Origin of the sequence: Corynebacterium sp. HMSC036E10 (genome assembly GCF_001836265.1) — a bacterium.
GTDB lineage: Bacteria > Actinomycetota > Actinomycetes > Mycobacteriales > Mycobacteriaceae > Corynebacterium > Corynebacterium coyleae.
On the sequence record NZ_KV827938.1, the window covers coordinates 138,415 to 181,017 of the forward strand.

Here is a 42,603-nt window from a genome sequence, read left to right on the forward strand (position 1 = left end):
TTGGCCTTGTTGGCGCCCTCTGCCGGGCGCAGATCATGGAGCTTGATGATGTCAGCCATGTTTTATCTACTCCCCTGCAACTTCTTCGACGGTGACGAGGTGACGCACCTTGAGGATCTGGCCGCGGGTAGCAGCGTTGTCCTTCTTCACCACGGACTGACCGATCTTGCGCAGACCGAGAGCCTCGAGGTTCTTGCGGGTCACCGGCTTCTCACCGATCTTGCCGTGGTGCAACGTAATCTTCAGTGCCATTGTTCTTAGGCCTCCTGTCCTGCGCGAGCGCGCAGCATACGTGCCGGGGCAACGTCCTCGACAGCCTTACCGCGCTTCGCTGCGACCTCTTCCGGACGCACGAGCTGCTTCAGGCCGGCAACGGTGGCCTGAACCACGTTGAGGGCGTTGTCGGAACCGAGGGACTTAGCCAGGATGTCCTGGACACCAGCGGCCTCGAGCACCGGACGGACTGCGCCACCGGCGATCACACCGGTACCCGGAGCAGCCGGGCGGAGCATGACGATACCGGCGGCTTCTTCAGCCTGAACCGGGTGAGGAATGGTGCCACCGATCATCGGGACGCGGAAGAAGTTCTTGCGAGCCTCTTCTGCACCCTTCTGAATTGCGGCGGGAACTTCCTTCGCCTTGCCGTAGCCAACGCCGACCATGCCTTCACCGTCGCCGACGACGACGAGAGCGGTGAAGGACATGTTGCGGCCACCCTTAACGGTCTTGGCAACACGGTTGATGGTGATGACGCGCTCGATGTACTTATCGCGCTCGTCGTTCTGGTTGCGACGGTCGTCGCGACGGCCACGGCCGCCGCGGTTACCGCGGTCGTTGTTGTTCTGGTTGTCGGCGGAGCGCCCGCCGTCACGCCGTTCACGTTCGGCCATTACGCGATCCTTCCGTTGATGGTGATGTTTGCCGTGATCATTAGAACTTCAGACCACCTTCACGAGCAGCTTCAGCCAGGGCCGCAACGCGGCCGTGGTACTTGTAGCCACCACGGTCGAAGACGATCTGCTCGATGCCTGCTGCCTTGGCACGCTCAGCGACGAGCTGGCCAACCTTTGCGGCCTTCTCCTTCTTGTCGCCCTCCAGGTTGCGCACGTCTGCCTCGATGGACGACGCAGAAACCAGGGTGTGGCCTGCGAGGTCGTCGATGACCTGGACGTGGATGTGGCGAGACGAGCGGTGCACAACGAGACGCGGGGTCTCCGGGGTGCCACGCAGGGTCTTGCGGATGCGGTAGTGGCGACGTGCGCGGGCCTCGCGGCGGCGGGACGAGATGTCCTTGCCCACCGGGGTGCGCTTGGTGTTCTCTGCAGTATTGCTCATGATTACTTACCCGTCTTTCCGACCTTGCGGCGGACCTGCTCGCCGGCGTAGCGGATGCCCTTACCCTTGTACGGGTCATCCTTACGCAGACGGCGGATGTTTGCCGCAATCTGGCCAACCTGCTGCTTGTCAGTGCCTTCGATGGCGAACTTGGTGTTGCCATCGACGGAGAACGTGACGCCTTCCGGCGCCTCAATCAGGATCGGGTGCGAGTAGCCGAGGGAGAACTCAAGGTCCTTGCCCTTCTGCTGCACGCGGTAACCGACGCCGAAGATCTCCATGTTGATCTTGTAGCCCTCAGTCACGCCGATGATCAGGTTGTTGATCAGCGAGCGGGTCAGGCCGTGCAGCGAACGGCTGTCACGGTGATCGTCCGGACGGGACACCACGACTTCGTTGTCTTCGACGGAAGCGGTGATCGGCTCCGGCATCTCGAGGTCCATGGTGGCCTTCGGGCCCTTGACCTCAACACGCTGGCCGTCGATCTTCACCTCGACGTTGTTCGGGATTGCGATGGGTGCATTACCTACACGCGACATAGTCTTTTCAACCTCCCCTTACCAGACGTAAGCGAGGACTTCCCCGCCTACACCCTTCTCTTGAGCCTGGCGGTCGGTCAGCAGGCCGTGGGACGTGGAGATGATTGCCACGCCCAGGCCACCGAGCACCTGAGGCAGGTCGTTGGACTTGGCGTACACGCGCAGGCCCGGCTTGGACACGCGGCGCAGACCAGCGATGGAAGCCTCGCGGGTCGGGCCGTACTTGAGGTTGAGCGTCAGCGATTTGCCAACCTTCTCGTCCTCAACTTTGTAATCTTCGATGTAGCCTTCCTGCTTCAAGATCTCAGCAATAGCTGCCTTGAGCTTGGAGGACGGCATAGACACGGTGTCGTGCTGCGCAGTTGTTGCGTTGCGCACGCGCGACAGCATGTCCGCAATCGGATCTGTCATGGTCATTGTGGTGACCGTTTCCTTTCTCGTTGCGGTTCCCTAAACCCACCTGACCCTTTTCAAGGTCGCGTTTTCCGCATGGTCTATCGGGGGCTACTCAACGCTGCCCACACTCAGTAGCGTGGGCCGCTCGCCGCCTCCCTTGCACGCGGTCCGCATCTTGGCGAGGGGCCTGCAACAAAGTTGGATGTTCAAATGTTTCTCTCGGCTTGGCACGCCGAAATCTCGGCGCACAAGTCCGATCGACCAAGTTACCTGCTTGTTCGCTCAGAACCAAATTGCTTAACGACGACACCTAGCCCCCGTCAGCATCTCCCGACACCGAATGCATCAGAACGGCAGCGCCGCCCTGGACTTCACCCGTGTTTGGCCGAGGTCTGAATTCTCTCCCGCGGCGTGTCCGCTGAGGTACGCACCTGGGTCGAACGAGCGGTTGGTTTGGTGCGCGGAGAGCACAAAGCCCTGCTCTTCGGCAAATTTGGAGCGGGCTTGCTCGGCCTTTGCGGCGTCGTCGACAAGCACAAGCGCATATTCGCTATCCACACGTGCTGCGCCCTCTTCTGCTTTCATCAGACGTTTGCCGATGCTTGTCGCGAACCCCTGCATAAACGACCGGCGCATCACGACCACCGATTCACCGAAGTTTGTGGCGCGGATCTTTTGTGATTCTGCAAGCATCACCGGCAACAGCAGCGCGTAGAGCATGTCCACCCGGTCGAGGTGTCGCTGTAGGCCAAAAAGGTCTGCGTCCTTGACGCGCGTGGAGTTATACACCCGCTGCGTAAACCCCGTACAGTGCAACGACCTCGCGATGGAGTGCAGCAGCGTTGCCTGCATATCGGTGTAGGCGCCGCGGAACGTGTAGGCGCGGTGGCCTACGTTGTCGCCAGCATCGGGACTTGCAAGATCGCGCTCGTCGTAGCCGTACTGTGCCATCAGCTCGAATGCTCGGGCATAGAACGCGTCACCCTCCGGTGTCCCTTCCCTGTCGTTGGCTTGATTGAGTAGTTTTTGTACTCGTTGTTTGATCTTTTCCTCGGTACGCATCTGACGCACCCACCCCTTCCCCATTGCTGTTTGGATGTGTGCCTGTAGTTATAACGAACTCGCACGACATGTCCGTTTCAGCTTGTGGAATTTGCAATTTCCGCCCTGTGGATAACTTCTCTTTGCGCAGGTTGTAGCGCTGCGACGACACCCCTCCGTCCCGCTTGCACCCTAAGCGCTAGCATCGTTGCAATGAGCAGGACCAAGCGCAGTTTCGCCGTCACAAAGATTTCCGCTAGCGGCACCCGCGACACGCGCGCGGGCCAAGTGGAAGTGGAAGAACCACTCGAGGTGCGCGCCGGTGGCCGAGAGGTCGCTCAGTTGTTTCGCACCCCGGGCCACGACATCGAACTCGCCCACGGTGTGCTCCTGACGCAGGGCCTCATTACCACCCCTAAAGACGTCATTACCGCCCGCTATTGCGAAGGTGCCATCGGCGGCGAAAACACCTACAACCTGCTCGATATCGAGCTTTCCTACCCTGCTGCACCGCAGTTCATCGACCCAATCCCATCACAGTCCTGTGGTATTTCCGCCGAGCAGCGCGTACGGGAGTTGGCGGTCCGCCTGAACGTGCGCAGCGAGTTCGCCCCTATTGATCAGGATGCGATCTTCGCCTTGCCAGAACGTCTCAACCAGGCGCGTCGTCGCGACCTGCCCACCGCGCTCGCTGGCGAGACCGCGCGTCAAGATATCGACGCCGTCAACGCGGTACAGAAGATCGCTGGGCGTTTGCTTCTCGACGACACCCTGCCCGCCCACAACCTCACCCTCGCAGTGGATACGCGCGTGACGTTTGAAATGATGCGTGCTGCAGCAGCGGCCGGCTTCAGCATTGTCGCCACCACACGCGACGTCACGTCGATGGCGGTGGAATTGGCCCGCGAAACAAATACAGCGCTCGTCGGCGCAATTACCGACGAGCGCTTCAGCGTGTACTCGGGCGCTTAGCCAATGAACATGCCAGCAGCCTTCGCGGCAGTGGCCCACAGACCGTAGATAAGCAGTCCAGCGATGATTGCCGCCAGAATGATCGCGACAATCTTGTGGGCCTGGCCCGCGGAAGCCCCACGCGCCTGACCGGCACCAGCACCTTCAAGCGCGGAGGCGCGATCTGCCTCGATCTTCGCCTGAACGGTGTCTTGGTCTTCGAACCACTTCGACGCCACCGGGCGTACAAGGATGTTGGCGATCAGGCCAACAGCAAGCAGGCAGCACATGACGTACAGCGACAGGCGGTAAAGGTCCGGGCCTTCGCCGCCGTTGGCTGCCTGGCGCTCCACGACCATGTTGATGATCAGCGGGCCAGCTACACCTGCAGCCGACCATGCGGTAAGCAGGCGGCCGTGGATAGCGCCGACCTGGTAGACACCGAATAGGTCGCGCAGGTAGGCCGGGATACTGGCAAAGCCACCCCCGTAGAAGGACAGCAACACCAGCGCGCAGATCACAAACAGCGCGATGTTGGCGTGGCCGAACCTGGCGAAGATGAAGTAGAAAGCCAACCCGATACCCAGGTACACCATGTAGATGTTCTTGCGGCCAATGACGTCAGAAACCGACGACCAGACGAAACGGCCAGCCATGTTCGCCAGCGACAGCAAGCCAACAAAGCCTGCGGCGGCCGCCGCGGTCAGTGCCGGGAAGTAGTCCTGAATCATCGGTGCCGCATTCTCCAGCACGCCGATACCTGCGGTGATGTTGCAGAACAGGATCACCCACAGGCACCAGAACTGCGGGGTTCGAATCGCGTTGTTGGCGCTAACATTTGCACCGACGATGGCAACCTTGGAAGGTTTGCGCCCCTGCTTCGCTTCGCCCGACGGGGTCCAATCCGGGTGCGGCATGCGGATGCAGTACGCGCCCATAGCGATGACGACGAGGTACACGACGCCAAGGGTGACAAAGGTGGGTTGGATGCCCGCGGCGCGGTTGGCGATGTCCGCACCGCCGCCGTAGAACTCCATGAGGCGGTTCGACGCCGGCGAGGCAATCAGTGCGCCGCCGCCGAAGCCCATGATCGCAAGGCCCGTAGCCAGACCGGGGCGATCCGGGAACCACTTCATCAGCGTGGACACCGGCGAGATGTATCCGATGCCCAAACCGATGCCGCCGATAAAGCCGTAGCCGAAGTACACCAGCCACAAGTTTCCGGTGGTGACACCCAGAGTGGCAACGAGGAAGCCTGTCACCCACAGCACGCCGGAAACTGCCATGGACGCGCGTGGGCCGACTCGCTCGACCCAGGAACCGAACAGCGCGGACGAGATGCCGAGCATGCCGATTGCCAACGAGAAGATCCAGCCCACAGCAACTTCGCCGACACCGAAGTGCTCCATCATTGGCTTCTTGAACACGGAGAACCCGTAGACCTGGCCGATAGAGAGGTGGATGGCGAGTGCCGCAGGGACAATTAGCCAGCGATTGAATTCCTTAGGCGCGATAATTGCGCTTCGGGAGAAGTAACTCATGGGGGTTCCCCTATTATGGATGCCAAACAATGTATTTAATACAGCGGACATCATAACCACCCATAGCCAGCTTCACACAAGCTTTCTTTCATGCTTTTCCAATACGACAAAACCCCTGCGACCGCGGTATAAAAACCGGGTGCAGGGGTGTCGTCGTCAAGTGAACGCTTATGCGCGCTTCATCTTGCCGTCCTTGTCAGCGAACGGGAAGCCGAGGTGCGTCAGCAGTGCGCGACCCTCGTCGTCGCTACCAGCGGTGGTCACGAGCGTGATGTCCATGCCGCGAACGCGATCGATCTTGTCGATGTCGATTTCGTAGAACATGGTCTGCTCGGACAGGCCGAAGGTGTAGTTACCGTTGCCGTCGAACTGCTTGTCGTTCAGGCCACGGAAGTCGCGAATACGCGGGAGAGCAACCGTCAGCATACGGTCGAGGAACTCCCACATACGGTCGCCGCGCAGGGTGACCTTTGCGCCGATCGGCATGCCCTCACGGAGCTTGAAGTTAGCGATGGACTTCTTCGCGCGACGCAGCTGCGGCTTCTGGCCGGTGATCGCGGTGAGGTCCTCGAGTGCGCCGTTGATCACCTTGGAGTCGCGGGCAGCGTCGCCCACACCCATGTTCACAACAATCTTGGTCAGGCCCGGGATCTGCATGACGTTGTCGTAGTTGAACTGCTCGTTCAGCTTGGTGCGGATCTCGTCCTGGTAGCGGGACTTCAGGCGCGGGGTGTAGTTCTGAATGTTCTCAGCCATTAGATGTCCTTCCCGTTCGACTTAGCCACGCGGACCTTCTTGCCGTTCTCGTCGAAGCGGTAGCCCACGCGGGTCGGCTTGCCGTCGGAGTCCAGGATCATCACGTTGGACACGTGGATCGGAGCTTCCTGGCTGACGATGCCGCCGGACTCGGCGCCGCGCTCGTTGTAGGAGTTTGCGACGTGCTTCTTGATGCGGTTAACACCCTCGACGAGGACCTTGTCGCGCTGCGGGTACGCCTCAATGACGCGCCCCTGAGCACCCTTGTCCTTGCCGGCGATAACCTGCACCATATCGCCCTTCTTGATCTTCATACTTAGATCACCTCCGGTGCGAGAGACACAATCTTCATGAAGCGCTTGTCGCGGAGCTCACGAGCAACCGGGCCGAAGATGCGGGTACCGCGCGGCTCGGTGTCGTTCTTGATGACGACAGCAGCGTTCTCGTCGAACGAGATGTAGGAGCCGTCCGGACGACGGGTCTCCTTCTTCGCACGGACGATGACAGCCTTAACGACCTCGCCTTCCTTGACGTTGCCGCCCGGGGCAGCTTCCTTCACGGTGGCGACGATCGTGTCGCCGATGCCGGCGAAGCGTCGAACGGAACCGCCGAGAACGCGGATGCACAGCAGTTCGCGTGCACCCGTGTTGTCGGCGACCTTCAGACGCGATTCCTTCTGAATCACAGTTGGTCTCCTGACCTGGGTCAATGTGCGCCAGATTTCCGTCCTGAACGCACGTGGTCAATGTTCTTGCGGCCTATTGCTTATCGACGAACCTCGTGCGCTCGTCCCTCGCACACGAGGAGAGCGCAGTCTGGTCGAAGGGTCTCGGACGCTCCACTCGGAAACGCGTGTCACGCCCGACCAGCAGTAGACAACTGGAGTATTTAACCATGAGCAGCGCCGATCCCCCAAATTGCCGCTAAATCGTGTCGCCTGAAGAAACAAAAATCGCCCCACCCCGAAACTTAGGGGTGAGACGATGAGTGTGCCGCAGCGTTAGCGCAATGTTAAGCGACGCTGGCAGCAACAGCGCCGAGGCCGAGCACACCAGTGAGCGACAGGATGGTGATGATCCAGCCCACGGAGGACAGGGCAGCTGGAACCAGCAGCAGGTTCGGGGCCAGCGGGCCACCGAGAGCGCGCATCTCATTGATGACCTGGTTGAGCGGCTCCGGGTAGGTAGCAGCCTCAGCGACAGGAGCACCAGCACCGATTGCAACAGATGCCGCAAGAGCAACAGCGGCGAGACGACGGAACTTCATGTTCGTTTCCTTTCAGGAGAGGTGTGTACGTGTCGCGGCTTACTTAGCAGCAGTGACGATGGACTGAATGATCGAGATGACAACGTTCAGCGAAGAAAGCGCTGCCGGCAGCAGAATGATGTTCTGGGCTTCCCAGCCACCGACCTTGTAAATCTCGTACAGAACACGGTTCAGCGGTTCCGGAGCAGGCTGAGCGGTAGCAGCCGGAGCAGCAACAGCAACGGTGGTTGCGACGGCCGCCGCAGCAACAAGACGACGAAGCTTCATGTGAGTCTCCAATTTTCTTAATGAACGGTAGGCATCGGCCGCAGCTTGAACGACCTTGCTCACCGAACACTACCGTGACGTTTCACGGTTTTTGGCAGAATTCTCATTTTCTTTCACGATTTTCCAAAGCTTTCCAATCGCCGAATAGATATTACCACATTTCCTTTTAAGGTAGTACCTCTTGTACATTGGAGGGCGTGAGTTTCTACGAAGCTGCCCCCGAGGCAATCAAGAATAAGGTCGATCTGTTCTCGACAGAACCTGCCCGATTTGCCACGCGCTCCGTGCTCGCGGGCGTGTACCTGGGCATCATGACGGCATTCGCCGCATCCACGGCACAACTACTCGACGGCTACGCCCCCGGCTGGGGCAAATACGCCTTCGGCGCCATCTTCGCGTCAACGCTGTACATCATCATCGTCTTGCAAGGCGAACTCGCCACAGGTGACATGATGTTCATGACCTATGGCGCCATCCATAGGCTCAACACCATCACCCGCGGGTTCCTCCTCGTCTTCTTTGTCACCGTGTTCAACCTCATTGGTGCAGTGGCGATCTCATGGCTGATTTCCCGGACCACCATGGGCCAGATGGTCGAGGTGGACGGATTCCTCCACGATTTGCTCGTCGCCAAGCTGCAAAAATCCAGTTCCACCCTGTTCGTTGAAGCGATCCTGGCAAACGTCGTGGTCAACATCGCCTTCATGCTGGCCACCCAGGCCGGCAAGGACTTCAGCGCGAAGCTGTGGGGTGTCATCCTGATCATCCCGTCGTTTGCCACCATGAGCTACGAGCACTCCATCGCGAACTTCATCCTCACCAGCCTGGGCGGGTTTACGCTCGGCCCTGAAACCATCGAAGGCTTCACCAACTGGAACGTCATCCGCAACTGGGTGGTCGTCTGGCTGGGCAACTTCGTCGGCGGCGGGTTCATCATGGGCGGCCTCTACGGATGGCTGAACCTGACCAAGACCGGTTACAAGGACTAACCAACAAGGACTAACTCCCCTCACCTTGGGTGTCTCTGCCAAAATGAGACGGGTGAGTACCCAGACACCTGACGTCCTCGAAGCTGTTCGCAGTGTTCGCGAAGCCCTCGCGGACACTGCCCTACCTATTGATGCAGCCCCAGAGGCCCGCGCAATTGTCAACCAGCTCGACGACTATGTCCTGCCCCGCCTCGCCAACCTGGACGCGCCGCTGCTCGCCGTGATCGGCGGCTCCACCGGCTCTGGTAAGTCCACGCTTGTCAATGCATTGCTGCGCGAGCGGGTCTCCAACCCAGGCGTCATCCGCCCCACCACCCGGCAGCCAGTGCTAGTGGCAAACCCAGCAGATGCTGATTGGTTTAACTCCCCACAGGTACTGCCAGGCCTGACGCGCTCGCACGGCGCGGGCAACGAGCAATCGACGACACTTCGAGTCGTGGATACGCAAAGCGTGCCCGAGGGCCTTGCGCTTCTCGACGCCCCCGATTTCGACTCCATCGACGACAAAAACCGCGCCCTGGCAAGTCAGCTCCTTGCGGCTGCGGATCTGTGGGTGTTCGTCACCACCCCGGCGCGCTACGCCGATCAACTTGTGTGGAACTTCCTCCACGACGCCGCTGGCCGCGGCATCGAAGTTGTGGTGGTACTCAACCGCCTGGACGAGAAGGCAGCCGAAACCGTGCCGGACGATCTGCGCCGCATGATGAATGAGGCTGGCTTGCACGACGCAACAGTCTTTACTGTGCCGTTCGTCGCGGACCTTGGCGCGGAGAAGTCTGGAGAGTCCGGGGAGTTTCTCGCCGAAGACCTTGTCGCTTCACTGCGCGATTACCTGACCACACTCGCCGAGGACACCGTCGCCCGGCGCGACGTGGCTGGCAAGACTGTGGCCGGCGCGGTTCAGACTGCGCTTGATCGAGTGGATACCTTGGTCGGCCGCCGTGAGCGTCAGGAGGCGTTTGCCAACCAGCTCGACGCATCGATCCACGAGTTTTACACCACCGCCAACCGTCAGGTCATCGACGCGACTTCCGACGGACAGTTGCTGCGCTCCGAGGTCATGGACCGCTGGCAGGACGTCATCGGTACCTCTGACGTGTTCCGTGGCTTCGAGCGCTGGTTCAGCAGCGCAATAGATAAGGTGGGCAGTTTCTTCACCGGTCAGCCCGCTCCCCTGCGTGAGGTGGAGACCGAGATCGAGTCCGGTCTGCACGCAGTCATCGTCGATGCTGCCGAATCCGCAGCATCGCGCGCCTGGGCGCATACCGGCGCGGTCGCTCCTGAGCTGCGCACCGACGCCGATCCAGCTCTCGCACGCGCCAGCGCCGACATTTCCGATCAGGCGGCGAAACTGGTGCGAGACTGGCAGCAAGAACTCGTCGGACACATCCAGGACACTGCTGGCGATAAGCGTCAGCGCGCCCGTCTCATGTCCTTTGGGCTCAACGTGGTCACCGTGGCACTCATGCTTACAGTGTTCGCCTCCACCGCAGGTTTGACTGGCGGCGAGGTGGCCATCGCGGGCGGTTCTGCGGTACTTGGCCAGAAACTTTTGGAGACCATCTTCGGCGAAGACACGGTGCGCCGCATGGTCACTCAGGCCCGCAACGACCTCAACGAGCGCCTTGGCGAACTCTTTGCTGCCGAGCGCGACCGCTACCACGTGTTCACCGACCCGTTGCTCGAAGGCGCAACGGCCGAGCAGATCCGCGATGCCTCCCAGCAGGCTCGCCGGGCGGTGGATGCGAAGCTGCTGGGGGTCGTCGACAAGCAAATGCCCGCGCGTATCGACGACACCCCCAACGACGACCTGAACAACAGCGCCCTGCGTGGCCTGTTTGACCAGCTTCGCGGCAACTTCCGAAAGGGGCCCGACAATGGCGCTGTTTAGCAAAAAGATTGGGCTGAGCAAACGGCTGAGCGCGCTCGAGGACGCTGCCGAAATTGGTGCACCGTACCTGTCCGGCGAGCAACGCGAACGCCTAGAACGCGTGGCCAAGGCTGGCGCCGAGCGTCGCGCCCTGTCCGCTGAGCACACCGTCGTGGGCTTTTTCGGCGCGACCGGCTCCGGCAAGACGTCGCTGTTCAACGCCGTTGTCGGCGAGGACCTGGGCAAGGCAGCGGCGCGCCGCCCAACCACGTCCTCTCCCCTGGCCGCGATCTGGCAGCCGGAAGGCTCTGAGGAACTCCTGGACTGGCTCGGCGTGGAAGACCGCCGCGAGCGCCAAGGCGAGTTTGCCAAAAATGCTGGCCCGCTGATCCTGCTGGATCTTCCCGACTTCGACTCGGTAGAGGCCTCCAACCGCGTCATCGCCGAACGCCTCGCCGGCCAGGTCGACGTGCTCGTGTGGGTGTCCGACCCCGAGAAGTACGCCGACAGTGTCATCCATGACCAGTTCATCCGCCCGCACGCGAACCACTCCGCGGTCACACTGGCAGTGCTGAACAAAGCCGACCTTTTGGCGGAGCGCGACGTGGACACCGTAGCTGGCTCCTACGCGGGCCTGCTTCTCGACGACGGCCTGACCAACGTCCATGTCATCCCCACCTCCACCCTGACCGGCGCTGGTATCGAAGACCTGCGCGGCGCGATCGCGCGCGTGGCAAAGGCCCACAATGCGCAGACTGCCCGCATCGAGGCCGACATCGCCTCCGTTGCCGCCCCATACGCTGGAACGAAGGGTGCCGGTGGTGTGGACAAGCACGCCAAGCGTGACCTCGACACCGCACTGACCAAGGCCGCGGGTGCAGAACGCATCGCGGGCATCACCGCTGCCGCCTACCGCAAACGCCTGCGCCAACGCACCGGCTGGCTGCTGACCTCCTGGATCACCCGCTTCAAACCCGACCCGCTTCGTCGCTTAGGACTGCGCGAGGATGCCGACGAACTGGGCGTGCACCGCACCTCCATGCCGGAACTCGACGCCGCCTCCAAAGCCGTAGCCAACTCGGGCCTTCGCGATTACGCCACCGCCGTTGGCGAAGGGCTGCCACACGAGTGGGCTGCGGCCGTGGCGGACCGGTCCGAGGAGATCTCCACCGGCCTTCCCGCCGAACTGGATCGCGCTGTGGCCCGTGCGAAACTGCCCGCGGAGCCGTCCAAGGGGTGGGCAGTGCTGACCATCTTCCAGTGGTTTGCGCTGCTCGCCGCCCTGATCGGCGTGCTGTGGTACCTGCTGGTCGCCTTCGTGCCGGGCGTGCTCACACCGCTGCTGGGCACCGACCTGGTGCCGGATGTGGAAGGCTGGCCGATTCCTACCCTGCTGATCATGGCTGGCTTACTCACCGGTGTAATCATCGGATTGATATCCGCGGCCTTCGGCGGCGTGCTGGGCTCTGGGGTGAAGCGACGCACCCGCAACGCCATCCAAAAAGAGGTGGCCGCAGCCTCCGAAACTGCTGTGTCCCAGCCGCTGTTGGCCATCCGCGAGGACTATTCCCGTTTTGCCGAGCGCATCGCCCTCGCCGCTGGGTAGTTCCGGGTAGCGTCAGTGCCTATGGCACGCATCCCAAGAGTTCTCTCCATTGCCGGCACCGACCCCACAGGCGGTGCCGGCATTCAAGCTGATCTGAAGTCCATCGCGGCCGCAGGTGGCTACGGCATGTGCGTGGTCACCGCGCTGGTCGCCCAGAACACACAAGGTGTGCGCGAGATCCACACCCCACCCCAGTCATTCCTGCGCGCGCAGTTGGATTCCGTGTTCGACGACGTCACAGTCGACGCCGTCAAGATTGGGATGCTGGGCGATGCGGACACCACCCGCACGGTCTCCGAATTCCTCGCCCAGCACTCCGTCCCCGTCGTTGTTGTCGATCCCGTCATGGTCGCCACCTCCGGCGATCGCCTCCTCACCGAGGATGCCGAAGACGCCCTGCGCACCCTCGTTCGTGAGCACGCCACCGTGGTCACCCCGAACATCCCCGAGCTCGCAGTGCTTTGCGACGACACCCCCGCCACCACATTCGACGAAGCGGTTTCCCAGGGTCGTCGATACGCAGCAGATGCGAACGTGTCCGTCCTGGTCAAAGGCGGGCACCTCACCGGCGACCACGCCTCCAACGCGCTGATCACCCCCGACGGCGACACCCACATCGCGGACGTACCCCGCGTGCGCACAAAAAACACCCACGGCACCGGCTGTTCCCTCTCCGCAGCCCTTGCAACCCGGCTTGTTCTCGACGACGCCCCCGCCGCCGTCGAGTGGGCTTCCGCCTGGCTCCACGAAGCCATCGCCCACGCCGACGACCTCGAGGTGGGCCAGGGTCACGGGCCGGTGCACCACTTCCACCAGCTCTACCGCCTCGCCGAACCGCTAGAATCACCTGCATGACTGACCCGCGCAACGAAGATCAGAAGGTCGCCGCCGTGAATGCCTCGATGATCATGGCGGGCCAACCCATGTCCGCAGAGGACGAGGCGCTTCTGCGACGACAGCTGCGAGGAGATATCTCGGCCGACGAGGCCGTGCTACAGGTGCTCGAAAGGGAAGGCCTGGGAAACACGCCTCGTGCACGTGAACTGCGGCAACGTATCACCGGAGCTGCCTAAACGCCATGGCACGACGAAGCAACGAGGCCCCGGAAAACCTATTCGGGCTAACAGACCCGGTTGTGCTGGACCGCATCGCTGGCAACCTCGCGCTTCAACGACTCGGCGAGCTCGAAAACGGTCCACTGCTCACCGAGTTCACACGTGAATCTCTGCAGTCCACACACCATTACCTCATGCAGGACATTTACCCCTGGGCGGGCCAGATCCGCACCGAGGAAGTTGGTGCGATGGGCATGGCGATGTGTCGAGCGCGATACGTTGAGGCTGAACTCGACCGAGTGATGGGCCGGATCGCGAAACTGCCGGTCTCCTCCGATGACAAGTCTGCTGCAGTAAACACCATCGCGGATCACTGGAGCGAATTGACAATCGTGCATCCGTTCCGGGACGGTAATTCGCGGACCCAACGCTTTTTCTTCGATCAGATGCTGCGCACCTCCGGTTGGGCAGTCGACTGGACACGCATCGACGCCGCAGAAGCCCACGCCGCCCGCTACGTCGGCGCAGCGACGGCTGCCCCTCATTTCTAGCAGAGGTTCTCACCCCGGGAGTATTCGCGCTTGACGCATTGCCTGACAACACGGGTACGCTCAGCGCGACACAGGGGCAGCGGGCTGGTGCTGCGGAGATCTTCCACCAGATGATGAAATACCGCAGCGCCAATCCCGGGGCGCCCTGGCGCGGTCGGTAGCTTCTACTCCACCGTGACGGACTTGGCCAGGTTACGCGGCTGGTCCACGTTCAGGCCGCGTGCTTCTGCGACGGCGCAGGCGAAGATCTGCAACGGGATCGTCGCCAAGAGTGGCTGCAGCAAACCCGGGGACTCCGGGATGCGGATGATGTGGTTGGCAAACTGCTCCACATCCGTGTCGCCCTCTTCCGCGATCACGATGGTCACGGCACCACGGGCGCGCACCTCTTGGATGTTGGAGACGACCTTGGCGTGCAGGTTGTGGCGCGACTTCTTCGACGGCACGATGACGAACACCGGCTGGCCTTCCTCGACCAGCGCGATCGGACCGTGCTTCAACTCGCCTGCAGCGAAGCCCTCGGAGTGCAAATAAGCAACCTCCTTGAGCTTCAGCGCGCCCTCGAGGGCGACCGGGAAGCCGACGTGACGGCCAAGGAAGAGCACGGACTTTGCATCCGCCATATCCTGGCCCAACTGCTTGACCTGGTTTTCGTTCTCCAGCACGCGCTGGATCTTCTCCGGCATCAGCTCCAGCTCGCCGATGATCTGACGGATCTCATCGGCGTACTTGTTGCCACGCACCTGCGCCAGGTACAGCGCCAGCAGGTACGCCGCGACAATCTGGGAGATGAACGCCTTCGTCGACGCCACAGCGATCTCCGGGCCTGCGTAGGTGTACAGCGACGCATCCGCCTCACGCGGGATCGAGGAGCCCACGGTGTTGCAGATAGCGACGACCTTCGCGCCCTGCTCACGTGCGTGACGGACAGCCATCAGCGTGTCCATGGTCTCTCCGGACTGGGAAACGGCAACGACGAGAGTCTGCTCGTTGACAATCGGGTCGCGGTAGCGGAACTCGTGGGCGAGCTCCACTTCCGTCGGGATACGGCACCAGTGTTCGATGGCGTAACGCGCCACCTGGCCCGCGTACGACGCAGTACCGCAAGCGACGATGATGATTTTGTTGATGGAGCGCAGCACGGATTCGTCGATACGCAACTCGTCCAACATCAACTTGCCATCTTCGTCGAAGCGACCGTAAAGCGTGTCGCGGACGGCACCCGGCTGATCATGGATCTCCTTCTCCATGAAGGAGTTGTAGCCACCCTTCTCCGCAGCGGTGACATCCCACTCAACCTTGAACGGCTTCGCCTCGGCGGGGGTGCCGTCGAAGTCAATCACGTCGTAGCCATCAGCCGTCAACGTCACAATCTGGCCGTTGTCCATCTCCACCGCGTCACGGGTGAACTCAATGAAGCCAGCGACGTCGGAGCTCAGGAAGTTCTCGCCCTCGCCTACACCGATCACCAGCGGGGAGTTCCAACGCGCCGCAACAATGCGGTCTGGATGGTCCGGGTGGATGGCGAGCAGGGTGAACGCGCCCTCCAGACGGTTCGCTGCCAACTGCATCGCACGGGTCAGATCCCCGTCCGCTTCCGTGTTGTAGATATCCAGCAGCAGCGTGCCAGCAACCTCAGTATCGGTTTCAGACTTGAAGGTGTAGCCCTTCTCTGCGAGCTCAGCCTTCAAATGCGAAAAGTTTTCGATGATGCCGTTGTGCACCACTGCCATACGGCCATCTCCCACCACATGCGGGTGAGCATTCGCATCCGTCGGACCGCCGTGGGTCGCCCACCGGGTATGCCCGATGCCCAGGTTCGATGCTGCGATGGGGTTGTTAGCAATCTCCGCTTCGAGATCCGCTACCTTGCCGGCCTTCTTCCGGCATTCGATCGACTGGTCGTTCACCACCGCAACACCTGCGGAGTCGTACCCGCGGTATTCGAGGCGGCGAAGACCATCGATGATTACGTCTTTCGCGTCACGCGTTGTCGCGTTTGCGCCTACATATCCAACGATTCCACACATGCGGGAAATCGTACCCTTGTGTAAGGGCGCAGAAAAAGTTGAAAACGCAAAAACCGCCCCGGGTTGGTAGCCAACCCGGGGCGGTGGAGTCGTCGAGAAGCGACTAGCTTTTAGCGAGCCTTCTCGATGATGTCGACGAGACGGAAGTGCTTGTCCTTCGACAGCGGACGCGTCTCCTCGATGTGGACGAGATCGCCAACACCAGCGGTGTTGTTCTCGTCGTGAGCCTTGACGCGCTTCGTGGTACGCACGATCTTGCCGTAGAGGGCGTGGGACTTGCGGTCCTCAACCTCGACGACGATCGTCTTGTCCATCTTGTCGGACACGACGTAGCCACGGCGGCGCTTCTGCACGGCCTTGTCCTTGGTGTTCTCAGTCACGTTTGCCTCACTCATGGTTATGCCTCAGCTCCCGTGGACTCCGGGACGACGGACAGACCAAGCTCACGCTCGCGCAGCACCGTGTAGATGCGAGCGATGTCGCGCTTCACGGTGGAGATGCGGCGGTTGTTGGTCAGCTGGCCGGTTGCAAGCTGGAAGCGCAGGTTGAACAGCTCTTCCTTCGCCTCGTTGAGGCGGCCCTTCAGCTCGTCGTCGTTGAGCTCGCGGAACTCAGATGCGGGGGTACCGTTAGCCATTAGAACTGGTCCTCCTTCTTGATGACGCGGACCTTGCACGGCAGCTTCGCGCCTGCACGGCGCAGCGCCTCAATGGCAGTTTCCTCGTTGGGGTAGGACATTTCGAACAGGATGCGGCCAGGCTTGACGTTGGCCACCCACTTCTCCACCGGGCCCTTACCGGAACCCATACGCACGCCGAGCGGCTTCTGGGTCAGCGGACGATCCGGGAAGATGTTGATCCAGACCTTGCCACCACGCTTGACGTGGCGGTTGATAGCAATACGGGCAGACTCGATCTGGCGGTTCGTGATGTACGCCGGCTCGAGGGCCTGCAGGCCGTAGTCGCCGAAGTTGATCTGGTTGCCACCCTTGGACACGCCAGAACGGGTCGGGCGGTGCTGGCGGCGGTATTTCACGCGCTTAGGGATGAGCATGAATTAGCCCTCCTTCTTCTGCTCTGCCGCCCGGCGACGCTGGCCGCCGCGGCGCGGGCGACGGTCGCCACGTCCACGACGATCGTTGCTCGGTGCATTGAGCTCAGACTCGCGGACGCCACCGACGACGTCGCCCTTGTAGATCCACACCTTGACGCCAATGACGCCGAAGGTGGTGTGTGCTTCTGCAGTGCCGTAGTCGATCTCCGCGCGCAGCGTGTGCAGCGGAACGCGACCCTCGTGGTAGCGCTCGACACGGGACATTTCCGCGCCGCCGAGACGGCCGGACGTCATAACCTTGATGCCCTTGACCTGCGGGTTACGCATAGCGGACTGGATGGCCTTACGCATGGCGCGACGGAACGCGACACGGTTGACCAGCTGCTCGGCGATGGACTGAGCAACCAGGGTGGCGTCTGCATCGACGTTCTTCACCTCGAGGATGTTCAGTGCAACCATCTTGCCGGTCAGCTTCTCCAGCTCACGGCGAATACGGTCAGCCTCAGCGCCGCGACGGCCGATGACAATGCCCGGACGTGCGGTGTGGATGTCCACACGGACGCGGTCGCGGGTGCGCTCGATGACAACATCGGAGATGCCAGCGCGCTCGAGGTTCTTCTCGAGCCACTCGCGGACCTTGATGTCCTCAGCGACGTACTCGGCGTAGTTCTTGTCGGCGTACCAGTGGGACTTCCAGTCGGAAGTGATACCCAGGCGCAGGCCGTGTGGGTGAATCTTCTGGCCCATTACTTGGCCCCTTCCTTGGACTCGACAACAACGGTGATGTGAGAGGTGCGCTTCCGGATCTGGAATGCGCGACCCTGTGCACGCGGCTGGAAACGACGCATGGTCGGGCCCTCGTTTGCGTAGCACTCGGCAATGACGAGCGTGCGCGGATCCAGGCCGAAGTTGTTCTCCGCGTTGGCTGCTGCGGAAGCAACAACCTTTGCAACGTCCTTGGACGCACCCTGCGGGGCGTACTTCAGGATGGCGAGTGCCTCAGCAACCGACTTGTTGCGGATGAGAGCAAGCACGCGGCGTGCCTTCATCGGAGAGACGCGAACGAACTTGGCAGTCGCGGATGCAGTGGTGATGGTGTCAGCCATTGCTTATCGACGTCCCTTCTGTTCCTTGACGTGACCCTTAAAGGTCTTGGTCGGTGCAAACTCGCCGAGCTTGTGGCCAACCATGGACTCGTCCACGAACACCGGCACGTGCTTACGACCGTCGTGGACGGCGAAAGTGTGACCGATGAAATCGGGAAGAATGGTCGAACGGCGCGACCAGGTCTTGATGACCTGCTTGGTGCCTGCCTCGTTCTGAGCATCCACCTTGTTGAGGAGGTGCTCGTCGACGAACGGGCCCTTCTTAAGGCTACGTGGCATGTCTGTTTACCTCCTCTTAGCGCTTCTTCGAGCGACGACGTCGCACGATCATGTTGTTGGAATAGCGGTTCGGGTTGCGGGTGCGGCCTTCCTTCTGGCCCCACGGCGAGACCGGGTGACGACCACCGGAGGTCTTGCCCTCGCCACCACCGTGCGGGTGGTCGACCGGGTTCATAACCACACCACGCACGGTCGGGCGCCAGCCCTTCCAGCGCATACGACCAGCCTTGCCCCAACGGATGTTGATCTGGTCAGCGTTGCCGACCTCACCAACAGTTGCACGGCAGCGGATGTCCACGCGGCGGATTTCGGAAGACGGCATACGCAAAACTGCGTAGTTGCCTTCCTTACCCAGCAGCTGGATGGACGCGCCAGCGGAACGAGCCAGCTTTGCGCCTGCGCCCGGCTTGAGCTCCACAGCGTGGATGGTCGTACCGGTCGGGATGTTGCGCAGCGGCAGGTTGTTGCCAACCTTGATGTCCGCGTTCGGGCCAGCCTCGACGATGGTGCCCTGCTTCAGGCCCTTCGGGGCGATGATGTAGCGCTTCTCACCGTCGTAGTAGTGCAGCAGTGCGATGTTCGCGGTGCGGTTCGGGTCGTACTCGATGTGAGCAACCTTTGCCAGCACGCCGTCCTTGTCGGAGCGGCGGAAGTCGATCACACGGTAGCGACGCTTGTGGCCGCCGCCGCGGTGACGAGTGGTGATGTGGCCGTGGGTGTTACGGCCACCCTTCTTCGGGAGCGGGCGCAGCAGCGTCTTTTCCGGGGTCGAGCGAGTGATCTCGTCGAACGCGGACACGGAGCTGGCACGGCGACCCGGAGTTGTCGGCTTGTACTTACGAATAGCCATAGTGGTTCCTTTTCTATCGTCTCTTCAGCGAGCCGCGGGTTACGCGGTCGCACCGCCGAAGATGTCGATGGAGTCGCTGCCCTCGCGGAGAGTGACGTAGGCGCGCTTGGTGTCCTTACGCTTACCGAAACCGGTGCGGGAGCGCTTGCGCTTGCCCTCACGGTTGACGGTGTTCACCGAAGCGACGTCGACGCCGAAAATCTCTTCCACGGCAATCTTGATCTGGGTCTTGTTCGCGGACGGGGACACGTAGAAGGTGTACGTGTTCTGCTCCATCAGGCCGTAGCTCTTCTCAGAGAGCACCGGGGCGATGATGATGTCGCGCGGGTTAGCGATCTTTGCCATTTACTTCTCCTCCTCCGCAGCGGCGGCAACAGCTGCGCCGCGGTTGATGAAGGTGTGGAGTGCCTCGACCGAGAACACAACGTCATCAGCGTTGAGGACGTCGTAGGTGTTCAGCTGAGCCGGCTCAATGATCTGGACGCCCGGCAGGTTCCTTGCGGAGAGACGGGAATTCTGATCATCACGGCCGATCACCAGCAGGACCGACTTGCGGTCGGTGAGGCGCTCGATGAATGCACGAGCGGACTTCGTCGACGGGGTCTGGCCCGGGACGAGATCCTCCACGATGTGGATGCGCTCGTTCTGCGCACGGTTGGTCAAAGCGCCGGCGAGGGCAGCCTTGATCATCTTCTTTGGGGTGCGCTGTGCGTAGGAACGCGGCTGCGGACCATGCACAATGCCACCACCGGTGTAGTGCGGAGCACGGATCGAACCCTGACGGGCGCGACCGGTGCCCTTCTGGCGGAACGGCTTCTTGCCGCCGCCGGAAACCATGCCGCGGGTCTTCGTTGCGTGGGTGCCCTGGCGCTTAGCAGCAAGCTGTGCATTCACAACCTGGTGCATGAGTGCCACGGATACCTCGCGGTCGAAGTACTCGGCCGGCAGGTCGACGGAACCCTTGGTAGCTCCGTCTGCGGTGTGGACGTCAAGCGTCAGCTTCGTCATGCGTGAGCACCGCCCTTCACTGCGGTCTTGACGGTAACAACGGAACCCTTTGCGCCAGGGATGGCGCCCTTGATCAGGATGAGGTTGTTGTCGCCGTCGATGCGTTGAATCTTCAGGTTCTGGGTGGTAACGCGGTTACCGCCCATGCGGCCAGCCATACGGGTGCCCTTGAACACGCGACCCGGGGTCGCGCAGGCGCCGATGGAACCCACACGACGGTGGGCAGCCTGGTTACCGTGGGAAGCACCCTGGCCAGCAAAGCCGTGGCGCTTCATGGCACCGGCGTAGCCGTGGCCCTTGGTGGTGCCTGCGACGTCGACGAAGGTGTCGCCTTCGAAGATCGTTGCATTGAACTCCTGGCCGAGCTCGTAGCCCGAGGTGTCGTCCATGCGGATCTCAGCAACGTAGCGACGCGGGTTGACGCCAGCCTTCTTGAAGTGGCCAGCCTGCGGCTTCTTAGCCTTACGGGGATCGATGTCGCCGTAAGCGATCTGGATGGCGGAGTAGCCATCGGTCTCAGGGGTACGGATCTGGGTGACAACGCACGGCCCAGCTTCGACGACGGTAACCGGGATAACGCGGTTCTCCTCGTCGAAGATCTGGGTCATGCCGAGCTTCTTGCCCAGAATGCCCTTGATCTGGTTGTCAGACATGTGTTAGTTCTCCACTACTTACGTTGGGGATTGCTCTACTGGATGTTCACGTCGACGCTGGCCGGCAGATCAATGCGCATAAGCGCGTCTACCGTCTTCGGCGTCGGGTCGAGAATGTCGATGAGGCGCTTGTGAGTGCGCATCTCGAAGTGCTCGCGAGAATCCTTGTACTTGTGGGGAGAACGAATCACGGCGTACACGTTCTTCTGGGTTGGCAACGGCACCGGGCCGACGACGCGGGCACCCGTACGGGTGACCGTCTCGACGATCTTCTTCGCGGATGCGTCGATCGCCTCGTGATCGTAGGCCTTCAGCCTGATGCGGATCTTCTGTCCCGCCACGCTTACCTCTTCCTCGCATCCCCACGTTCAACTCTCGCTTCGCTCGAAGTTGAACGAAGTGAAACGAGAGAGAAGCGGTGGGGTTTGTAGCTTCTAGTTTCTCTATAACGTTGTCCGGGCTGGGCCCTTGGCTCAACGCCAGTGTCTTTTCTGACTGTCATGACACATCCGGAAGTTGAGACCTGCGCAATAAACGCGCCGACGCTCAGTGCTTCCGCCAAGGCACGTTGTTGGCCGACACGTCATCGTCGACAAGCAATATGCCCGGGTATCAGACACGGAAGGGTGCGTGACCCTCGCGTACTGCCGCTGTTTATTTGCCATGGCCCCTTCACCGGTCTTCCGACTGGAAGGTGTCATGTTTGCCGAGCCACCGGCCGACTTCCGTCAACCCATGTCAAGGCAACCTGCGTATTAAAACACAAGGTTGCCACCAACGCAAGCCCGCTTGACGACGACAACCTGTGTACCCTTGTTCCCATACCGTGCGCGTCATCTATATAGGCGCACTCGGAACATGAACATCACAGTTGAAAGGACCGTCATGGCCGACCAGAACGCAAACAACGCTGCAAACAACACTGCAAAGAACACCCCAGCAACCACCTCGACCGCAACCGAGACCGAGAAGCAGCGCCCGCGCAACGAAAACCTCGAAACCGAGCACGGCAGCACTGTTATCGACGACAACGTTGTTGGCAAGATCGCCGGCATCGCAGCACGCGAAGTCTCCGGCGTCCACAACCTCGGCGGCGGCGCAGCCCGCATGTGGGGCGCAGTCCGCGAGTCCCTGACCTCCTCCACCAACGTCCAGCAGGGCGTCAACGTGGCAGTCGAGGACGGCCACGCATCCGTCGCAGTTGCCATCATCGCCGAGTACGGTGTCGCCATCCACGAGCTGGCAAACGCCATTCGCGAAAACATCACCGTCGCCATCACCCGCATGACCGGCCTGATCGTCGACCGCGTCGATGTCACCGTCCACGACGTCAACCTGCCGGAGCAGGAGACCGCAGGTGAGAACTACGACGACGGCAACTACCAGGCAGTCAACCAGTCTGTAAACCAGCAGATCCAGTAATCATGGCCAACACCCCCGTTACCCAAGAGGTTGCGGAGGGCGTCCGCGACGCCACACTCGCCGTCAACGGAGTAGCAAAACTCTACGGCGGCCGACTCGGCGAAATCGCAACCTACTTGCCGCACCAACGCATCGAAGGCATCCGATCTGCCTCACGCAACGGCAAAGCAGGCCTCGAAGTCCACTTCACCTTCGACGTCGCCTCAGGACGCAACGTCCACGAGGTCGCCGAAGACGTACGCGCCGCAGCACTGAGCGCTTCGGACGCCGAGTTCGTGGACGTCATCGCCGGCGATGCGCAATAGCAGCAACACGGGCTACGCCCCCGCACCTCACACAACAACCCGAAAAGTGGTTTAACAATGAATCTCTTTGCCAACAAGGCACTGACCGGCGTCATCATCGGCGTCATCGTTGCCTTCTTCGTCACATTCGGTGGCTGGGCCGGCCTACTCTGGCTGCTGCTGTTTACCATCCTCGGCGGCGTAGTAGGCGCCCAACTCGACGGCCGCCTCGACCTAGCCAGCATCATCGGCAACGGAACCGGCCGGAGCAATAGCTGATGGACACTTCCTTCTACCACGTCAGCGAACGCACCATCGAGCGCGTGGCGGAAGTGGCGGCCTCAACAGTGCCGGGATCCCGCAACATCGACGCGAAATTGGCGGGCCTGGCGGGCCGCAGCCTTCCGCGCATCGAGGCGCACATCGACCGCACGACGGGCCTTGTCGCCATCGATGCCGAGATTGCCACGTCCTACCCCGCGCCCGTCGCGGCGATTACGGACGCTGTGCGCGCCACCATCATCGCCCACATCCGCACCCTCGCAGGGATGGATGTCTCCCGCGTCAACGTCACCGTTGCTAACGTCGAATCGATCGACGATGGTTCCCGTGTGACCTGGGACGATGTTGCGACCCACGATGCTTTCATCATCCCAGAGCCCATCCAGGTTTCTCCTACCGAGATCACGCACCCCGTGACCAACGAGCGCGAGGAACTGGCGCCGATCGAAGCGCGATCGCTTGTCGACGACATGCGTGCCGTCACCACACCAACTCCCCCAAGCGTGCGAACCCCGAAACCGCCCAAACCGGTCATCGTTTCTGGCGTTGACGTGCCCGAGCCACTCGAGCCGTTCGCCCCAGAGACGCCCATGCCCGTGGCTCTGCGCGCCCCGTCGCTGCCAGCGTTGCAGCCCCTCGCCCCGATCGCTGTCAAGGCGTTCGGGCACATGCGGCCGGTTGAGGTGCCGTGGCAGCGACCGTTGCGCGATATCACCGTAGATAGGCAGCCGCTCAAGCCGGTGACAATTCAGCCCAGTGCGCGCCCAACAAGCCCGCGCGGCCCGGCTCCGAAGCCCGTGGTCATCCCCCAGGCCCCACAGCCGAAGCCACTTCAGCAGATCACGATAGAACCGGTGGTGAAGTACTATGACCGAACCAACTAGCGCCCGCTCAGTCGGGCCACACCCCGGCGACGAACCGCTAGGCACCCCTGCATCGCGCTGGATCGCAGTCCTCATCAGCCTGCTCCTCATCGCTTTAGCGGGTGTCGGCGCGCGTGACCTCTGGTACTACACCTACGAGTCGGAATCACCCGAGCAGTCCTGGTTTGGTCGCGCGTTTGAGTTCCTCGGCTCGTTCACCACAGAGATCCCCGCCGTCATCATTGCGTGCCTGCTGGCCTTGGTCGGCCTTGTGCTCATCGTGGTTGCGCTCAAACCCCGCCCGCACCGGTTTGTCCGAGTGAACTCCCCGGTGTCTATCTGGACCCGTCCCGTCGATGTGGCACGAAAGTCCACCAACACGGTTCACAGCGACCTCGGTGGCGAGCAAGTACGCTCCAAGGCGACCCGCAAGTCGGTCAAGGTACAGGTTGTCGACGACGGCTCCGGCCCCGCAATGCAAGAACGCATCACGCGATCGCTCAACAGCGAGCTCAAGAGCCTCGCCGCGCCTCCTGCGGTGTCCGTGAAGGTGTTGCCTAAGGAAACGCCTCAGGCACAAGTCGCCACCACGACGCAGTCGACGCCCGAAGTGTCCGACGTCCGTCCCCCGGAGGTGCACCGATGACCAAAACATTGAGCTTCTTCAACCGTCTGGTCACGTTCCTGCTCGGCCTGTTGATGGTCGTTGTGGCCCTATTCCCCATTGCGGAGTACTGGGAAATCCCGTACCTGAGCGATTTCCTCCGCGACATCGACCGCAGCCGCGTAACGTACCTCGCCTACGAGGACTGGTATACCAAGGCGCTTATCGCCGCCGCTATTGCCCTGGCCGTGTTGGGATTGTGGATCTTGCTTGCAAATCTACGCTCCCGCGCGTTCTCCAACGGCAACATCGTGCCAGCCGATGCCGCGCACGGTGACACGGTAATCAACGTTCAGCGCGTCGCCGAGGCAGCCTGCAACACCATCCAGCGTCTCGACGAAGTCCAACGCGCCGACAGCCGCGTCGCTATGGTCGGCCAACGCCCGACCGTCACGTTCACCGTCACCGCGAACCCGAACTACCCGTTGGAAAGCGCCATCCGCGCTATCGAGGCCGCAGACGACGATTTCCGGCTCGCAAGCCACACCATGGACATCGATACCGTATGGAAGCTGCAATTCGATAGGATCTCCGCCTAAACGCGGCTTCGCGGCTGTCTAGGCTTCCTCCTGAACTTCCAGCGGCAACACCGCGGTAACTCGCCCCAGCACCACCGGCTCCCCGCCGCAGGCTGGGGCGATTGTCATGTCCGCCCCCGCCTCGCATTGAAGAATGCGTGCCCAGGCGAAGGTATCCACGTCAACATCACGACGCGCCTGTACCCAACGACGGATCCGGCTGCCGACCACAGCCCTTGCTCCATCTTCCAGCGCCACCAACCACCGGTTCGCTCCTACGCTATTTTGCAGCAATCCCGCCAACGAGCGACTCTCCCCCGGCGTAAAAAGCTTCAAATGACGGACAATCCCCAGCCGATGTTCCACCCCCTCCACATCAGTTAACACGAGCGGTAACCCCGGACCGGTACGTCGCATCGACGCATACCGCCACACCGACGGCATTCGCCCTGGGTGCGCCGCGCTTCGCACCACCACATTTCCGTCCACCAAGGTAACCTGAAGGTGCGGTTCGACGGTGGTGAAGGTAATGGGGGCGGAGGTGTTGTCGACAAGCGAAGGATGCTCCTGAGAGAGCTGCTGAAGAACTGCGAGCGCCTCTGCGTCAGTTGAGTCCCACCCCAGCCCACGATTGCCCAATACCCCAAATAATTGGCCGAGGCTCAAATCTGGTTGCCCCTCCCAAACCTCTTGAAGCGCGGCCAGAATCTTCGGGATACGTGTTGGGTCCTGCACACCTCAGACCATAAACCCCCCTCAGGGCATGCAAAAGGCCGCCCCTCCCAAACGGGAGAGGCGGCTTTGGCGTTTATCCGACGGTTACGTCAGATCGACTCGAATTAGTCGAGGATCTTGGTAACGCGGCCAGCGCCGACGGTGCGGGAGCCCTCGCGGATAGCGAAGCGCAGACCCTCGTCCATAGCGACCGGCTGGATGAGCTCGACGGTCATGTCGACGTTGTCGCCCGGCATAACCATCTCGGTGCCCTCCGGCAGCTTCACAACACCGGTCACGTCGGTGGTGCGGAAGTAGAACTGCGGACGGTAGTTGTCGAAGAACGGGGTGTGACGGCCGCCCTCGTCCTTGGACAGCACGTAGACGGAGCCCTCGAACTTGGTGTGCGGGGTGTAAGCGCCCGGCTTGATGATGACCTGGCCGCGCTCGACGTCCTCGCGCTTCAGACCACGCAGCAGCAGTGCAGCGTTGTCGCCAGCCTCAGCGGTGTCGAGAAGCTTGTTGAACATCTCGATGGAGGTGACGGTGGTCTTCTGGGACTTCTCGCGGATACCGATGATCTCGACCTCGTCGTTGAGGTTGAGGACGCCACGCTCCACACGACCGGTAACCACGGTGCCGCGGCCGGAAATGGTGAAGATGTCCTCGATCGGCATCAGGAACGGCTTGTCGGTCTCGCGCTCCGGATCCGGGATGGAGTCATCGCAAGCCTGCATGAGGTCGACGATGGACTGAACCCACTTCTCATCGCCCTCGAGAGCCTTGAGAGCGGAGATGTGGACGATCGGTGCTTCCTCGTCGTAGTCCTGCTCAGCCAGCAGCTCGCGAACCTCCATCTCGACGAGCTCGATGATCTCTTCGTCGTCGACCATGTCGCACTTGTTCAGTGCAACGAGGATGTACGGAACGCCAACCTGGCGAGCGAGCAGAACGTGCTCACGGGTCTGCGGCATCGGGCCGTCGGTAGCAGCAACCACGAGGATTGCGCCGTCCATCTGAGCAGCGCCGGTAATCATGTTCTTGATGTAGTCGGCGTGGCCCGGGGCGTCGACGTGTGCGTAGTGACGCTTCGGGGTGTTGTACTCCACGTGGGAGATGTTGATGGTAATGCCGCGCTCGCGCTCCTCCGGAGCCTTATCGATCATCGCGTAGTCGAAGGCCTTGTTCTCCTCCGGGTACTGGTCTGCCAGTACCTTGGTGATCGCAGCGGTGGTGGTGGTCTTGCCGTGGTCGACGTGACCAATGGTGCCGATGTTCACGTGCGGCTTAGTGCGCTCGAACTTTTCCTTTGCCACTGATTGTCCTCCTGGACTTCATGGTGGCTACGACCTTCGCAGCCACGTGGTTTGCTTACGCCCAACCGCTACAGCCCAAAACGGATATAGCGACGGGAGCCATTTCACAATGTGCCAGTTACAAGATCCTAGGTTCAAAAAGGCCGTTTTTCAAACTGGCCGATCCGATTCCCCGGACCAACCTAGAGGGTAACGGCCGGCTCAGACAACGCCCGTTGTTGCGTTGCCTCAGCGCGACCGCTACCCCGCTAGGGGTTCTCCCTTGTACGCCAGCTGCTGGCACGCAGCTGGCGGGAGAAGGCGGCTTAGTTGCCGTTGCGCTTCTCGATGATCTCCTGCGCAACGCTCTGCGGAACCTCAGCGTAGGAGTCGAACACCATGGTGAAGTTCGCACGGCCAGCGGTCGAGGAACGCAGGTCGCCGATGTAGCCGAACATCTCGGACAGCGGCACCTTCGCACGGACGACCTTTGCGCCGGAGCGATCTTCCATGGCGTAGACCTGGCCACGGCGGGAGCTGATGTCACCGTTAACGGTGCCCATGTACTCCTCCGGGGTCACGACCTCAACAGCCATGACCGGCTCAAGCAGAACCGGCTTCGCCTTAGCAACAGCTTCCTTGAGGACCTGGGAGCCAGCGATCTTAAACGCCATTTCCGAAGAGTCGACGTCGTGGTAAGCGCCGTCCTCGAGGGTGGCCTTGATGTTCACCAGCGGGTAGCCAGCGAGGTAGCCGTACTGCATTGCGTCCTGGATACCAGCGTCGACGGACGGGATGTATTCCTTCGGCACGCGACCACCGGTGACGGCGTTCTCGAACTTGTAGGTTGCGGACTCGCCCTCTTCCAGGGTCTCCGGATCCGGGTTGTACGGCTCGATGGTGACGATGACCTTTGCGAACTGGCCCGAACCACCGGTCTGCTTCTTGTGGGTGAAGTCGAGGGACTCGACCTTCTTGCGAATGGTCTCGCGGTAAGCAACCTGCGGGGAACCGATGTTTGCCTCAACCTTGAACTCGCGCTTCATGCGGTCCACCAGCACGTCGAGGTGGAGCTCGCCCATGCCGCCGATGACGGTCTGGCCGGTCTCTTCGTCGAGCTGGACGGTGAAGGTCGGGTCCTCTTCAGCAAGCTTCTGAATAGCGGTACCGAGCTTCTCCTGGTCAGCTTTGGTCTTCGGCTCGATGGCCACCTGGATAACCGGGTCCGGGAAGTCCATGGATTCGAGGATGATCGGGTGATCCGGGTTGCACAGCGTGTCGCCGGTCGTGGTTTCCTTCAGCCCGATGAACGCGTAGATGTTGCCGGCGTCTGCGTGCTCGACCGGGTTCTCCTTGTTCGCGTGCATCTGGAAGAGCTTGCCCACGCGCTCCTTCTTGGACTTCGTGGAGTTGAGCATCTGCTCGCCCGGAATAGCCTGGCCGGAGTAGACGCGCACGTAGGTGAGCTTGCCGAAGAACGGGTGCACGGCGATCTTGAAGGCCAGTGCGGAGAACGGCTCTTCGACGGACGGCTTACGGAAGAGTTCCTCGGAGCCGTCGACGGAGGTGCCACGCACCTCGCCGATGTCCAGCGGGCTCGGCAGGTAGTCAACAACAGCGTCGAGGATCGGCTCGATGCCCTTGTTGCGGTATGCGGTACCGCAGAACACCGGGTAGATCTCGGAGTTCACGGTGAGCTTGCGGATGGCGCCCTTGATTTCCTCGATGGTGAGTTCTTCGCCACCGAAGTACTTCTCCATGAGCTCTTCGTCGGACTCGGCAACGGTCTCGAGAAGCTTCTCGCGGTACTCTTCTGCGAGCTCCTTGAGGTCCTCCGGGATCTCGGTGATCTGAGGCGGCGTGCCGGTCTCGACCTTGCCCGGCCACTGCAGAGCCTTCATCTCGAGCAGATCGACGACGCCGTCGAAGTCGTCCTCAGCGCCGATCGGAATCTGCATTACCAACGGCTTAGCGCCGAGGCGGTCGACGATGGTGCCGACGGTGTAGAAGAAGTCTGCACCCAGCTTGTCCATCTTGTTGACGAAGCAGATACGCGGTACGTCGTACTTCGCAGCCTGACGCCACACCTGCTCGGACTGCGGCTCAACACCTTCCTTGCCGTCGAACACGGCGACAGCGCCATCGAGCACGCGCAGGGAGCGCTCCACCTCAACGGTGAAGTCCACGTGACCCGGGGTGTCAATGATGTTGATCTGGTTGTTGTTCCAGAAACAGGTCACAGCTGCGGACGTAATGGTGATGCCGCGCTCTTTCTCCTGATCCATCCAGTCGGTGGTTGCGCCACCGTCGTGGGTCTCGCCGACCTTGCGGTTCAGACCCGTGTAGAACAGGATGCGCTCGGTGGTGGTGGTCTTACCGGCGTCAATGTGGGCCATGATGCCGATGTTGCGGACCTTGTTCAGGTCCTTAAGCACTTCTTGTGCCACGTTTGTTACCCCAACTTAATGTCGTCGACGCTGTGAAGCGTCTATGTCGGTTAGTTGTCGTTAGTCAATTCTGCCATTTTGTTGCTCAAATGGCAGCGCGAGCTTGTGCTTATCGACGAAAACCCCGAAAACGCCGGCCCCACATAGGGACACATATGCAGTTTCGGGGTTTGCCGACGATCATCTCGCTTCCAGCTCTTACCAGCGGTAGTGCGCGAAGGCGCGGTTGGCCTCTGCCATCTTGTGGACATCCTCGCGACGCTTCACGGATGCGCCGAGACCGTTGGAAGCATCCAGGATCTCGTTGGCGAGACGCTCGATCATCGAGTTCTCACGACGCTGGCGGGTGAAGGTGACCAGCCAACGCAGGGCGAGAGTGGTGGAGCGCTCCGGCTTGACGTCGACCGGGACCTGGTAGGTTGCGCCACCAACGCGGCGGGAGCGAACCTCGAGGTCCGGGCGAACGTTGCCGATAGCCTTTTCCAGGGTGCCCACCGGATCGGTGCCGGTCTTCTCGCGGCAGATCTCGAGTGCGCCGTAGACGATGCGCTCGGCGGTGGACTTCTTGCCGTCCTGCAGGATCTTGTTCACAAGCTGGGTGACCAGCTCGGACTCGTATACCGGATCCTTAACGATGGGACGCTTCGGTGCTTGCTGCTTACGCATTGATTACTGTCCCTTCTTCGCGCCGTAGCGGGAACGTGCCTGCTTACGGTCCTTCACTGCCTGGGTATCGAGGGCGCCACGAACGATCTTGTAGCGCACACCCGGGAGGTCCTTCACACGGCCGCCGCGCACGAGCACCATGGAGTGCTCCTGCAGGTTGTGGCCCTCGCCCGGAATGTAAGCGGAAACCTCGACACCGGAGGTCAGGCGCACACGGGCGACCTTACGCAGTGCAGAGTTCGGCTTCTTCGGGGTGGTGGTGTACACGCGGGTGCACACGCCGCGGCGCTGCGGGGAGCCCTTCAGCGCAGCAGTAGCCACCTTCGCGCTCTTGGAGTGGCGGCCCTTGCGGACCAGCTGCTGAATAGTAGGCATTCAAGCCCTTTCTGTTCGCGCGTCCCGCTCACACATGGCCATACATGCAAAAATAGGGGCTCTTCTTCCGGGGCCCTGCCGTTTGCATGAACTACCTAGTGAACGAGTCGCATGGAGTTCGTTTAACTTCGCACCGATTCACACGGGCGAAACCTCAGATAATTTACAACACGCCAAGGCATGACGGCAAATCCGTGCTAGCTTTCGTGGCATGAGCGATGCGAACCTCCCCCGTAAGCGACTGAGCAGCGCGGAACGCGACCGTGCCGCCGCCTTCCTTCACGATGCATTCGTCGATGGACAGCTCTCCGTCAACGAGTTCGACGAACGCTCCCGCATGCTCTACGAGGCAACCTTTGTCGATGAGCTTCCTGCGCTTATCGACGATCTCTCCCCCGTCACCGCCCAACCCCATCCTCCGGCCCAGCGCCCTTCAGGAGTGAGAAACTACGTCACCGGCGAATCCGGCGGCTCCGGCTTCAGCCTTGCAGTCATGGGAGGCAGCGAGCGAGGCGGCGACTGGTTGGTAGCTCCGACGCACACCTCCTTCACCGTGATGGGCGGAAGCTCAATCGATCTGCGCGAGGCGAGGTTGAGTTCTCACGAGACCGAGATCAACGCATTCGCCATCATGGGTGGCATCGAGATCATCGTGCCAGACGATGTCCGAGTCGTCGATGCAGGAATTGGAATCATGGGTGGTTTCGGGGTGGAAACCCACTCGTCGTGCAGGTTTTCTCTCGCTGAGATTCCCGCCGATGCTCCGGTCATCCATGTTCGCGGGCTCGCACTCATGGGTGGCGTAGGAATCGTGCGCGCAGCCCGTGGTGCTCACATTTAGTATCAGCACAACAAAAAGCCCGGCCTCCCCTCAGCGGGGATGCCGGGCTTTGAAGCAGACCTAGCTAAGCCAGAATGCTGGGGCTGCCTTTAGAGCTCCTCGTAGCCGAACTCTTCCATCGGCACCGAAGCGCCGGTGAATTCGCCGTAGCCTTCGTCGCCGTAGATGGAATCGCCGAAGGTCGGGATGGCGTACGCCGCGGAGCGTGCCGCCTCGGTCGGCTTGACCTGGATGTTGCGGTAGCGGGAGATACCGGTACCAGCCGGGATCAACTTACCGATGATCACGTTCTCCTTCAGGCCGATGAGCTTGTCGGAACGCTTGTTAATCGCAGCGTCCGTGAGCACACGGGTGGTCTCCTGGAAGGACGCGGCCGACAGCCAGGACTCGGTAGCCAGCGATGCCTTGGTGATGCCCATGATCTCGGAGCGCATCTCGGCCGGCTCGCCACCGTCTGCCACAGCAGCGGCGTTGACCTGGCGTGCCTCCGACAGGTCCACGAGCGTGCCCGGGAGGAACTCGGTGGTACCCGAGTCGATCACGGTGCCGCGACGCAGCATCTGGCGGATGATGATCTCGATGTGCTTGTCGTGGATGGACACACCCTGGGTGCGGTACACGGCCTGGACCTCGTCGATAAGGTGCTTCTCCACACCGCGACGGCCGAGAACCTCGAGCACGTCGTGCGGGTCAGCAGCACCGCGAAGCAGGCGCTCGCCCACCTCGACGTGGTCACCCTCGCGCAGGCCACGCTCGATCATGGCGTCCGGGTTGGACTCCATCGGGCGGCGAACCTGGGCCAGGCCCTGGCGCTTGGACAGCTTCTCGTAGACCACCACGTCGGAACCGTCATCCGGGTGGATGGTCAGGGTCCAAAAGTTGCCCTCGTCCTCGAGCGAGATCGTGCCGGCCACGGAAGCGATCGGGGCGCGGTTCTTCGGAACGCGGGCCTCGAAGAGCTCCTGGACACGCGGCAGACCACCGGTAATGTCGCCACCGACACCACCCTGGTGGAAGGTACGCATGGTCAGCTGAGTACCCGGCTCACCAATGGACTGTGCAGCCACGATGCCGACGGCTTCGCCGATGTCGACGAGGTGACCGGAGGCCATGGACTTGCCGTAGCACTTCGCGCAGACACCGGTCGGGGTCTGGCAGGTCAGCACGGAGCGAACCTTGACCTCGGTGATGCCGGCGGCCACGAGGTCGTCGATACGCTGCTCGCTCAACTCGGTACCAGCCTCGGCGATGACCTTGCCATCAGCGTCGGTGGCATCCGCAGCCAGAACACGGCCGGAGACAGAGGTCTCAACCAGGTCGTGGCGGGCGTACTTCTTCTCGTTGTCCGAGCCTGCGAGGGCAACGGCAACAGGAACCTTGACGCCCTGACGGGTGCCACAGTCCTCCTCGCGGACGATGACGTCCTGCGCCACGTCCACCAGACGACGGGTGAGGTAGCCCGAGTCAGCGGTACGCAGAGCGGTATCGGCAAGACCCTTACGGGAACCGTGGGAGTTGTTGAAGTACTCCATCACGGACAGGCCTTCGCGGAAAGAGGTCTTGATCGGGCGCGTGATGTACTCACCACGCGAGTTCACGACCATGCCCTTCATGCCGGCCAGGGTCCAGATCTGACGCATGTTACCTGCAGCACCGGACTTCACGATCATCGGAATCGGGTTGTCGTCCGGGTACAGGTCCTCGACGGCCTGACCAACCTTGTTGGTGGCATCCTGCCACAGCTCGACCAGACGGTCGTAACGGTTTTCCTCCGTAAGCGCGCCCTTCTCCCAGAACTTGCGCTCGATGGCCTCGGCTTCCTTCTCGTACTGCTCGAGGACTTCGTTCTTGTTCGGGAGAATCAGCACGTCGGACATGGAGATGGTGACGCCGGAACGGGTGGACCAGTAGAAGCCAGCGTCCTTCATCTTGTCCAGCACCTGAGCGACGGTGATCATCGGGTACTGCTCAACCATGGACTGGATGATGTCGCCGAGCAGCACCTTGCCGCCGCCACCGCCCTTACGGACCATGGCGCCTTCCTGGTACGGGAAGTTAAACGGCATGAGCTCGTTGAACATGATGCGACCAAGGGTGGTCTCCATCATCCACGGCTGACCCTTCGTCCAACCATCCGGGAACTGCTCTGCCTCGATCTCCTCCGTCGGACGCAGGTGATCGATGCGCACCTTGATCGGTGCCTGCAGGCCAAGCACGCCCAGGTCGTAAGCCATGATGGCCTCACGGTAGGACGAGTAGACGCCGCGCTCCGGGCCGTTTTCGTCGGCAGGTGCATATGCGCCCTCGCCGCCGATCTCCTGCGGGCCCTTGAGCATGGTTAGGAAGTACAGGCCGGTCACCATGTCCAGGCGCGGCATTGCCAGCGGCTTGCCGGACGCCGGGGACAGGATGTTGTTGGAGGACAGCATCAGGATGCGGGCCTCAGCCTGCGCCTCTGCGGACAGCGGCAGGTGGACTGCCATCTGGTCACCGTCGAAGTCGGCGTTGAATGCTTCACAGGCCAGCGGGTGCAGCTGAATTGCCTTACCCTCGACCAGCTTCGGCTCGAACGCCTGAATACCCAGACGGTGCAGGGTCGGTGCACGGTTCAGCAGCACTGGGTGTTCGGAAATCGCCTCTTCGAGCACGTCCCACACCTCAGGGCGCTGACGCTCCACCATGCGCTTGGCGGACTTGATGTTCTGCGCGTAGTCATTATCGACGAGGCGCTTCATCACGAACGGCTTAAACAGCTCAAGCGCCATACGCTTCGGCAGACCACACTCGTGCAGCTTCAGCTGCGGGCCGACGATAATCACGGAACGGCCGGAGTAGTCCACACGCTTACCCAGCAGGTTCTGGCGGAAGCGGCCCTGCTTGCCCTTGAGCAGATCAGACAGGGACTTCAGCGGACGGGTGCCCGGGCCGGTGACCGGACGGCCACGACGACCGTTGTCGAACAGGGCGTCAACGGACTCCTGCAGCATGCGCTTCTCGTTGTTCACGATGATCTCTGGTGCACCCAGGTCGATCATGCGCTTCAAACGGTTGTTGCGGTTGATCACGCGGCGGTACAGGTCGTTCAGGTCGGAGGTAGCAAAACGGCCACCGTCGAGCTGGACCATCGGACGCAGTTCCGGAGGGATCACCGGGATGGCGTCGAGGATCATGCCTGCAGGGTCGTTGCCCGAGCGCTGGAACGCAGCGACAACGCGCAGACGCTTCAGGGCGCGGACCTTCTTCTGGCCCTTGCCCTCGGCGATGATGCCACGCAGCTCCTCAGCCTCGGCGTCGAGGTCGAAGTTGCGGATCAGGGTCTGGATTGCCTCGGCGCCCATGCCGCCGGTGAAGTAATCCTCGTAACGGTCGACGAGTTCCTCGTAGAGGTTTTCGTCGATAATCATCTGCTTCGGAGCGAGCTTCTGGAAGGTGGTCCAGATCTCGTCGAGGCGCTCAACCTCGCGCTCGCCAGCCTCGCGCAGGTGCTGCATTTCCTTATCGGCAGCGTTCTGCACCTTCTTGCGGGCAGCAGCAGTTGCGCCGGAAGCCTCGAGCTCAGCGAGGTCCTCCTCCAACTTCTGCGCACGGTCGGCGATCTCGGAGTTGGTGTCGTCCTCGACATCCTTCTTCTCCATCAACATCTCCGCCTCGAGGGTGGACATGTCGTTGTGTCGAGCCTCGTCATCAACCGAGGTGATGATGTTCGCCGCGAAGTAAATGATGCGCTCAAGGTCCTTCGGCGCCAGGTCGAGCAGGTAGCCCAGACGCGACGGCACACCCTTGAAGTACCAGATGTGCGTCACCGGAGCAGCCAGCTCAATGTGGCCCATGCGCTCACGGCGCACCTTGGACTTGGTCACCTCGACGCCGCAGCGCTCGCAGATGATGCCCTTGTAGCGGACACGCTTGTACTTACCGCAGGCACACTCCCAGTCGCGGGTCGGACCGAAGATGCGCTCGCAGAACAGGCCGTCCTTTTCCGGCTTGAGCGTGCGGTAGTTAATGGTTTCAGGCTTCTTCACCTCGCCGTGGGACCAACGGCGAATGTCGTCGGCGGTGGCCAGGCCGATGCGAAGCTCATCGAAGAGGTTTACGTCAAACACGTAAAAATTCCTTTTCTTTTAAGTGGTTGGCTATTGCGTTCGTTTGGTCGTCGACAAGCAATTGCTTTACGACGACCACCTGGCGCCTAAGCGGTATCCGCCGCTGCACCCTCATCGCGGGACAGGTTAATGCCGAGCGAGGAGCCAGCCTGATCAAACTCGTCGTCATCGCCGTCGAGCTCCATCGGCGTGCCATCAGTAGAGAGAACCTCCACGTTCAAGCACAGGGACTGCAACTCCTTGAGCAACACCTTGAAAGACTCCGGAATACCCGGATCCGGGATGTTGTCGCCCTTGACAATCGCCTCGTAAACCTTCACACGGCCGACCACGTCATCCGACTTAATGGTCAGCAGCTCCTGCAGCGTGTAGGCAGCGCCGTAAGCCTGCATTGCCCACACCTCCATCTCGCCGAAACGCTGGCCGCCGAACTGAGCCTTACCGCCCAGCGGCTGCTGCGTAATCATCGAGTACGGACCAGTGGAACGAGCGTGAATCTTCTCGTCCACCAGGTGGTGCAGCTTCAGCATGTACATGTAACCGACCGAAATCGGGTACTTGTACGGCTCACCGGAACGGCCGTCGAACAGGACAGTCTTGCCGTCGCCGTCCACCATGACGTCGCCGTCGCGGTTCGGCTTGGAGTTAGCAAGCAGGCCTGCGATCTCGTCGTTGGTCGCACCGTCGAACACCGGGGTTGCGGTCAGCGACTCCGGCGGAACGTCATACAGGTGCTCCGGCAGGGTCTCCAGCAACTTAGCGTTCGCCGGATCGTCCGGGTTCACCGTCCAGCCGGCCTTCGCCAGCCAGCCCAAGTGGACCTCGAGCACCTGGCCGATGTTCATACGACGCGGCACACCGTGGGTGTTCAGAATGATGTCCACCGGGGTGCCGTCAGCCATGAACGGCATGTCTTCCTGAGGCAGGATCTTGCCCACGACACCCTTGTTGCCGTGGCGGCCAGCCATCTTGTCGCCGTCCTGGATCTTGCGCTTCTGAGCCACGTACACGCGGATCATCTCGTTCACGCCCGGGGACAGATCGTCGTCGTCCTCACGGGAGAAGCGACGCACAGCAATGACCTTGCCCTGCTCGCCGTGCGGCACCTTCAGAGAGGTGTCGCGGACCTCGCGAGCCTTCTCACCGAAGATGGCACGCAGCAGGCGCTCCTCCGGGGTCAGCTCAGTCTCACCCTTCGGGGTGACCTTACCGACGAGGATGTCGCCGTCACGCACGTCAGCACCGATACGGATGATGCCGCGCTCGTCCAGATCCTTCAGCACATCCTCGGACACGTTCGGGATCTCACGAGTGATCTCCTCGGCACCGAGCTTGGTGTCGCGGGCATCAATCTCGTGCTCCTCGATGTGCACGGAGGTGAGGATGTCCTCCTCCACCACGCGCTGGTTGAGGATGATGGCGTCCTCGTAGTTGTGGCCTTCCCACGGCATGAACGCAACCAGCAGGTTACGGCCGAGAGCCATCTCGCCGTCCTTGGTGCCCGGGCCGTCAGCGATAACCTGACCGGCCTCAACGCGGTCGCCCGCGCTCACGATCGGGGTCTGGTTGTAGCAGGTGCCCTGGTTCGTACGCTCGAAGGTGCGCAGCATGTAGGTGTCGCGGCCACCCTCATCATCCATGACGGTGATGTAGTCGCCCGTAACGTTCTCAATCACGCCGGCCTTCTTGGAAATGACGGTATCGCCAGCGTCGTATGCAGCACGCTGCTCCATACCGGTAGCCACGTATGCGGACTCGGCGCGCAGCAGCGGCACAGCCTGCTTCTGCATGTTCGCACCCATGAGGGCACGGTTCGCATCGTCGTGCTCGAGGAACGGAATCATCGCCGTAGCCACGGACACCATCTGACGCGGGGAAATATCCAGGTAGTCAACGCCCTTCGGGCCGACGACGCCGATGTCGCCTTCCTTCAGGCGGACCTCAATACGCTCACCGGTGAGGTTGCCGTCCTTATCCATCGGGGTGGCCGCCTGCGCAATGGCGTAGCGGTCCTCCTCGTCGGCGGTGAGGTAATCAATCTTGTCGGTCAGCTTGCCGTCTTCGACCTTCTGGTACGGCGTCTCAATGAAACCGAACGGGTTGACGCGCGCGTACGAGGACAGCGCACCAATCAGACCAATGTTCGGGCCTTCCGGGGTCTCAATCGGGCACATACGGCCGTAGTGCGACGGGTGCACGTCTCGCACCTCGATGCCGGCGCGCTCACGCGACAAACCACCCGGACCAAGCGCAGACAGACGACGCTTGTGGGTCAGGCCAGACAGAGAGTTGTTCTGGTCCATGAACTGCGACAGCTGCGAGGTACCGAAGAACTCGCGGATCGCAGCGGAGACCGGACGCACGTTAATCAGCGACGTCGGGGTAATCGACTCCGCATCCTGGGTGGTCATGCGTTCACGCACGACGCGCTCCATACGGGACAGGCCAACGCGGACCTGGTTCTGGATCAGCTCACCCACGGTGCGCAGACGACGATTACCGAAGTGGTCGATGTCGTCGGTGTTGATCGGGATGATCTCACCGGACGGGGAGGTCATCTCCGACTCACCTGCGTGCAGACGCACCAAGTACTCGAGGGTGGTAGCAATGTCCTCTTCGGTCAGCGTCATCAAACCGTCGTGATCGCCGCCGAGACCAAGCTTGCGGTTGACCTTGTAACGGCCCACGCGAGCCAGGTCGTAACGCTTCGCCTTGAAGAACGAGTTCTCCAGCAGGGACTGCGCAAGGTCACGCGTCGGCTGCTCGCCCGGACGCTGCTTGCGGTAAATCTCCAGCAGAGCCTCGTCGGTGTTGTTCACACCGTCGTTTTCCAGGGTGGACATCATGATCTCGGAGAAGCCGAAGCGCTCCGTGATCTGTTCCGTGGTCCAACCCAGAGCCTTCAGCAGGACGGTAACCGGCTGGCGACGCTTACGGTCAATACGCACACCAACGGTGTCACGCTTGTCCACGTCGAACTCGAGCCAAGCGCCGCGAGACGGGATAACCTTCACGGAGTGCAGCGGGCGCTCCGTGGACTTATCAATCGACTCGTCGAAGTACACGCCCGGGGAGCGCACCAGCTGGGAGACAACGACACGCTCGGTGCCGTTGACAATGAAGGTGCCCTTGTCGGTCATCAGCGGGAAATCGCCAATGAACACGGTCTGGGACTTAATCTCCTGCGTGTCGTTGTTAATGAACTCCGCGGTCACATAGAGCGGCGCGGAGTAGTTGATGTCCTTGTCCTTGCACTCGTCGATCGTGTACTTCACGTCTTCGAAGCGCGGCTCGGACAACGTCAGGCTCATGTTGCCCGAGTAGTCCTCGATCGGGGAGATCTCCTCAAGAATGTCCTCAAGGCCCGAGGTGACGCGTGCATCGTCGCCACGGCTCGCCTGCTCATTCTCACGCCACTCCGACGTACCGACGAGCCACGCGAACGATTCGAGCTGCACATCGAGCAAGCCCGGGACGGTAATGGGCTCATTAATCTTCGCGAACGAATAACGTTCCGGAGCCCCCGGGATTTCAGCCATATTCATGGTCTGGTCTGAGACTGCCAAGTTGGGTCCTTCCAGCACCTCTGGCGGATGCTCACCGGCCCGCGTCTGGCTTCGCGGTCCAGCGGCATTTCCGCAGGATAAGTTAGCATTTGGTCTGCTTCGGAAGACCCGCCCCCAGAGACAACAAAATCACCTTGTCAAATAGGAAATTCTCATCCGTATGCACAAGGCTTCAATGACGTACTGGAGACGGCTTCCAGCGCAACGAGCAAGCTTATACAAAAGCTAACAAATTGTAAAGGGCCCTATCGGGCACTCAACCCCCCGCGTTACAACCCTCACGCACCCGTGCCGTCTGGTGCCGTTGTCCAAGTTGCTGGAGGGCAGCCTACCACCCCACCCGCGCGACTCGTCAATTGCGACGCGCCGAAACAACCGAACCAATCAGCCCCACCAGGGCCAACACCGCACCGACACCGGTGACAATCCACCACAACAACGGATTGGCCGCCTTCGGCTGCGCCTGACCAACCCGCTGCACAAGTTCCGTGACCTGCGCCTCGTCCATACGTCCGTCATAGGTCAGCACGTTCTGCACGCCGTTACCCTCGGCGTCGGCATAGTAGTCGTCGACACGCTCGTTGATGCCCACAACAACGCCCGTTTGCTCGTCGACAAGCAACTCGCGCTCCGCCGCATGAGTAAAGAACGTACGTTCACCGTCGATCGTGAGCGTGTTACGCGGATCGGCGTAGCGCTGCGCGATATTCGTCGGAGCGACCGTCTGCTGGTAGCGGTTGACGGTGCGTCCGCCGATCTCTTGCGTATCGACGAACCGCGCCACCGCCGAACCACGCAACACCGGATCAAACACGTCCACGTCCGACGCAGGCGCGGGCGACGGGAATTTCAGCCACACACCATTCACCGCCACCTGAGCAGCAGGCATCGCAAAAATTACCTGCGCCTGCGCCGGCGACAACGCCTCACCCGACACCCGATCCAACTCATACGACCACGTCGTCGCAGACACCAAATTCTCAAAATCCCCCGGAGCCTCACCCGCTCGCACCGAATCCCCCACACGAATAGCCGCCCGCTCATCCCCCGAAGGCTCCATCACCTCCAAATGCAACTGACGCGTCACCGGCGCCGACTCCCCCGCACGCATGCCATCCGGATCCGTAATCGTCCACGTCGCATCCCCCAACGCCAACGGCAACCGCTCCCCTGACAACAACACCCGCGGCGCCAACATCCCAGCAACCACCAGCGCAATACCCACACCAGCAACCAACGCGGCCAAGGAACGGGAAAAACGCAGCATGGTCCGAAATCTTAGCGCAGGACAAGCGAAACCCCCGCCAGCCGGCAAACGTACCGGTGGGCGGGGGTGTCGTCGAAAAGCGAAAGGCTCTTACTTGAGGGTGACCTTTGCGCCAGCCTCCTCGAGCTTAGCCTTAGCAGCCTCAGCGTCGTCCTTGGAAGCGCCTTCCAGGATGGCCTTCGGGGTGCCCTCAACCATTTCCTTAGCGTCCTTCAGGCCCAGGCCCGGAACGAGCTCGCGGACAGCCTTAATGACACCGATCTTCTTGTCGCCAGCGTCCTCGAGAACAACGTCGAACTCGTCCTTCTCCTCAGCAGCCGGAGCATCGCCAGCAGCGCCCGGAGCAGCAGCAACTGCAACCGGAGCAGCAGCGGTCACGTCGAAGACCTCCTCGAATTCCTTCAGGAACTCGGAAAGTTCGATAAGAGTCATTTCCTTGAACTGCTCAATGAGCTCGTCCTTGGTGAGCTTAGCCATGATGGCTTCCTTTCTTTAGGTGGGCGTCTGCAGCCCAGATGTAAAAGTTTGCTTACGCGGCTTCCTGCTTGTCCTGCAGCGCAGCGACAAGACGAGCCGTCTTGGAGGCCGGAGCCTGGAACAGGCCGGCAGCCTTTGCCAGAGAACCCTCGAACGCACCAGCGAGCTTCGCAAGGGTGGTCTCGCGGTTGTCCATCTCAGCCAGAGCGTCGATCTGGGAAGCGTCCAGGACGTTACCGTCCATGAAGCCGCCCTTGATCACGAACGCGTCGTGGTCCTTGTTGAACTTCTTCATCACCTTCGCAGCATCAACAGCCGCGTCGCCCTTGATGAACGCAACAGCGGTCGGGCCGGTGAGAAGATCGTCGAGACCCTCAATGCCCTGCTCATTAGCAGCGATCTTGATGAGAGTGTTCTTGGCGACGTGGTACTCGACATCAAAGCCCATATCGCCGCGCAGCTGCTGGAGCTGGCCGACGGTCAGGCCACGGTACTCAGTCAGCACGATGGAGTCCGCCTCAGCGAACTTCTCCTTCAGAGCTGCAAGTTCCGCAACATTCTTCGGGTTTGCCATGACACACGCCTCCTTCCGATACTTCATGTCCTTCAATCCGCCCGGAGCACCAATGAAAAATGCCCCGTGCAGAAGGCACGGGGCAGACGCAAGTCCAGCCTCGTTTCTCCTGCGTGGGTCGATCCCTGGAATGGGATACCTTCGACTCCCTTACGGAAGTGACCGACGGTCTTCGGTGAAACTTGAGCGCGACCCTTACGGATCGCTCAAACTTCGGTTGGGTATCTTAGCGGGTTTCGCCGCGAGGTCAAATTGCCTGTGGATAAGCCATTACTTTTCGACTGCTTTTCGACGACCCCACGCGCAGTTATCCACAGGCCAGGTGCAATTTCTGCGCCGGGCGTTTAGCGTTTTGGGTATGAATTCGTTCGAGGTGTTAGTGCAGGCGATGTCGGCCGCAGCGTTAGAGACGCTGGCTGACTTCGACCTTGATGTTGCACTCGCCTCGGGCTTTGCACCCGATCGTGCGCGAGCCTGGGCGCGGCTGCGCGACGTGTACTTCGGGCGCACCAAATTCACGCGTAAACAGGCGGTGGCCGCTACGCGGGCTCGGGCGTTCTCCCTCGACGAGTTAGCACTGATCGAGCGGCGCATCGCCTCGGTGAAAGATGCGTCCCAGCGGTGGGCGCTGCGCCTTGCCTTACTTGAGGTCGAAGGTGGCTACCGGGCGATTGAGGCGGCAGCCCGTACGTTGGTGCCGGCGGATAAGACACCGGCGGTGGATGCGGCGAAGTTCGGCCCGTCGCGAAACGGCAAACGCACCCTGCACTTAACCTATGACGAGCGGGAGATCTCCGACATGGAACACGCCGGGCGGTTAGGTATTGATCAGGACCGTCCGGCTGCACCCCAGATTGCCGAGAATCTGATTGGGATCTTCTTCGGCGAGGGCAAGGTGGCTACTGCAGCGCCTCGTCCGACGGTGTTGGTGCCGCTGCCGGATTACGTACGCATCCTGGACGGCAATGGTGATGATGTGCTGTTGGCCATGACTGATGGCACCACCATGACGGGTGCGGAGTTTCTCTCCGCCCAGTTTGGTGATGCGTTGGAGGTGGCGGCGTTTCACCCGCAGGCCGGTGCGGTGAATCTGTATCGCACGC

48 protein-coding genes and 2 pseudogenes (1 of these 50 only partly in view) are annotated in these 42,603 nt (G+C 61.4%); 15 read left to right on the forward strand and 35 right to left on the reverse strand.

Annotated elements, in window-relative coordinates; all coding sequences use genetic code 11:
* The 7 genes from rplO to HMPREF2736_RS01790 form a co-directional block, all read right to left on the reverse strand.
* A protein-coding gene (gene rplO / locus HMPREF2736_RS01760) for a 50S ribosomal protein L15 (RefSeq protein ID WP_070422737.1) crosses the window boundary here: on the reverse strand, window positions 1-59 show its beginning. 418 nt of this gene lie to the left of the window's left edge; the window shows 59 of its 477 coding nt (coding positions 1-59); its start codon is at window positions 57-59; the stop codon falls past the left edge of the window.
* Window positions 60-66: 7 nt separating this feature from the next.
* On the reverse strand, window positions 67-252 hold the full coding sequence (gene rpmD / locus HMPREF2736_RS01765; protein ID WP_034997282.1) for a 50S ribosomal protein L30: 186 nt from the start codon (window positions 250-252) through the stop codon (window positions 67-69).
* A gap of 5 nt (window positions 253-257) precedes the next feature.
* Complete coding sequence (gene rpsE, locus HMPREF2736_RS01770) at window positions 258-890, reverse strand: 30S ribosomal protein S5 (protein WP_070422736.1); 633 nt, start codon at window positions 888-890, stop codon at window positions 258-260.
* A 40-nt stretch (window positions 891-930) separates the two neighbouring features.
* Window positions 931-1,335, reverse strand: a complete 405-nt coding sequence (gene rplR / locus HMPREF2736_RS01775) for a 50S ribosomal protein L18 (RefSeq protein ID WP_070422735.1) — start codon at window positions 1,333-1,335, stop codon at window positions 931-933.
* A gap of 2 nt (window positions 1,336-1,337) precedes the next feature.
* Entirely contained in the window at window positions 1,338-1,874 is a 537-nt protein-coding gene (gene rplF, locus HMPREF2736_RS01780; RefSeq protein ID WP_070422734.1) for a 50S ribosomal protein L6, read from the reverse strand.
* A gap of 18 nt (window positions 1,875-1,892) precedes the next feature.
* Window positions 1,893-2,291 (reverse strand): 30S ribosomal protein S8, encoded by a 399-nt coding sequence (gene rpsH, locus HMPREF2736_RS01785; protein WP_070422733.1) that lies wholly within the window; start codon window positions 2,289-2,291, stop codon window positions 1,893-1,895.
* A 324-nt stretch (window positions 2,292-2,615) separates the two neighbouring features.
* On the reverse strand, window positions 2,616-3,332 hold the full coding sequence (locus tag HMPREF2736_RS01790) for a DUF2786 domain-containing protein (protein WP_101732443.1): 717 nt from the start codon (window positions 3,330-3,332) through the stop codon (window positions 2,616-2,618).
* Window positions 3,333-3,524: 192 nt separating this feature from the next.
* Between HMPREF2736_RS01790 and HMPREF2736_RS01795 the strand changes: the two genes are divergently transcribed.
* Window positions 3,525-4,283 (forward strand): formate dehydrogenase accessory sulfurtransferase FdhD, encoded by a 759-nt coding sequence (locus HMPREF2736_RS01795; protein WP_070450599.1) that lies wholly within the window; start codon window positions 3,525-3,527, stop codon window positions 4,281-4,283.
* Here HMPREF2736_RS01795 and HMPREF2736_RS01800 read toward each other — a convergent pair.
* From HMPREF2736_RS01800 to HMPREF2736_RS01825, 6 genes are all read right to left on the reverse strand, one after another.
* Entirely contained in the window at window positions 4,280-5,803 is a 1,524-nt protein-coding gene (locus HMPREF2736_RS01800; protein ID WP_070482511.1) for an L-lactate MFS transporter, read from the reverse strand. The two genes, HMPREF2736_RS01795 and HMPREF2736_RS01800, sit on opposite strands and share 4 nt — an antisense overlap.
* 168 nt (window positions 5,804-5,971) lie before the next feature.
* Window positions 5,972-6,559, reverse strand: coding sequence for a 50S ribosomal protein L5 (gene rplE / locus HMPREF2736_RS01805; RefSeq protein ID WP_070422729.1), 588 nt, complete (start codon window positions 6,557-6,559; stop codon window positions 5,972-5,974).
* Complete coding sequence (rplX, locus tag HMPREF2736_RS01810) at window positions 6,559-6,873, reverse strand: 50S ribosomal protein L24 (protein ID WP_070422728.1); 315 nt, start codon at window positions 6,871-6,873, stop codon at window positions 6,559-6,561. The genes rplE and rplX overlap by 1 nt, the downstream gene beginning before the upstream one ends.
* A gap of 2 nt (window positions 6,874-6,875) precedes the next feature.
* Window positions 6,876-7,244, reverse strand: a complete 369-nt coding sequence (rplN, locus tag HMPREF2736_RS01815; RefSeq protein WP_070422727.1) for a 50S ribosomal protein L14 — start codon at window positions 7,242-7,244, stop codon at window positions 6,876-6,878.
* A gap of 326 nt (window positions 7,245-7,570) precedes the next feature.
* Window positions 7,571-7,825 carry a hypothetical protein gene (locus HMPREF2736_RS01820; protein ID WP_070482513.1) on the reverse strand — a complete coding sequence of 85 codons (255 nt, stop codon included), beginning with the start codon at window positions 7,823-7,825 and terminating at the stop codon, window positions 7,571-7,573.
* Window positions 7,826-7,864: 39 nt separating this feature from the next.
* Entirely contained in the window at window positions 7,865-8,092 is a 228-nt protein-coding gene (locus tag HMPREF2736_RS01825) for a hypothetical protein (protein ID WP_070482515.1), read from the reverse strand.
* A 197-nt stretch (window positions 8,093-8,289) separates the two neighbouring features.
* Between HMPREF2736_RS01825 and HMPREF2736_RS01830 the strand changes: the two genes are divergently transcribed.
* From HMPREF2736_RS01830 to HMPREF2736_RS01855, 6 genes and pseudogenes are all read left to right on the forward strand, one after another.
* Window positions 8,290-9,081: a formate/nitrite transporter family protein gene (locus tag HMPREF2736_RS01830; RefSeq protein WP_070422867.1), complete on the forward strand. Its 792-nt coding sequence runs from the start codon at window positions 8,290-8,292 to the stop codon at window positions 9,079-9,081.
* A gap of 52 nt (window positions 9,082-9,133) precedes the next feature.
* Complete coding sequence (locus HMPREF2736_RS01835) at window positions 9,134-10,972, forward strand: GTPase (RefSeq protein WP_246822030.1); 1,839 nt, start codon at window positions 9,134-9,136, stop codon at window positions 10,970-10,972.
* On the forward strand, window positions 10,959-12,557 hold the full coding sequence (locus HMPREF2736_RS01840) for a GTPase (protein WP_210399433.1): 1,599 nt from the start codon (window positions 10,959-10,961) through the stop codon (window positions 12,555-12,557). Before HMPREF2736_RS01835 ends, HMPREF2736_RS01840 begins: the two co-directional genes overlap by 14 nt.
* A 21-nt stretch (window positions 12,558-12,578) precedes the next feature.
* Window positions 12,579-13,403, forward strand: a pseudogene (thiD, locus tag HMPREF2736_RS01845) (bifunctional hydroxymethylpyrimidine kinase/phosphomethylpyrimidine kinase); the annotation flags it as partial.
* A 5-nt stretch (window positions 13,404-13,408) separates the two neighbouring features.
* Window positions 13,409-13,630 carry an antitoxin VbhA family protein gene (locus tag HMPREF2736_RS01850; RefSeq protein ID WP_070422723.1) on the forward strand — a complete coding sequence of 74 codons (222 nt, stop codon included), beginning with the start codon at window positions 13,409-13,411 and terminating at the stop codon, window positions 13,628-13,630.
* Window positions 13,631-13,635: 5 nt separating this feature from the next.
* Window positions 13,636-14,163: a Fic/DOC family protein gene (locus tag HMPREF2736_RS01855; protein ID WP_070828757.1), complete on the forward strand. Its 528-nt coding sequence runs from the start codon at window positions 13,636-13,638 to the stop codon at window positions 14,161-14,163.
* Between the two features lie 164 nt (window positions 14,164-14,327).
* On the opposite strand, the gene glmS is transcribed toward HMPREF2736_RS01855, so the two are convergent.
* The 12 genes from glmS to rpsJ all read right to left on the reverse strand — a co-directional run bounded on the left by glmS (window position 14,328) and on the right by rpsJ (window position 21,483).
* On the reverse strand, window positions 14,328-16,193 hold the full coding sequence (gene glmS, locus HMPREF2736_RS01860) for a glutamine--fructose-6-phosphate transaminase (isomerizing) (protein ID WP_070450613.1): 1,866 nt from the start codon (window positions 16,191-16,193) through the stop codon (window positions 14,328-14,330).
* A 110-nt stretch (window positions 16,194-16,303) separates the two neighbouring features.
* A complete protein-coding gene (rpsQ, locus tag HMPREF2736_RS01865) occupies window positions 16,304-16,588 on the reverse strand; it encodes a 30S ribosomal protein S17 (RefSeq protein ID WP_070422720.1) in 285 nt (94 codons plus the stop codon).
* A 2-nt stretch (window positions 16,589-16,590) separates the two neighbouring features.
* A complete protein-coding gene (rpmC, locus tag HMPREF2736_RS01870) occupies window positions 16,591-16,830 on the reverse strand; it encodes a 50S ribosomal protein L29 (protein WP_070422719.1) in 240 nt (79 codons plus the stop codon).
* Window positions 16,830-17,246: a 50S ribosomal protein L16 gene (gene rplP / locus HMPREF2736_RS01875; protein WP_070422718.1), complete on the reverse strand. Its 417-nt coding sequence runs from the start codon at window positions 17,244-17,246 to the stop codon at window positions 16,830-16,832. The genes rpmC and rplP overlap by 1 nt, the downstream gene beginning before the upstream one ends.
* Window positions 17,247-17,249: 3 nt before the next feature.
* The gene (rpsC, locus tag HMPREF2736_RS01880) at window positions 17,250-17,993 is read right to left on the reverse strand and encodes a 30S ribosomal protein S3 (RefSeq protein WP_070422717.1); all 744 of its coding nucleotides are present in this window, start codon (window positions 17,991-17,993) and stop codon (window positions 17,250-17,252) included.
* Window positions 17,993-18,352 (reverse strand): 50S ribosomal protein L22, encoded by a 360-nt coding sequence (gene rplV / locus HMPREF2736_RS01885; RefSeq protein ID WP_070422716.1) that lies wholly within the window; start codon window positions 18,350-18,352, stop codon window positions 17,993-17,995. The genes rpsC and rplV overlap by 1 nt, the downstream gene beginning before the upstream one ends.
* A gap of 3 nt (window positions 18,353-18,355) precedes the next feature.
* Window positions 18,356-18,631 (reverse strand): 30S ribosomal protein S19, encoded by a 276-nt coding sequence (gene rpsS, locus HMPREF2736_RS01890; protein WP_018017481.1) that lies wholly within the window; start codon window positions 18,629-18,631, stop codon window positions 18,356-18,358.
* A 16-nt stretch (window positions 18,632-18,647) separates the two neighbouring features.
* Entirely contained in the window at window positions 18,648-19,481 is an 834-nt protein-coding gene (gene rplB / locus HMPREF2736_RS01895) for a 50S ribosomal protein L2 (RefSeq protein WP_070422715.1), read from the reverse strand.
* 39 nt (window positions 19,482-19,520) lie between these two features.
* Complete coding sequence (rplW, locus tag HMPREF2736_RS01900) at window positions 19,521-19,826, reverse strand: 50S ribosomal protein L23 (protein WP_070422714.1); 306 nt, start codon at window positions 19,824-19,826, stop codon at window positions 19,521-19,523.
* A complete protein-coding gene (rplD, locus tag HMPREF2736_RS01905) occupies window positions 19,827-20,489 on the reverse strand; it encodes a 50S ribosomal protein L4 (RefSeq protein WP_070450615.1) in 663 nt (220 codons plus the stop codon). It abuts the gene before it with no gap.
* The gene (rplC, locus tag HMPREF2736_RS01910; protein ID WP_070422712.1) at window positions 20,486-21,142 is read right to left on the reverse strand and encodes a 50S ribosomal protein L3; all 657 of its coding nucleotides are present in this window, start codon (window positions 21,140-21,142) and stop codon (window positions 20,486-20,488) included. Before rplC ends, rplD begins: the two co-directional genes overlap by 4 nt.
* 35 nt (window positions 21,143-21,177) lie before the next feature.
* Window positions 21,178-21,483, reverse strand: coding sequence for a 30S ribosomal protein S10 (rpsJ, locus tag HMPREF2736_RS01915; RefSeq protein ID WP_034997227.1), 306 nt, complete (start codon window positions 21,481-21,483; stop codon window positions 21,178-21,180).
* Between the two features lie 517 nt (window positions 21,484-22,000).
* On the opposite strand from rpsJ, the gene HMPREF2736_RS01920 reads away from it, so the two are divergent.
* From HMPREF2736_RS01920 to HMPREF2736_RS01945, 6 genes are read left to right on the forward strand one after another with little or no spacing between them, the layout of a single operon-like run.
* The gene (locus HMPREF2736_RS01920; protein ID WP_224213080.1) at window positions 22,001-22,564 is read left to right on the forward strand and encodes an Asp23/Gls24 family envelope stress response protein; all 564 of its coding nucleotides are present in this window, start codon (window positions 22,001-22,003) and stop codon (window positions 22,562-22,564) included.
* A gap of 2 nt (window positions 22,565-22,566) precedes the next feature.
* Entirely contained in the window at window positions 22,567-22,869 is a 303-nt protein-coding gene (locus HMPREF2736_RS01925) for a hypothetical protein (RefSeq protein ID WP_070614264.1), read from the forward strand.
* Between the two features lie 57 nt (window positions 22,870-22,926).
* Entirely contained in the window at window positions 22,927-23,127 is a 201-nt protein-coding gene (locus HMPREF2736_RS01930; RefSeq protein ID WP_070422710.1) for a hypothetical protein, read from the forward strand.
* Window positions 23,127-24,014 carry an Asp23/Gls24 family envelope stress response protein gene (locus HMPREF2736_RS01935; RefSeq protein WP_070828758.1) on the forward strand — a complete coding sequence of 296 codons (888 nt, stop codon included), beginning with the start codon at window positions 23,127-23,129 and terminating at the stop codon, window positions 24,012-24,014. Before HMPREF2736_RS01930 ends, HMPREF2736_RS01935 begins: the two co-directional genes overlap by 1 nt.
* Entirely contained in the window at window positions 23,998-24,639 is a 642-nt protein-coding gene (locus HMPREF2736_RS01940; protein ID WP_070828759.1) for an Asp23/Gls24 family envelope stress response protein, read from the forward strand. The genes HMPREF2736_RS01935 and HMPREF2736_RS01940 overlap by 17 nt, the downstream gene beginning before the upstream one ends.
* On the forward strand, window positions 24,636-25,196 hold the full coding sequence (locus tag HMPREF2736_RS01945) for a hypothetical protein (protein WP_070828760.1): 561 nt from the start codon (window positions 24,636-24,638) through the stop codon (window positions 25,194-25,196). The genes HMPREF2736_RS01940 and HMPREF2736_RS01945 overlap by 4 nt, the downstream gene beginning before the upstream one ends.
* Before the next feature lie 18 nt (window positions 25,197-25,214).
* Here the strand turns inward: HMPREF2736_RS01945 and HMPREF2736_RS01950 are convergent, their stop codons facing one another.
* The 5 genes from HMPREF2736_RS01950 to rpsL all read right to left on the reverse strand — a co-directional run bounded on the left by HMPREF2736_RS01950 (window position 25,215) and on the right by rpsL (window position 30,672).
* The gene (locus HMPREF2736_RS01950) at window positions 25,215-25,910 is read right to left on the reverse strand and encodes a hypothetical protein (RefSeq protein ID WP_070828761.1); all 696 of its coding nucleotides are present in this window, start codon (window positions 25,908-25,910) and stop codon (window positions 25,215-25,217) included.
* Between the two features lie 104 nt (window positions 25,911-26,014).
* On the reverse strand, window positions 26,015-27,205 hold the full coding sequence (tuf, locus tag HMPREF2736_RS01955) for an elongation factor Tu (protein ID WP_070422705.1): 1,191 nt from the start codon (window positions 27,203-27,205) through the stop codon (window positions 26,015-26,017).
* Window positions 27,206-27,510: 305 nt separating this feature from the next.
* A complete protein-coding gene (gene fusA / locus HMPREF2736_RS01960; protein ID WP_070482527.1) occupies window positions 27,511-29,631 on the reverse strand; it encodes an elongation factor G in 2,121 nt (706 codons plus the stop codon).
* 198 nt (window positions 29,632-29,829) lie between these two features.
* Window positions 29,830-30,297 carry a 30S ribosomal protein S7 gene (rpsG, locus tag HMPREF2736_RS01965; RefSeq protein WP_070422703.1) on the reverse strand — a complete coding sequence of 156 codons (468 nt, stop codon included), beginning with the start codon at window positions 30,295-30,297 and terminating at the stop codon, window positions 29,830-29,832.
* A gap of 3 nt (window positions 30,298-30,300) precedes the next feature.
* Window positions 30,301-30,672 (reverse strand): 30S ribosomal protein S12, encoded by a 372-nt coding sequence (gene rpsL / locus HMPREF2736_RS01970; RefSeq protein WP_070422702.1) that lies wholly within the window; start codon window positions 30,670-30,672, stop codon window positions 30,301-30,303.
* A gap of 211 nt (window positions 30,673-30,883) precedes the next feature.
* On the opposite strand from rpsL, the gene HMPREF2736_RS01975 reads away from it, so the two are divergent.
* Window positions 30,884-31,513 carry a DUF1707 SHOCT-like domain-containing protein gene (locus tag HMPREF2736_RS01975; RefSeq protein ID WP_070820732.1) on the forward strand — a complete coding sequence of 210 codons (630 nt, stop codon included), beginning with the start codon at window positions 30,884-30,886 and terminating at the stop codon, window positions 31,511-31,513.
* Between the two features lie 89 nt (window positions 31,514-31,602).
* Here the strand turns inward: HMPREF2736_RS01975 and HMPREF2736_RS01980 are convergent, their stop codons facing one another.
* The 5 genes from HMPREF2736_RS01980 to rplJ all read right to left on the reverse strand — a co-directional run bounded on the left by HMPREF2736_RS01980 (window position 31,603) and on the right by rplJ (window position 41,500).
* A complete protein-coding gene (locus HMPREF2736_RS01980) occupies window positions 31,603-35,616 on the reverse strand; it encodes a DNA-directed RNA polymerase subunit beta' (RefSeq protein ID WP_070828762.1) in 4,014 nt (1,337 codons plus the stop codon).
* 86 nt (window positions 35,617-35,702) lie between these two features.
* Window positions 35,703-39,200 (reverse strand): DNA-directed RNA polymerase subunit beta, encoded by a 3,498-nt coding sequence (locus HMPREF2736_RS01985; protein WP_070828763.1) that lies wholly within the window; start codon window positions 39,198-39,200, stop codon window positions 35,703-35,705.
* A 334-nt stretch (window positions 39,201-39,534) separates the two neighbouring features.
* Window positions 39,535-40,449 carry a cell envelope lipid trafficking protein PgfA gene (locus tag HMPREF2736_RS01990; protein WP_070422698.1) on the reverse strand — a complete coding sequence of 305 codons (915 nt, stop codon included), beginning with the start codon at window positions 40,447-40,449 and terminating at the stop codon, window positions 39,535-39,537.
* A 90-nt stretch (window positions 40,450-40,539) separates the two neighbouring features.
* A complete protein-coding gene (gene rplL, locus HMPREF2736_RS01995) occupies window positions 40,540-40,926 on the reverse strand; it encodes a 50S ribosomal protein L7/L12 (protein WP_070422697.1) in 387 nt (128 codons plus the stop codon).
* A 52-nt stretch (window positions 40,927-40,978) separates the two neighbouring features.
* Entirely contained in the window at window positions 40,979-41,500 is a 522-nt protein-coding gene (rplJ, locus tag HMPREF2736_RS02000) for a 50S ribosomal protein L10 (protein ID WP_070422696.1), read from the reverse strand.
* Between the two features lie 358 nt (window positions 41,501-41,858).
* Between rplJ and HMPREF2736_RS02005 the strand changes: the two are divergent.
* Window positions 41,859-42,603: pseudogene (locus tag HMPREF2736_RS02005) on the forward strand (HNH endonuclease); the annotation flags it as partial.

Bases quoted from the DNA above. Each gene is read 5' to 3' on its own strand.
- rpmD (WP_034997282.1), bottom strand. From the start codon at position 252: ATGGCACTGAAGATTACGTTGCACCACGGCAAGATCGGTGAGAAGCCG.
- rpsE (WP_070422736.1), bottom strand. From the start codon at position 890: ATGGCCGAACGTGAACGGCGTGACGGCGGGCGCTCCGCCGACAACCAG.
- rplR (WP_070422735.1), bottom strand. From the start codon at position 1,335: ATGAGCAATACTGCAGAGAACACCAAGCGCACCCCGGTGGGCAAGGAC.
- rplF (WP_070422734.1), bottom strand. From the start codon at position 1,874: ATGTCGCGTGTAGGTAATGCACCCATCGCAATCCCGAACAACGTCGAG.
- rpsH (WP_070422733.1), bottom strand. From the start codon at position 2,291: ATGACCATGACAGATCCGATTGCGGACATGCTGTCGCGCGTGCGCAAC.
- HMPREF2736_RS01790 (WP_101732443.1), bottom strand. From the start codon at position 3,332: ATGCGTACCGAGGAAAAGATCAAACAACGAGTACAAAAACTACTCAAT.
- HMPREF2736_RS01795 (WP_070450599.1), top strand. From the start codon at position 3,525: ATGAGCAGGACCAAGCGCAGTTTCGCCGTCACAAAGATTTCCGCTAGC.
- HMPREF2736_RS01800 (WP_070482511.1), bottom strand. From the start codon at position 5,803: ATGAGTTACTTCTCCCGAAGCGCAATTATCGCGCCTAAGGAATTCAAT.
- rplE (WP_070422729.1), bottom strand. From the start codon at position 6,559: ATGGCTGAGAACATTCAGAACTACACCCCGCGCCTGAAGTCCCGCTAC.
- rplX (WP_070422728.1), bottom strand. From the start codon at position 6,873: ATGAAGATCAAGAAGGGCGATATGGTGCAGGTTATCGCCGGCAAGGAC.
- HMPREF2736_RS01820 (WP_070482513.1), bottom strand. From the start codon at position 7,825: ATGAAGTTCCGTCGTCTCGCCGCTGTTGCTCTTGCGGCATCTGTTGCA.
- HMPREF2736_RS01825 (WP_070482515.1), bottom strand. From the start codon at position 8,092: ATGAAGCTTCGTCGTCTTGTTGCTGCGGCGGCCGTCGCAACCACCGTT.
- HMPREF2736_RS01840 (WP_210399433.1), top strand. From the start codon at position 10,959: ATGGCGCTGTTTAGCAAAAAGATTGGGCTGAGCAAACGGCTGAGCGCG.
- HMPREF2736_RS01850 (WP_070422723.1), top strand. From the start codon at position 13,409: ATGACTGACCCGCGCAACGAAGATCAGAAGGTCGCCGCCGTGAATGCC.
- HMPREF2736_RS01855 (WP_070828757.1), top strand. From the start codon at position 13,636: ATGGCACGACGAAGCAACGAGGCCCCGGAAAACCTATTCGGGCTAACA.
- glmS (WP_070450613.1), bottom strand. From the start codon at position 16,193: ATGTGTGGAATCGTTGGATATGTAGGCGCAAACGCGACAACGCGTGAC.
- rpsQ (WP_070422720.1), bottom strand. From the start codon at position 16,588: ATGAGTGAGGCAAACGTGACTGAGAACACCAAGGACAAGGCCGTGCAG.
- rpmC (WP_070422719.1), bottom strand. From the start codon at position 16,830: ATGGCTAACGGTACCCCCGCATCTGAGTTCCGCGAGCTCAACGACGAC.
- rplP (WP_070422718.1), bottom strand. From the start codon at position 17,246: ATGCTCATCCCTAAGCGCGTGAAATACCGCCGCCAGCACCGCCCGACC.
- rpsC (WP_070422717.1), bottom strand. From the start codon at position 17,993: ATGGGCCAGAAGATTCACCCACACGGCCTGCGCCTGGGTATCACTTCC.
- rplV (WP_070422716.1), bottom strand. From the start codon at position 18,352: ATGGCTGACACCATCACCACTGCATCCGCGACTGCCAAGTTCGTTCGC.
- rpsS (WP_018017481.1), bottom strand. From the start codon at position 18,631: ATGCCACGTAGCCTTAAGAAGGGCCCGTTCGTCGACGAGCACCTCCTC.
- rplB (WP_070422715.1), bottom strand. From the start codon at position 19,481: ATGGCTATTCGTAAGTACAAGCCGACAACTCCGGGTCGCCGTGCCAGC.
- rplW (WP_070422714.1), bottom strand. From the start codon at position 19,826: ATGGCAAAGATCGCTAACCCGCGCGACATCATCATCGCCCCGGTGCTC.
- rplD (WP_070450615.1), bottom strand. From the start codon at position 20,489: ATGACGAAGCTGACGCTTGACGTCCACACCGCAGACGGAGCTACCAAG.
- rplC (WP_070422712.1), bottom strand. From the start codon at position 21,142: ATGTCTGACAACCAGATCAAGGGCATTCTGGGCAAGAAGCTCGGCATG.
- HMPREF2736_RS01920 (WP_224213080.1), top strand. From the start codon at position 22,001: ATGAACATCACAGTTGAAAGGACCGTCATGGCCGACCAGAACGCAAAC.
- HMPREF2736_RS01925 (WP_070614264.1), top strand. From the start codon at position 22,567: ATGGCCAACACCCCCGTTACCCAAGAGGTTGCGGAGGGCGTCCGCGAC.
- HMPREF2736_RS01930 (WP_070422710.1), top strand. From the start codon at position 22,927: ATGAATCTCTTTGCCAACAAGGCACTGACCGGCGTCATCATCGGCGTC.
- HMPREF2736_RS01935 (WP_070828758.1), top strand. From the start codon at position 23,127: ATGGACACTTCCTTCTACCACGTCAGCGAACGCACCATCGAGCGCGTG.
- HMPREF2736_RS01940 (WP_070828759.1), top strand. From the start codon at position 23,998: ATGACCGAACCAACTAGCGCCCGCTCAGTCGGGCCACACCCCGGCGAC.
- HMPREF2736_RS01945 (WP_070828760.1), top strand. From the start codon at position 24,636: ATGACCAAAACATTGAGCTTCTTCAACCGTCTGGTCACGTTCCTGCTC.
- rpsG (WP_070422703.1), bottom strand. From the start codon at position 30,297: ATGCGTAAGCAGCAAGCACCGAAGCGTCCCATCGTTAAGGATCCGGTA.
- rpsL (WP_070422702.1), bottom strand. From the start codon at position 30,672: ATGCCTACTATTCAGCAGCTGGTCCGCAAGGGCCGCCACTCCAAGAGC.
- HMPREF2736_RS01975 (WP_070820732.1), top strand. From the start codon at position 30,884: ATGAGCGATGCGAACCTCCCCCGTAAGCGACTGAGCAGCGCGGAACGC.
- HMPREF2736_RS01990 (WP_070422698.1), bottom strand. From the start codon at position 40,449: ATGCTGCGTTTTTCCCGTTCCTTGGCCGCGTTGGTTGCTGGTGTGGGT.
- rplL (WP_070422697.1), bottom strand. From the start codon at position 40,926: ATGGCTAAGCTCACCAAGGACGAGCTCATTGAGCAGTTCAAGGAAATG.
- rplJ (WP_070422696.1), bottom strand. From the start codon at position 41,500: ATGGCAAACCCGAAGAATGTTGCGGAACTTGCAGCTCTGAAGGAGAAG.